This is a genomic window from Lacimicrobium alkaliphilum (assembly GCF_002591895.1).
Lineage (GTDB): Bacteria > Pseudomonadota > Gammaproteobacteria > Enterobacterales > Alteromonadaceae > Lacimicrobium > Lacimicrobium alkaliphilum.
In genome coordinates, this window is record NZ_NISX01000021.1 from 1 (window position 1) to 57,671 (window position 57,671).

The window sequence follows — 57,671 nt, forward strand, 5'->3', positions numbered from 1 at the left end:
GGCGGTGATCGCCGGACGCTTACCTGCTGGGAAATGAATGGGGTGAAATAGTCAAAAGCGTAAAGATAAAAACCGCCTAATGGCCCGCTTGTGCCAGTTTCAATCGTTTTATGTATGACCCTTTTTATTATTAATCTATACCAAAAGCACTTTCGTTTAGCTTCGAATGACGCAATTTAACATGTTTCATTTCAGGGTTTTTCTTTATGAGCGTGATCACTTCGTCTACATCGCTAGAATTTGAACGGGCTCCGAATGTTACAGAAACAATAGCCTCCGCTGGAATCTCGAACATGCTCATAAATCTCGGATTATTAACAATAGGTAGCCTATTGATTGGCTGCTTCAATCCTTTTGAAGTAAAAGATAACGTTCGGTTATTTCTGTCAATCGTGTTCAGGTATACATCAGCGATACATTTATTTTTTTCAGCTTCAATAGCAAGACTCTCATCATCACAAATGTACATCCAGTATTTACACGTGTATAAGTTGCTAACAACAATTCGCTGTTCTTCCTCATAATTCCAGTCAATGGACTTATAGAGGTATGGCATAAACATTTTGTCGTCTTCATATTTCTGAAGTCTATCGACTCGATATACTACATTCTGCGCTAGTTCTTGGTCTTCATTCTTACCAAAGGCATTTTTCAGTTTTCTATTGTTTTCATCGACCTCAACAACTACCCCTTTGTGTTCATCTGCATAGTGTGACCACATCAAGATATTGTCAGGCCTGTAAGTTAAGGAAACAATGCCCATAGTATTAAGATTTAGCTTTGTAACCAGATCCAATAAGTCCTCAAAGCTCTGGTCATCAACCGGATGGTTGTTATGACGACAAGCTTCTTCAAGCCAAGTTCTAGACGGCAGTACTTCGAAAGGGTCATTTAAGGCACATCTCTGTGTTGCCCTAACCAGAAAGTTAGCGAAAAACTCCTTTCTTAATGGCATGTATTTATACAAGTGACACTCCTTTACCTCAGTGGGAATTATTAGTCTATCCGGTGGCCGCTTTACCTACTCACCAAGAAAAGGGAGCTATACAAATTCGCCCTATCAATCAATACTATATTTCTGCAGTTTGCGCGCACGGGGTCAAATTTCAAGAGGCCAGAATTATTTAAACATTCCTCTAAACCATATGCTTTACAGGATCCATTCGCTGGTGAAGTACTCTGATGATTGTTATGCCGTGGGGCTGCTTCACGTAATAGATAATATGGCTGTGGAAAGGAAAGCTGAGTAACCCTTCCCGGATACTGTCCCGCATCACTCCTAAGTCAGCGTTATCAGCAAGAATCTGCGACCTTGCTTCCAGCTCGCTGATATATTCACCAGCCTGTACATGCCCCCATCGCGCCAGCGTATAATCGACAATGCTTTCCAGTTCCTGTTCTGCTTTACTGGTAAATTTGTAAACAGGCATTGAACTATACGGTGCCTTGGGAAATCCGCTTTCTCAGCCTATCGACTACGGCTGTGCCACTGGCGACCTTGCCGGATTCTAAGTCACTGATGCCTTCCTGTATGGCAGCTTTTAATCGCTCTTCTTTGAGGGCTTTTAGCTGCTCATACTCAGCAACAGATAACACCACCGCAATGGGTTTACCATTTTTGTTGATGCCGACGGGTTCACGCTGAACCTTTATCAGTAACTCACCAAATTCACGCTTGGCATCACTGGCATTCAGGATGTCCATGGCTGCCCCTGTCTGAAGATAAAATGACCATATTGATTAATTTAATCGTTTTGTTCATTTTCTGTCAATGATTCCGGGAGAAAACCATGGGGTGATTGTGCAAGCGGCAAAGCAGTGCGCTGAGAAGGCACAGGCTAAAGCCTTGCGTTTTCCATAACCTGCCTCCCAAAGTCTTAGTACCCTGCTTCTTTTTGATGTCTGACGGCAAGAATGGTTGCGGTTTCACCATCAAAACGATACATCACGACATAACCGCTACTGCCGAAATCAATCAGCCACTCCCGAAAGGCAGGATCCATTTCTTCTACAGGGCGCCCTGAATGCGGCTGGTGTGCAAGTATTTTCACTCCTGCACGTATTGCTTTAATGGCCCGGCGGGCCGCATCTTCATCTCTGAAAACAAGGAAATGATAGAGTCGCTGTACATCAGCGAGCGCTGACGGCGACCAAATCAGGCGTGGCACTCAGGTTGCTCTGCATCTTCGCCTGCTTCAAGCTTGTCCAGCCAGGCGTCGGCTTCTTCTGATGTCAGGTGCAGGCCGTTTTCCTGATAGGCTTCCCAGGCGCGTAATGCATCCTGCCTGAAAGATTCCCTTTTTTCTTCCCGCTCGACATAATCACGTATCGCTTCGCGCATGATCCAATGCGCTGAACGATGTCGGGCTTCAGCCAGGTGCTGGATCCGGCTTTTCAGTTCATCATCCAATTTTATCGATGTCGCCATGTTGTCACCTCAGGCATTAAAAGGTACTACCTCTGAATACCATACCACAAAATTTCCTGCGTACCAGCGAAGGGCCGGGAAAAACCGGATTGAGTCAGCTACTTCACTGCCTCAACAGGAAAGCAGAACGGTGGGGCTAACAATAAAAAACGCCGTATCGGCAGAGCCCATACGGCGTTTTCTATGTAAGATGTAAAAAGGCTGAGTTACAGCGCTTTTTCCAGCTCCGGCAGTACTTCAAATAAATCCCCTACCAGACCGTAGTCGGCCACCTGGAAGATAGGTGCTTCTTCGTCTTTGTTGATGGCAACGATAATCTTGGAGTCTTTCATACCCGCCAGATGCTGAATGGCACCGGAGATGCCTACTGCGATATACAGATCCGGAGCAACAATTTTACCCGTCTGCCCCACCTGCATATCATTAGGTACAAAACCGGCATCTACGGCAGCGCGGGAGGCGCCAATGGCAGCCCCGAGTTTATCAGCAATGCCTTCGAGCAGTTTAAAGTTATCGCCGTTTTGCATACCACGGCCACCGGATATCACCACAGAAGCTGCGGTGAGTTCTGGACGCTCCGATTCAGTCAGCTCGGCGCCAACATATTCGCTAAGGGTATTCTCTTTAACCGTATCCAGGTTATCGATGCTTGCTGCATCCTGCTCACCGGCGGCATCAAAGGCACTGGTGCGCACGGTAATCACCTTGATGGCATCCTCAGTCTGTACGGTGGCGATGGCGTTACCGGCATAGATCGGCCGTACAAAGGTATCGGCACTCTCCACTTTGATAATGTCGGAGATCTGCGACACATCTAACAGCGCCGCCACACGGGGCATAAAGTTTTTCGCGGTGGTGGTAGCTGCCGCCAGAATATGGCTGTAGTCCTTACCCACTTCGGCTACCAGCTCGGCGGTATTTTCCGCCAGCTGATAGGCATACGCTGCGTTGTCGGCCAGCATCACGTTTTTCACGCCTGCAATTTTTGCAGCCTGTTCGGCTATCGCCTGGCAATTTTCACCGGCCACCAGCAGGTGTAAGTCATCGCCAATCTGGCTGGCAGCATTAATCAGCTTAAGGTTTTCAGGCTTAAGGTGTTCGTTGTCATGTTCTACGTAAACCAGAATTGCCATATTAAATCACCTTCGCTTCGTTTTTCAGTTTATCCACCAGCTCGGCCACATCGGCCACCTTAACACCGCCCTGACGGGCCGCAGGCGGCTCTACCTTAAGGGTTTTAACCTTGCTCTGGGTATCCAGGCCAAAGTCAGCCAGGGCTTTCACATCCAGCGGCTTACGCTTGGCTTTCATAATATTGGGTAAAGAGGCATAGCGGGGTTCGTTTAAGCGCAGGTCGGTGGTGACCACTGCTGGCAGGCTCAGGCCAACGGTTTGCAGACCGCCGTCTATTTCACGGGTTACTTTGACCTTGTCGCCATCCAGTTCCACTTTGGAGGCAAAGGTGCCCTGGCCCATATTGCATAGCGCCGCCAGCATCTGGCCGGTCTGGTTATTGTCAGAATCGATAGACTGTTTACCCAGAATAATCAGCTGTGGCTGTTCTTCTTCCACCACCTTTTGCAGTACCTTAGCTACCTGTAATGACTCCAGTGCTTCGTCCGTTTCGATATGAATACCGCGATCGGCTCCCAGTGCCAGCGCCGTGCGAATTTGCTCCTGGCAGGCCTTGGTACCAATAGATACCACTACCACTTCCTCAGCCTTACCCTGCTCTTTGAGGCGCACTGCCTCTTCTACAGCGATTTCACAAAAGGGGTTGATGGCCATCTTGGCATTAGTGAGGTCCACACCGGAATTATCTGCTTTTACACGCACCTTGACGTTATAATCTATGGCGCGTTTTACTGGCACTAGTATTTTCATTCTGCCGCCTTGTTTGATGATTTGTAGGGTACCGAGGGTACAGGAATACGCCTGAATCGTTGGCGCTCAATGTACTTACTGTTGACGTAAACGTCAACCGACACTAGCCTATGCCAGCGTGCAGTTTGATTTACGTCAATTTAAACATTCTGCTAACTGTGGTTAACTTACCTTATTTTAAGCAATTTTAGGAGCGTGACAGGTGGAAAGAGAATCGATGGAGTTTGACGTCGTTATTGTAGGTGCAGGGCCCGCCGGACTTGCCACCGCCTGTCGCCTGGCCCAACTGGCGCAGGAAAAACAGCAGGAGCTGATGATCTGCGTGGTGGAAAAAGGCTCCGAAGTGGGCGCCCATATTCTCTCTGGCGCCGTGCTGGAAACCCGCGCACTGTATGAACTCTTCCCCGACTGGGAGGATAAAGGTGCACCATTGACCACCAAAGTCAGCGACGACCATATTTATTTGCTTAAAAATGAACAAAAAGCCAGCAAACTGCCCGGCTTTATGGTGCCCAAAACCATGCATAATGAGGGCAATTATATTGTCAGCATGGGCAATGTGTGTCGCTGGCTGGCGGAGCAGGCAGAACAGCTGGGCGTTGAAATCTTCCCCGGTTTTGCCGCAGCGGAGCTGATTGTTGAAGAGAATAAGGTGGCCGGTGTACTGACCGGTGATATGGGTGTGGATGCCAAAGGCGAGCACAAAGACAGTTATATGCCGGGTATGGAGCTGCGCGCCAAATACACAGTGTTTGCCGAGGGCTGCCGTGGCCACCTGGGCAAGCAGCTGATTGAAAAGTTCGAACTGGATAAGGGCAAGTCGCCGCAGCATTACGCCATCGGCTTTAAGGAAATATGGGATGTTCCGGCTGAGCAACATCAGGAAGGCCTGGTCGTGCACAGTGCCGGCTGGCCACTGAGTGAAGCCAGCGGTGGCGGCTATCTCTATCATGCCGAGAATAATCAGATTCTGGTGGGCCTGATTGTCGACCTGAATTATAAAAATCCTTACTTAAGCCCCTTTGATGAATTCCAGCGCCTCAAGCATCACCCGGTTTACGCACAATACCTTAAAGGTGGTAAACGGGTATCTTATGGGGCCAGAGCCATCAGTAAAGGCGGCTTTAACTCGCTGCCGAAGATGACCTTCCCGGGCGGGTTGTTGCTGGGCTGTGATGCCGGCACCCTTAACTTTGCCAAAATCAAAGGCAACCATACTGCGATGAAGTCGGGTCTGCTGGCCGCTGAGAGCCTGTTTGAGGCGCTGGGTCAGGATAAAAAAGGAGAAGAGCTGACTGACTTCAGCCGCCGCTTTGAAGATTCCTGGCTGTACGACGAGTTGTACCGTTCACGCAACTTCGGCCCGGCCATCCATAAATACGGCACCTTCTGGGGCGGGGCCTTTAATACCCTGGACCAGAACTGGTTTGGCGGCAAGCTGCCGGTCAACCTTAAAGACGAGCACCCCGATCACGAACAACTGCTGCCCAAAGAACAGTGCCAGAAAATCAGCTACGCTAAGCCCGACGGTGAGTTGAGTTTTGACAAACTGTCATCGGTGTTCCTGTCTAATACCAATCACGAGGAAGACCAGCCCTGCCATCTGCAACTGATTGATGAAAGCGTGCCTATAAAGGTTAACCTGGCCAAATATGATGAGCCAGCCCGGCTGTATTGCCCGGCCGGGGTGTATGAAATCATCGAGGAAGGTGACGGGCCTAAACTGCAGATCAATGCCCAGAACTGTGTGCATTGTAAAACCTGTGATATCAAAGACCCGACTCAGAATATCCGCTGGGTAGTGCCCGAGGGGGCCGGTGGCCCCAATTACCCGAATATGTAATTGTCGTCGTGCCGCCATATTCCGGCACTGGCCCTGAGAAACAGAATGGCAGGATACTGCCATTCTCGTTATTTAACCTGATACTGAACCATTTGACGCACAAGCCTGATTAAGCCAGGCCTGTACAAAGAGGTAAAATGAAGCATTATTTACCCTTGCTGTTCTCCCTGATGTTTGCCTTATTTGGCAATGGCAGGCCCAATTAAAATACTGGGGAGTTGAGATGTTGCTTAATCCGTTCGAACTGGAGTTCGATGAGTTGATGGATTTGAACATGAAGGAAGAGTCTGGCAACCCGGATTACCCGAACAAATAACCTGCCAATACATTGCTGGCGCACAAGGCGTGCGTTTGAACCGGGCCTGAACAGGCTGATTTATTAACCCCTGATATCCGCCACCCCATTTTGGGTAATTATTCGTCCAATCGGCATATTTACCCTTACTACCTTTGCGCTGGATCAAGCCCGGCTGATATTCCACTGCTAGAATGCGGGCTGTTGTTAGCCGATAAAGCAGTATCTTATATGGCAGACGCCCTTTTCTCCCAGTCAGCCCCCAAAGCCTATGAACCGAGCGTGGCACAGCTTGCCAACCGTGAACTGGTGACCTGCAGCCCGGATACACCACTGCGTCAGGCCGCAGAAGTGATGCACCAGCATCAGGTCAGTTGCATTCTGATTCGTCAGGAAGCTCAAATCATCGGAATCTGGACCGAAGCCGATGCCAGAAAACTGGATTATCAATCAGTACAAAGCTTTTCTCAGCCTATCGCCAGAGTGATGAACCATCCGGTTATCTCCATTGATGAAAGCATGAGCCTGACAGAAGCCGCCAGCCTGATGCTTAAAAAGCGGATCCGTCGTCTGTTGGTAATGGATAACCATAAACAGCCTTTAGGCATGCTGACCCAATCCGATATCGTACGTCAGCAGCGCATTGAATTCTTCCTGCGCCTGCGTGATGTGGGCTCCAGCATTACCCGTCTGCCACTTAAACTCTGTGCAGAAATGCCACTGGCCGAGGCAGCCAAAGCCTTACGGCAACATGAAAGCGACGCAGCAATTGTAGAATTCGATGATGCCTCTGCCGGTATTATCACTGAGCGTGATTTGATTCGGGTAATCGCTGAAAACAGTGCCAATGTGACGCTGGGTGAACGCTGCCACCGCCCGTTACTGACGGTACATAAAACCTGCAGCCTGTTGCAGGCGGTGGATAAGCTTAAAGAGCGAAATATCCGCCATCTGGCGGTATGCAATGATGAGGAGCAATTCTGTGGGTTGTTGTCCTTCAGCGATATCCTCGCCAATGTCGAATACGCCTATATTGACCAGTTGAAAAAGGCCCTGCATGACCGGGATTCTGCCTTACGCACCTCAACGGGTTATCTGCGCCTGGCACAACAGGTTATCGATGTATCCATGGATGCCATTATGATCACCAGCCCCGACGGGGTGATTGAATCGGTCAATCCCAGTTTTTCTCAGGTGACCGGCTACGATGCGGTAGAGGCCATTGGTCAGACCCCTAAGCTACTCAGTTCAGGCATGCACGACAAAGGCTTTTACCACAAGATGTGGCAGGCACTGCTCGAACGTGGCCACTGGCAGGGCGAGATATGGAATAAACGCAAGAACGGCGATCTCTACCCGCAGTGGTTGTCTGTAACCGCTATTCGCGATGAGAAAAAACAAATCACTCAGTTTGCCGCCATTTTCAGTGATATCACTGAACGCAAAAACCAGGAGCGTAAGATCCATCAACTGGCCTATGTGGATGAACTCACCGGCCTGGCCAACCGGAGGCTGTTTCTGGACAGACTGCAACTGAGTATCGCCAATGCCCATCGCCATCATCATAAAATGGCGGTACTGTTTCTGGATCTGGACTTATTTAAACGGATCAATGACACCCTCGGCCACCAGGCTGGCGACCAGGCTCTTAAAGAGGTGGCGCACCGACTGAACGCAACAGTGCGCGAGGGTGAATCGGTGGCCCGCTTAGGTGGCGATGAGTTTACGATTCTGGTGCCTGAGATTGAAGAATGTAAAGCTTTGCAGGCTTTGGCAAAGCGCCTGGTGAGCCAGTTTGATCAACCCATCAGGCTTAAAGGACAGGATTTCTTCCTCACTACCAGCATCGGTATCAGCCTTTATCCGCAAGATGGAGAGAACGCTGAACAACTGATCAAACATGCAGATCTGGCCATGTATGAAGCAAAAAGCGCCGGGCGCAACCAATATTGCTTTTATCAGTCCAGCACCGGGCAACAAACTGCTGATGAGCTGAAGATGGAACAAGCATTGCGCCATGCTCTGCAACAACGCCAGCTCGGTGTTCACTATCAGCCCAAGGTTCGACTCAATCACAATACAATTATTGGATTCGAAGCCCTGGTTCGCTGGCAGCATCCTACATTTGGAAACGTTCCACCAGATAGCTTTATCCCTCTGGCAGAGAAACTCGGACTGATCAGTGCTTTAAGTGAACAGGTACTGGATACAGTGTGTGAGGATATAAATAGCCACGGACTGCTGGGTTTACCGGTTTCAGTAAACGTATCGGTGTCACAACTCACCGATCCGGGATTTTGCCGTCGCCTTTGCCGGCAACTCAAACAGTACAACGTCAGCACGCACAGGATTGAACTGGAGCTGACCGAAAGCTGTTTGATTCCCGAACAGGCCGAAGCCACCATGAGGCTGTTAACCGAACTGCGCAAGCAAGGTTTCAGACTCTCTATCGATGATTTTGGTACCGGTTATTCCTCTTTATCTTATCTGCGCCGGCTGCCCATTGACACATTAAAAATTGATCGCAGCTTTATCAGCGAGCTGCCAGACAATGAAGAAGACAGCCAAATTGCTCTGGCTATACTGGCGATGGCCAGAGCGCTTGGCCTTGAAGTGATTGCCGAAGGGATCGAAACAGCTGTGCAGCAAGATTTTTTGCTCAATGCAGGATGCCAGACTGGCCAGGGTTATTTGTTTTCCCGGCCGGTGCCAGTAACAGAGTTGGATGTCACCGAGGATATCCTGGTATAAAAAAGGGGCGAAACGCCCCTTCTCATTGCTTCTGATAGCTACTCTACAACCGTCATTTCCTGAATCAGATTATCAGCACCGTCTATCTTGTCCATCACCCACAGCATATAGGGGCTGGAAACATGAATACCACGATTCAGTGCAGGATCGTAATCCCAGTCACCGATAATTGATTCATATACACCGTCAAATACCAGCCCGACAAACTCACCCTTACCATTTAAGGTCGGAGAGCCACTATTTCCACCGGTAATATCCAGCGTACTCAGGTAATTAATCTGTACGGAGTCGAGCTTTTCATCACGGTATTTACCGTAATCTTCAGATTTGATCGCCTTTCGCAATGACTCAGGCAAGTCAAACTCATCATCACCCGGTACATATTTCGCCAGCATGCCTTCGGCGGTGGTAAAGGGTACTGCCACCATACCATCTTTGGGAGAATAGCCTTTTACCTTGCCATAAGTGATCCGCAGTGAGCTATTGGCATCAGCATAAACCTGCTGTTGCCGACTCTGTTTATAGGCAATCAGTGCAGACATATACTGCGGACGAATGCGCTGGAATTCTCCCGACAGTTCTTTATCCTGCTTTTCCTGCTGCATATCATGCTCAAACTGGCTGACGGCAAACTGAATATAGGGGTCATCGCTGGCTTTAAATTCTGCTACCGATTTTTCCATCCAGGCCAGACGCTGTGCTTCGTCGTCCAGCTTTGTGTTGGCATGCATCTGGTCGAGCTTCGCGGCAATCGCCTGCTTATCAAAGCCGTTTTCCAGCCCCATAAACTGATCAAAGACTGCGACCCGTTCGGCTTGTTCAAGCTGAGCATAGCGTTCGATGAAATGCATCAGAACCGCCTTGTCTACCTGCGCATCATAACGGCGATTCACCCGCTGCATAGCCTGAGTAAAACGGGTCATATCACGCTGCTGATAGCCGGGTTCACGCTTCATATCCGTTTTTTGTCTTTCATGGGCCAGACGATACAATTTTTTGGCAACGCCCCACAATGATGTGCGGCCCATATAACCGATTAACAAATCGCGTTGCTGATTCTGCTGGCTTTTTTGCACCAGTTCCTTCAACTGACTCAGGGCCTGACCATACTGTTTCTGCATGTCCGGATTGGCCGCCAGCCATTTACTGAAATCCTGTTCCAGTTGTTGTTTGCGGGAAAGCATATCGCCTTTGTGAAAGCTCTCGATCATAGAGCCATAGTTCTTGGCATAGTTGGCTAATCCGGCAATGGTGCTTTCGTATTTAATCCGCGCATCGCTTCCCTCAGGAGCCACCGATTTGATCATATCGATATAGGCTTCACGGTATTCTTTTGCGGTGGGATAAACCCAGTTAAACTGATTTTCCACTTCTGCTGCAGTACGATACCGATTCGTACTGCCCGGATACCCCAGCACCATCACATAATCATTTTCCTGAACACCAGATGCATTTACTTTCAAAAAAGAGTCTGATGAATAGGGAACATTGTCTTCGCTGTAATCTGCTGACTGACCATCCGGCCCTACATAGGCACGGTAAAAGGCCCAGTCACCGGTATGCCGTGGCCACATCCAGTTGTCGGTATCGCCACCAAACTTACCAATGCTTGAAGGCGGCGCATACACCAGGCGCACATCACGGATAGCCATTTGTTTAATCAGAAAGTAGCTTTTGCCGCCATGAAAACTATACACTTCACAGCGGTAATCCTGACTGACTTCGCAATCAGCCACCAGTTGCTTTTGTTTATCTTCAATCGCCTGATAATAGTTCTGACCTTTGGCATCATCCGGAACTGCATTTTTTATCTCATCTGTGACTTCTGTCAGTGACTGCGTAACATAAATACGGCTGCCCGGCGCGGCGGCAATTTCTTCTGACATGTCGCGGGCCACAAAACCATTTTCGAGCAGGTTATTGTCTTCGCTGGAGTTGTACTGGATTGAACCATAAGCGCAGTGGTGATTTGTTACCGCCAGACCTTTGGGTGAAACAAAAGATGCAGTACACCCCCCAAGACTGATGATCGCATTCATGGGGAAACTGGACAGATCGGTCATTTTATCAGGGTCGAGCTGTAGTCCTGCTGCTTTAAGTTGCGGGGCAATTTCCGGCAACTGGTGAGGTTGCCACATCCCTTCTGCGGCCATCAGCGTGCTGCTGGTCAGCAGTAATGCCGCCAGACTGGTTGTTTTCATCATAAAGTTTTCCTGTAGTATTATTGCTGTTTTATGCAACCTTATAACAATTACCACTCGCAGCAAATAGCCACAGAGATAGCATTTTTCTAAGATTTTAAAACAATGTAACCGATAAATTACAGTTTCTTACAGGCATAAAAAAAGGCACCAAAAGGTGCCTTTTCTGCGTCTGGAATACGTCTTAGCGACGCAGACCCAAACGCTTGATCAGATCCAGATAACGGTTCTGATCTTTGTTCTTCAGGTAATCCAGCATGCTACGACGCTGGCTGACCATGCGCAACAGACCACGACGTGAGTGGTGATCTTTCTTATGGTCTTTAAAGTGACCTTGCAGCTTGTTGATATTGTGTGTCAACAGCGCAACCTGCACTTCCGGTGATCCTGTATCACCTTCTTTTACACCGTATTCGGCGATTAGATCTGCAGTTTCTTGTTTAGTTAGTGACATACTATTCTCCTGGTATTTCTAGAGTAAAGACCTGCCGATCACTAATTCAGCGGGTCGAAAAGAGCGCGTATTATAGCGATGTGGTTGCGAATATCAAGGCGGGCGCATGCGAATTATGAACATAAGGGCGCTGGATTTCCGCCAAAAGCGCGCGGGAAAGACGTTCGGTCATGCCCGAATGCCGTTATCGGGTATCCAGCAGCCTTTGAATAGCCAAATTCGCCACCTCAGCGTTGGGTCATCAAAGATGCTGGACAAGTCCAGTGACCTTTAAGAAAGGCAAAATTAACCACGGAGACACAGAGGTACTAACGTCGGTAAAGAATCCCTTTCGTGTCTTTCGTGTGGTTCGTGGTAAAAAAGCCCTCAACCACGAAAAACACTAAAATCGCGAACAAATAACACTCTCTCGCAGAGGCGCTGAGACGCAGGGGCCTTATAGCACCAGTTCCTTTGCATCTTTGCGAGATCGAATTTATTCGACAAATATCCTTGGTCAGTCCAATAAATTGGACCCTACATAATATTGCTTTTCTCTGTGCTCTCTGTGTCTCTGTGGTAAGTTTTCTTTTCGTGCTTTTAGGGTCTTGTCCCGGATTCCGCTTCGCTGCATCCGGGCTACTCCAATGATGAATTCAGCACTCATCACTAATACACCACCAGGCGTTTTGGAGCGACGCGGCCGGGGCTTTCTATTTCACCAACACCCAGAAACAGCTTATCTTCGCTATAGGTGCGTACTTGCCCGGTAAGGTCTGCTGTTGGCGCTTCTACAGGGTTTCCATTTTGGAAGTACACCAGTTTCGCTGCAGGCACTGTGACCGCCGGTACGTTTATCAACGCCGTTTCCATCGGCAATAGCAGGTTATCCAGTTGCTGCCAGTCATTCAGCTCTTTGCATTTAAGGTCTTCTGCCTGCTTATTAAGCGCATCAAGAGGGAGCATTTTGTGTGCCGGATAATCAGCCACTGCACTACGATGTAGCCTGGTTACATAAGCACCACATCCCAGTATCTGCCCCAGATCGTCAACCAGCGAACGTATATAGGTGCCTTTACTGCAATGCACCAGCATGTCCACGAACTCACCATCAAAGGCTGTAACCTCAATGCTGAATATATTGATGTCCCGGGCTTCACGGGGCACCTCTATGCCCTGACGGGCATAATGATATAGGGGTTTTCCCTGGTATTTGAGGGCTGAGAACATAGAAGGAACCTGTTTACTGGCCCCTTTAAACTGTTGTACCGCCTGACGCAACTGTACTTCGCTGACGTCCACCGGCTTTTGCTCTACCACTTCGCCATCGGCGTCTGATGTAGTGGTGCGAATACCCAGTTTCGCCGTTACGCTATATTGTTTATCGGCATTGAGCAGAAACTGACTGAATTTAGTAGCCTCGCCAAGACAAATAGGCAACATACCACTGGCCAGTGGATCCAGTGCCCCGGTATGGCCCGCTTTGGCAGCGCCGAAAACTCTTTTTACCTGTTGCAAGGCATGGTTTGAGGATACCCCCAGGTCTTTATCCAACAGAAAAATGCCGTGCACATCACGGCCTTTACGACGTTTTGCCACAGTTAAAGCACCATATAGTTTGAAAAACGAACACCAAAGCAGTTTAAAAAAGACTCAACCAACCCGTGATGGTCAAAAATCCAGCACTCTATTGCTGATCTTCTGTATCCGGATCACGGCCTGCCTTACGGGCCCGCTCCTTGTCTTTATTGACTGTTTCTGTCAACAGGGCAGACAATCTCACCCCTTCGGTAATCGACTTGTCCTGCAGGAATCGTAACGCAGGCACAGTACGCATACTCATCCTTTTAGCCAGCAAGGAGCGCACAAACCCTTTGTTGTCCTCAAGGATATCCAGTTGCAGCTTTATCTTTTCGTCGTCATCGGCATAGATGGTGACATAAATTTTTGCATAGGCCAGATCCCGGGATACTTCGACACCGGATACAGTAACCATGCCCAGACGGGGATCACGGTGCTTGAATTCGTGCTGCAAAATACTGGCGATTTCTTTGTGAATCTGCTGCCCGACACGGTCGGTACGGGAAAATTCTCTTGCCATGATGCTACTTCCGTTAATTTTGCCCTGTTCAAGACGACAACGGAGGCACAATGCCCCCGTTGTATCGTATCAGTGAGACGGAACTTAGAGTTCGCGTTTCACTTCCACTGTTTCGAAGACTTCTATCTGGTCGCCTTCTTTAACGTCATTATAGTTCTTCACGCCGATACCACATTCCATTCCATTACGAACTTCCTGCACATCGTCTTTGAAGCGACGCAGTGACTCCAGCTCACCTTCATAGATCACCACGTTGTCACGTAATACGCGGATAGGGGCGCTGCGTTTAACGATACCTTCTGTAACCATACAGCCGGCAATCGCACCAAGCTTGGGCGAACGGAATACGTCCCGTACTTCGGCCAGGCCAATAATTTCCTGCCTGAACTCCGGAGCCAGCATACCGGTCATGGCAGCCTTCACTTCATCAATCAACTGATAGATTACGCTGTAATAGCGCAGGTCGATTTCTTCCGTCTCTACCATCTTACGGGCAGACGCATCGGCCCGAACATTAAAGCCAACAATGATAGCACCCGACGCAGAGGCCAGGCTGGCATCCGTTTCGGTAATACCACCAACGCCACTGCCAACAATGTTCACTTTTACTTCATCGGTAGAAAGTTTGGTCAGTGAATCGGCTATCGCCTGAATGGAGCCCTGAACATCGGCTTTAAGCACAATGTTCAGCTCTGTCACATCACCGGATTCCATATCGGCAAACATGTTTTCCAGTTTCGACTTCTGCTGCTTAGCCAGTTTCAGGTCACGCTGTTTGGCGCGGCGGGTAGCTGCCACTTCACGAGCCTTACGTTCATCGGTTACGACTCTGGCGTCATCGCCTGCTGCGGGAACACCGGATAAACCGAGAATTTCCACAGGCGTTGAAGGACCGGCCACTTTAACTTCCTGAGCGTTCTCATCACGCATGGCTCGAACACGACCGTATTCAAAACCGCACAGTAAGATATCACCGGCTTTAAGTTCGCCTTCCTGTACCAGCACAGTGGCAACAGGGCCACGGCCTTTATCCAGACGCGACTCAATGACAATACCTTTTGCAGTGCCATTAGCCGGCGCTTTAAGATCCAACACTTCAGCCTGTAGTGAGATCGCTTCAAGCAAATCGTCTACGCCCATACCTGTCAGTGCAGATACCGGCACAAACTGGTGCTCACCACCCCACTCTTCGGAAATAACCTCGAGCTGAGACAGTTCGGTTTTTACCCGATCCGGATCCGCGCCTTCTTTGTCCATTTTGTTGACCGCAACAATAAGCGGTACCCCAGCAGCACGAGCATGCTGAACCGCTTCCTTGGTTTGCGGCATCACGCCATCGTCTGCGGCCACAACCAGTATGACGATATCAGTAGCCGTAGCACCACGAGCACGCATAGCTGTAAAAGCGGCGTGTCCGGGCGTATCCAGGAAGGTTATCTTGGAACCGTCCACATCGACACTGTATGCACCGATATGCTGAGTAATGCCCCCGGCTTCACCGGCGGCCACTTTGGCGCGACGGATATAATCCAGCAACGAGGTTTTACCATGGTCAACATGGCCCATAATGGTTACGACAGGGGCTCGCCCGACACGCTCTTCACTGGTTTTGTCTTCCAGCAATTGATCTTCAAGAGCATTGTCATTGACCAGTTCGTACTTCTGCCCTAATTCTTCGACCACCAACACCGCAGTGTCCTGATCCAGTACCTGATTAATAGTGACCATCTCACCCATTTTCATCATGGTTTTGATCACTTCCGTAGCCTTAATGGCCAACTTGTTGGCGAGTTCGCCAACGGTAATTGTTTCACCTAACTTAACCACACGCTCCACCGGCTGGGCAGGTTTGTTGAAACCATGCATCAAATCTGCACCAGCATTTTTTCTCTTTTTGGATTTACGACGGCGACCGCCGCGCTCGAATTGTATATCTTCTTCGTCTTCTGCTTCCTGAGCATAACGATTGGAATGCAAATGGACCTCTTCTGACTCCCGACGACGACGGCGCTCATCTTCTTCTTTCCAGCGACGCTCATTCTCTTCAGCCAGTTTACGGGCCTTATCAGCCGCCTTTTTGGCTTCTTTTTCAAGTTTACGGCGACTTTCTTCTTCCTGTTGCAGACGAATCTGTTCCGCTTCCTTACGGGCTTTCTCGCGTTCTTCACGCTCTTCATCTGTGAGGCTTTCTTCCTGAGCCCTGGCTTCCGCTTCACGTTTTTCACGCTCCGCTTTTTCCGCTTCGGCTCTGGCCTTGGCTTCAGCCTGTTTACGGGCTTGTTCCTCAGCCGCTTTCTTCGCGGCTTCATCGGCTTTTTTCTGCGCTTCCAGGCGTTCCTGTTCACGGGCCTTATCTTCTTCGGCCTTGAGTCGGGCTTCTTCTTCCGCCTGTTTCGCCAGTTCCACTTCGCTGCGTTTTACATAGGTGCGTTTTTTGCGCACTTCCACTTTAACAGCTTTGGATTTCCCCGATGAATTAACACTCAGGGTACTGGTAGTACGACGTTTGAGCGTCATACGTCTGGGCTCTAGTGACGCCTCACCACCATGCTGCTTGCTTAAATGCTCAAGCAGGATTCGTTTTTCATCTTCTGTGACTTGCTCTTCAGGACCTTTTTTGATCCCGGCGTCAGCAAATTGCTTAACCAGACGGTCAACCGATGTGCCAATATCACCGGCAAGCTTTTCTATGGATACATCTGCCATGTGTGGTTGTTCCTCCCGTTGACCTTATTCTTCATTAAACCAGACGATATTGCGCGCTGCCATAATCAGCTCAGCGGCTTTTTCTTCGCCCAGTTCTTCCAAATCGCATATTTCATCAACACCCTGCTCTGCCAGACCTTCGAGATCAGTAATGCCACGACTGGCCAGCAAAAACGCCACATGACGTTCCATACCAGGCAGGTTGAGTAACTCTTCCTTGGGCTCTGCATTTTCCAGTGATTCTTCATCGGCCAGGGCTTTGGTCGTCAGATAAGCCCGCGCACGTTCGCGCAGCTCTTCGACCATATCTTCATCCAGCCCTTCGATAGCCAGTAACTCGGAAACCGGCACATAGGCCACTTCTTCAAGTGTGGTAAAGCCTTCATCAACCAGCACAGATGCAAAGTCTTCGTCGATATCCAGACCGTCTATAAAGCCTTGCAGCACTTTAGAATTCTCTTCTTCGTGCTTGGCATTCATATCGTTGACGGTCATAACATTCAGCTCCCAGCCGCTAAGCTGGCTGGCCAAACGTACATTCTGACCGTTGCGGCCAATCGCCTGAGCCAGATTATCGGGCTCAACGGCAACATCCATTGTGCGGTTATCTTCATCCACAACAATGGCAGCAACTTCAGCCGGTGCCATAGCGTTAATCACAAACTGAGCTGGATTCTCGTCCCACAGTACGATGTCTACACGCTCACCGCCGAGTTCGCCGGATACAGCCTGTACACGGGAACCGCGCATGCCTACACAGGCACCCACAGGATCAAGACGTTTGTCATTGGTCTTCACCGCAATTTTTGCACGGGAACCCGGATCACGGGCCGCAGCGCGAATTTCCAGCACTTCCTCTGCCACTTCCGGTACTTCAATACGGAACAACTCAACCAGCATATCGGGATGAGTACGGCTGATAAACAACTGAGCGCCGCGGGCCTCTGGCTTGATAGCGTATAACAGGCCACGCACACGATCACCGGCACGGAAGGTTTCTCTGGGCAACATGTCGTCGCGATAGATAACGCCTTCAGCATTATTCCCCAAATCCACAATAATATTGTCGCGGTTAACTTTTTTAACCGTACCTGTTACCAATTCACCTACGCGGTCTTCGTATTCTTCCATCATCTGAGCCCGCTCGGCTTCACGTACTTTCTGTACGATAACCTGCTTGGCGGTCTGCGTGGTGATACGGTCGAATACAATAGAATCAATCTGCTCTTCTACGTATTCGTCTATTTCAATTTCCGGCTCTTCGACCTGGGCAGCAGACAGAGTCAGCTCGGCATAGGGATTTTCCTGAGGTTGATCATCAGGAATCACTTTCCAGCGGCGGTAAGTATCAAAATCACCGGTTTCGCGGTCAATCGAAACCCGAACTTCAATATCACCATGATTTTTCTTCTTGGTGGCACTGGCAATCGCAAACTCCAGCGCCTCGAAAATCTTTTCCCGAGGAACCTGTTTCTCATTGGATACGGCTTCAGCCACTAATAGAATTTCTTTATTCATCGCCCCATTGCCTCACTAATACTTCCTATCCGAGTCGTTACCGGCTTTACCGGACGCCTGTTCTTAATCAAATGACGGAACCAGATTGCCTTTTTCAATATTAGCAATCGCTAACTGAAAGGCTTCACCATCTACTTCCAGACTCAAGGTACCGTTCTCGCAGCTTGTTACTTTGCCCTTGAAATTCCGCCTGTTATCCATCGGCATACGCAAACGCACAGATACCACTTCACCGATCACCTGGGCATAATGCGCCTCTTTAAACAGTGGCCTGTCCATGCCCGGCGAGGACACTTCGAGGTTATATTCTGTGCTGATGGGATCTTCCACATCCAGCACCGCACTGATCTGATGGCTGACATCGGCACAATGATCAACGTTGATACCATCAGGATGATCAATATACACACGCAGTGTCGAGTGCTTTCCGGCTCGTACAAATTCGATACCCAGCAATTCAAAACCCAGCGCTTCGACTGCGGGGGTCAGCATTTCTGTCAGCGTTTGTTCCAGCTTTGCCAAAACCTGAGCTCCAAAAACAAAAAAAGGGCTTAACGCCCAGACACTTGGTGGAGAATATTCTCCTGAAAATGTAAGTATCTTTTCTACCGTTGCCTAGCTTACTCAACAATTTGGCTTGCTACCAGAGTGTTTTTCAACCACCGTCGATGAAAAAATATCAGGTTTCGTAGACGAAACTTACAAAAAAGCCCCGTTCTAGCGGGGCTTTTAGTGTCTGGACCCTTGTCCACTTATATCTTACGACAACTGGCCAATAAGGCCAACATATCAAAAGTGGTTGCGGGAGCCGGATTTGAACCGACGACCTTTGGGTTATGAGCCCAACGAGCTACCAGACTGCTCCATCCCGCGTTAGAAATCGTTTCTTTTTGGCTTTGGTTTTCGCCGCCGCCTCAAGATGGTGCGTATTATACATAGCCCCTAACTTCACGCAAGCCATATAGTAAAATATTAGCCAATAGCCACACTGTTTGCTCAATTATCCGGCAAAGCGAAGGTTAATCCACCAAAACCAGAGGATTGGCAGTTTTTCCGGGCGTTTTCTGGCGCAGTGGCATGCATTAAATCCCAGCAATCAATTGTTGAAGACGGGCCCGGTTTTCTGTTTCTGACGCATCATGAGCAGCCACAGGAGAAACATATAGCCTGGCACCGGGTAACGCCGTTGCTACCTGCCAGGCAAAAGCCATGGGGCAAATAGTATCGTACTGACCCTGAACTATTTGTACCGGCAACCTGCCCAGCTTGTGCAGGCTTTTAATGATGTAGTTATCAGGCCCGAAAAAACCACCGTGCAGGAACAATACCGGCGTGGCTGAACTCTGAGGGCCTGTTAGCCTGTAATAAAGCTGATGCCCCTGCTGGATATCAAGATAAGCCCTTCACCGCTCCTTTTGCGTATTCTGATACTGTGTTCACAGTATAGACATGTCAGAATACTCAGAAGACCTATACTTTAATCAGGCATTACCAGTTAAAGGGGTAAATCATGAAACAGGATTCCGGCACTTCGAAACAAGACCCGCACACGGGAAAAGAGCATAGGCGTTCAGAAAAACTGTCTCACCATGATGCCGAAGTGGCCAGCCCGGAAGAGGGCTCATTGTGTGGTGAAGAAGATCCCGGATCGGCGCTGGAATCTCTTATTGACGATGAGAAAGACAAAAACAGCCGTTAATCTTCTGATAATGACCAAAGCCCGGTGTTCAGTAGCTTACGGACCAGCTCCGCCAGCAATTTAAAGGTTTCTGCATCTGCATCACCGCTATAGTACCAATAAGGTTGCTGCAGCAGTGGCTCCAGATAGGGTGTCAGACATTGCTCGAAGGGAATGTGCAGCTCTCCCAGATAGAGAATATTTACCGGCTGGCGTGACGCCTGTTCCAGCCACACACCTTTACAATCCAGTGAGCGTATTACCGGCTGCCCGCTTTGCAGATATTCTGCCACCTCCCCGGTGCTGAATGAAACGGCCCCTTGCCCGTATTGTTCACCCGCACTGAGGAAACTGCCAAGCCAGTGTTCAAAGCCCTTATCCTCAAACGTTTGTTGCATCAGTGTTCTGAGTGCCTGGATTTCACCACGGCTGACTTCACGGCTGTATGTGCGCCGTGTCAGGCCCGGGTCCTGATACCGCTGTTGGAAACCGCCTGAATCAATCACGAAATCGGCAAATGATGATAACAGCGCCTGTTGATCGGGTGCCCGCAAGCCCACCGAATAATTAAGGCAATCTTCCAGCGATTCACCACAATGGGCAAAGCCTGGCGGAATATAGAGCACATCACCACATTCGAGCACCGCATCAATGATGGGTTCAAAGGGTGCAACCTGACTCAGTAATGGATGCGGGCGCATTTCTTGTGTATCCCCGGCTCCGCCAACCTGCCAGCGACGCCGCCCTTTTCCCTGGATGATGAACACATCATATTGATCCACATGGTGGCCAACACCACCACCCGGCACCGAAAAGCTCACCATCAGATCATCGATTCTCCAGGCAGGAATAAAATCAAAAGCATTTATCAGCTCGGTGCCTGCATCAAGGTAGCCCTCTACGCCCTGAACCAGAAGACTCCATTGCCCCCGACAATATTGCTCAAAATCCTCATCGGCAAACGGCCCCTGATAAACCTGCCACTGCTGTTTTTCTCTGGTGACGATACGGGCATCAATCTCATGTTCCTGAGCCAGACCAGCCAGGTCATCTTCATCCAGTAAATCCTGAAAATCGCTAAAGCCACCTCTTATCAGCAGTGGCTGCTTTTGCCAGTATTGTTGTAAAAATTGTCCGGCATCAGCCAGATTCAGCTTAAACATCGTGTTTGTCATATCCTCACGTTTCAGAGCGCGGCGTCGTAGCATCACTTTTCTGCCTGAGACTAAAAATGCTACTATCGCCGCCCTTATTATCTACGACTCTAAAGGCCAGTAAGCATGATTGTCCGTTATTTTTTCCGCGCTGTCAGATTGATCCTCACCCCGTTTATGTTAATCAGTGAAAAACTGACGACGCCCAAAGCCATTATTCGCAATCATGAACAACAGCAGGAAGCGGAACGCGCATCTGCCAAACTCGCCCTCTATCAATATCGGGCGTGCCCTTTTTGTATCAAGGTGCGCAAAGAAATGGCACGGCTGGGTTTACCCGTGGAGAAACGTGACGCCCTGAAAAACCCTATTTTCCGCCAGGAACTTGAACAACAGGGTGGAAAAATCAAAGTCCCCTGTCTGCGTATTGATCAGGAAAACGGCCAGTATCTCTGGCTGTATGAATCTGACCAGATTAAGGCCTGGCTGCAACAGCGCTTTGAACCTGGAGCAACCAGCTAGTCACTCTTTACCCGTTTTATAGGCCAGGCTCATCAGATACAGGGCTGCCGCCAGTGCCAGGGCCGACAGAGCCAGATAGATGGCATCCAGCGGGGTGTTGAAATGGATATCGACAACCGCTCTGAAGAACTCGATGATCACCGCCAGTATCACTACCCTGACGATTTTATCTTTGAGCTGATCGAAAGATTTAACGTTAAAGGGGTGGGACGGGCCTTCACTTTCTGAAGCCTCGATTTGCGAGACAAATAACCGGTATACCCCCAGACCAAAAATCATCAACACAATGGCTATCAGGTAAATATCGATGGCAATAATAATATCGGTGACCACAGAGTCATGGATATTGATATCACTACCCAGAGTGTAATAGCTTATGGTCTGCCAGAGGATTTGAAAGATATCCACAGTACCTATCACAAACAGTACCACTGCCCCCAGCAAGCTGGGTATAACCGCCAACAGCACCAGAAAACGGGAACGCCACAAAAGCCCTTCAAGACGTTGTTCCCATTTACTTACTTCTGTGGGCTTTGCAGTAGTATTTGCTGTATCAGACATAAGCCTATTCGTTTAACTAATGACATGCCAGACAGGATAACGAACTCAGTATCGTTCAACCAGATAATTCAACTGCCACAATCAATATGTAAATATCCCTCGTTTAACATCACTCAATAACAACATTCATTACAGTTTTATTACAACACTGTTGCAAAATACATCGGTTGATACGATTACCCCCGGAATTGGCTATGCAAAGGCCCTGAGGCTATATAGCATACGCGCCGCAAATTAGTGCAATCAGATAAAGGAACATCATGAAAAAAATTAATATCGTACTCGCCTCCATTGTTTTTCCCTCCGTTGCTTTAGCGCAGGATTATCAGTTATTTAGTGAACTGGGATATGAGCGCCTGGACCTGGACGCCGACTATGCAGATACCGATATTTTTTCAGCAAGTGGCAAATACTATTTCAGAAAGAAACAAGCGCTTGGGCCCTGGGCAGAATTTGATTTCCTTAATACAAAAAGCAATGTTTCTGCTTATTACATAAACCAAGAGGGTGATGTTGATGCCATTAAAATAGCAGGCGAAGCGTTTATTGGTAATATCCTGGTAGGTGCCGGCTACAAACGTAGTGACACTGGCACATCAAGTTACAATTCCAGCAGCGCCACTTTAGGCTATCTTATTCAACCTAATCTGCTGATAAAAGCCGACTATCAGGATCACCCTCACGGCGGTGATGCGGTGTTCAGTGCCCGCTATACTCATAGCCTTGCCGGCAAGGATTATATTGGTTTTGATCTGGCCGTAGACGATGATTTTGATTACTGGAGTGGCTCAAGTAAATACTTCCGCGCCCTTGGTCAGAACCGCTATCTGGCGGCTGAATTCAATATCAATGATAACGATGGTACGACCACCTGGGGACTGGCCGGCGATTATTATTTCAGCCAGGCAACTTCCGTGGGACTTGGCTATCAGGATCTTGATCAGGATGACAGTGTCAGTGTTCGGGCCCGTCACTACTTCACTCAGAACTGGGCACTATCAGCCAGCTACAGTTCTATAGATGAAAATGATATCGATATTTATCAGATTGCTCTGATTGGCCAATTCTGATTATCCCCGGTAGGTAAGGCGCACACCTTACCTGTTTTAATCAAAAAGGGGTCGTAGTTAAATACGTTACAACAGAGTCCGTTTGTCAGACTTGTAAAGATAAATAACTACGACCCCTTTTTATTCTTTTTATTGTGGTTTACTTATCCGTACCAAACAGGCCCCGGAACTGATTAGCAAACGCCACAAACTTTTCTTTAACGGTACGTTTAAGGCTGACTTCCAGCGAACCCAACACCGAATAGCCTTCGATGACGATTTTAGGTGCCTGGCGCCCGCCCATCGACGGTGCCCGGTTCTCTGCACTGCCGATAATATTGAACATATTGGACACTACATTCACCTCTTCTGGCACCAGAATATTCAGACTGCCGACCCAGTTATTAACCCGGATAACAATATGCTGATGCTGAAAAATGGCTTCAGAGAAATCCAGCTCCACGGAGCCCAGCACATTGATCACCCTGATCTCAGCGGGCACCAGCCACTGGCCGCTGTGCTGATTGGATGACAACACGCTGATAATGTTTTCGTTCTGTTTATCTTCCCCCGCCTGGTATTGCGGAGAAAAGCTGCGCTCGCGCTGCTGCTGATACTGGCTATCGGGCTGCAGGGTCAGATCGGCCACCACATCCACCAGCTCCTGATGTGACTTCGCCTCTGTGGCCACATCCAGACGCCTTTCAAAGGCCTCGGCAGACAAAATGCCGTGGCTGTAATTCATGATCAATTGATCTATTGCCTGCTCTTTCACCTGCTCAAAGGGGCGGTCTTCAAGTTTTACACCGCTGGTATCAATGGCCATGTTGGAACTCCTGTAAAGATTATTTTTATCGTTATTGTTGATCAGATAGTTATTCTATTGGCATAAGCAGATATTGAGCCAATTATTTTATATTTATATTTCAATAACTTGAAAAAAAAGATACTTACTCTGATAAACCAAACAGCCTAACTATTGGTCAGAATGCCTAAACGTTTACGCTGGATTAACAGGTAAGTTCTCTGGCGCCCGGTACAGCAATATCATTATTAAAACGGATTCAGTGTATAGCCTTGCCGTTGCAACAAGGCATGCTGTGTCATGGCCGACAGACTGATTTGCACGCCATCAATTAACTTATCCTTGGTAACGCCGTAATGAACCGCCGACTGACCACACACATACACCTGCGTGTTGTTTTTCAGCAGCGCTTTTACCAGCGCTGCATTTTTATTCTCGGTGTTAAATTCATCCTTATAATACTTATTCGCGAGCAGGTCTTTGCTTGCCCCACCATGCACCACCAGCGCCAGCCTTATGTTCTTTATAGGCACGCCATTGCGCAAATGCATATTGATAAAACGGGCGAGCGAGTTTATCTGTCCGCTGAGCTTGCCCGGCTCAGCCTGCTTTGCCACATCAAAGGCTATTTTAAAAACCGTATCAACCGGTATGGGTAACGCCTCTTCTACCAAATAGTTGCCGCCATGCTCTGGTAGCTGCGCATACTCGGGGCCAGTGGCGTTGGCCGGGAAAGAAAGAAACATCAACAAAACAATAATGACGATAAAAGCTGGCATCGTTTGTCCTCTTTAAGAGCCGGTTCAAAGGTGTAACACGTTCCCGGAATCAGAACTGAAGAAAAGCATTTGCGCTCAGAACAAATTCCCTGAATCAATTACTGAAGGTGTAGTAGCCTTTTTGATCAACGATTCAGTGCTTCCAGCGTGTGCCTGGGATCAGCGTCCAGTATTTTAAGCAGAGCACGGGCAGGCCCTGTAGGATGGCGCCGTCCTTGCTCCCAGTTCTCCAGGGTGCGTTTGCTCACCCCTAACACATTAGCGAATCGCTCCTGAGTCAGCCCGGTCTTGGCACGGATGACCTTCACTTCTGGCTCGGCAAACTCGATCACCCGGCCAGCTTTGGCCTTTCCCTGGATGATTTCATCCGCTTGCCGGACGCTTTCCAGCAGGGCGTTAAACTGTTCGTCATTCATTTCGACCACCTTTGGACTATCTGCCTGAGCACCTTGGTTTGCGCATCAGTTAAATTTTCTTGCTCACTCTTAGGGTACGCCAGTGGCGTATAAAGTCGATAAATTAAACATTGCTACGACGTCAGGCAGTTAAAAATTAGCGTATAACCAACACTATTCCCCAATGCATTGCCAAATGCATCTGACCTATTTCACCAGGTTCTGGATCCATTTGGGATCGTCGGTGGATTTGCCGTATATGTCGATGTTGTGGATCCAAATATCCTCTTCCGTGCCGGGGATACCCCGATCCTTTAAGTGCTGGTAAAAATCCTTATAGCCTTCAATGCGCTGATACACCATCCAGCCGGTGTCATCACCAAAGTCGATAACAAAACCGGGGCGTTTTTCCTTAGTATCGAAGGGGTCAACCAGATGCACCTGCTTAATGTCGGACCAGGGGCGTATGACCGACTGGCCGTTCTGCTCCATGGTGATACCTCTATCATCCACCTTAAAGGCTGGCTGGTTGTTTTCCTTCTTCAGTCGGGACCACCAGTAGATATTAATGTACAAGTATGTCCCGANGTCGATAACAAAACCGGGGCGTTTTTCCTTAGTATCGAAGGGGTCAACCAGATGCACCTGCTTAATGTCGGACCAGGGGCGTATGACCGACTGGCCGTTCTGCTCCATGGTGATACCTCTATCATCCACCTTAAAGGCTGGCTGGTTGTTTTCCTTCTTCAGTCGGGACCACCAGTAGATATTAATGTACAAGTATGTCCCGATGAAGATTGCGATCCACCAATAAGGAAACCCTCTATAGATTCCTCCTAAAATGACTAAAAGATACAGAACATGAATCCCAACTATGTGAGCATAATGTTTGCGTACCTCTATAGGAGGGCATTGAAAGTACGTTTCATTTTCCATACTACCCCCTATCGGCCCTGATTATGCTGTCTGGCACGCTGTAAAAAGGCATCCAGTTCGGCATCACTAATCGTTGGCTGAGGCTGCTGATTAAGCTGTTTCAGAAACCACTCATCCTGGGTGTAGTTAATCAGCACCTCGGTACCTTCCACCGACAGGTTACCCAGAGTATTAATGCCTATATCCCGCACACCACGGTAGCTGCTGTCGATTGTGCGGTTGACACCCTGAGGCAGCCAGTTGCTGATTGTGGCCGGGAACTTATCGCTGAGACCGGCGCCAAAACGGCTGGTAATCATACCGCCCGCACCATAACCCAGAGCACCAAAAGTCGGTGCTAGTAATAATCTTTCCCCATTTATCTCCCCGTTAGCTAGCTGAGATAAACCTTCACCGACAAGGGCACCGGCAGCAGCCCCTTTAGTACCACCGATATATCCACCATACCCACCACCCACAAAGCCCGTATTAAAGGCTTGCATATAGTCATTGGCGGAGGCGTGGTCATTGGTGGCCCAGGTGGCGGTGGTATTGGCCAGACCGCCTATCAGGCCACCGGTCAGTACTCTAGTACCGGCCAAGCCTCCGACCGGCAACAGGGCTGTGGCCATAATATTAAAGGCGGTGCTGGTCAGTTCATCCCGCGTGGCGAAATACTGGCCCTGGGCGAACGACGCTCTTGTGGCTTCGTCATTCAAATCAACCCGAAAACCTTCAATGCTGGCATTTCTCAGCGCTGCACCCTGGTTATAGCTGTGCATGCCGCGAATGGCACCTTGCACAAAGGTGTCCTGAATCGCCATGCCTGCTTCATAGCGGTCAAACAGGTATTGGTTGCGCATGGTTACAGCCTGATCGTTGAGCTGATTGCGCTGGTTTACCGCCTGAGTGACTCTGGCGATTTCTGAAGCACTGGTGGAAGCCGGATTGATATTCAGAATTGGCGACTCGGGCAGAGTTGCTCTGCCGGCAGCGTCTGCTGTAACCGATTCTGTTATATTTCTGACCGTTTCTTCAGTGGTGAGATTCAGGGCACCGTTAAGACGCTTAGACAGTTCCTGCTGGTGCAGATTGATGCCTACATCTGTTCGGGTTTGACCGACTAGTCGTTCCACCAAATCTCCTGTACCCGTATTTACCGATGGGACGGTGTCATTGAGGATATCACCATACTCTTTGACTCTGCTTTCGTTGGCCTGCTTTTGTGCTCTCACAACAGAGTTCCCCAACGCATTGCCAATTGCATCGTCGTACTGATACCCGCCGGCTGGGACTGGGTGGATTTTTCTTTTTATTTCATGCGGTTGCAACTGAAAACCCTGTTTTTGTTAAAGGCGGGATTAGCACCATCATAACCCTAAAGCCGCAATATTTAACACTCAGGGCAATGGAATATATTCCTTATCATCGCCGGGCACCGGGGTAAAACGCTGTTCTTTCCAGTCGGCCATAGCCTGTTCGACCCGCTCTTTGCGACTGGAAATAAAGTTCCAGTGCATATAGCGCTCTCCCAATGGCTCACCACCAATCACAGCAATACGGCTTTTCTTATCGGCGTGGATGGTCACACTGGTATCGGCTTTAAGCTGTGCCAAAGCATGCTCCTGCACTGTGGTGTGCTGAATGCGCACCTGGCCCTCGGCCACATACAGTGCCGATTCCTGTGCTTCCGGCAGGATCAGGCTCTGCCCCTGCTCTAAAAAGGCTTCCAGGTACAGGGTATTGCAGAAGGTTTTTACCGGGGAAGTCAGGCCCCATGCGCTGCCCATCATCACCCTGACCGGCACTTCCCGGATCTCGGCTGATGGAATATCCTCAATCGGATAGTGGTAAAAAGCCGGCGCAGTCTCTTCCTCTTCTTCAGGTAAGGCATGCCAAAGCTGCAGTCCATGTAGTCTGTGTTGCTGCTCTCTGACCTGCGGTCGCTCGCGCTCTGAATGCACAATACCAGAGCCCGCCACCATCAGATTGATGTCGCCGGGTTTGATCGCCTGGGTATTGCCTAACGAATCACGATGCAGGATCTCGCCCTCGAACAGATATGTGACGGTGGCCAGATTAATATGCGGATGGGGGCGCACATCCAGCCCTTTACCCGGTTCAAATTCCGCCGGCCCCATATGATCGAAGAACACCCAGGGCCCGACACTGCGCAGCTGTGCTACCGGCAAGCAACGGTGCACATTGAAACCTCCGATATCCTTCTCTTTGCCCTGAATAATCTGCTCTACGCCCTGACAGGGTGACTTCTGTGTTTTACAGTCGATGTCTTTCTGTGCCAATAAATCACTCATAGGTTTGCCTTATGCTGTTTGATTTGCCATATCTATGGTCGCGGATCACCAAGTGTGTCATTCCAGCTTAGCAAAACAAATATCCATTATCTGATTGCCTGGTGGCTGATAAGCTTGTATCAACTCAAATCGTTTTCAATAGCAATGGCATCTATCAAAATTACACAGCTCAATGTTCTGCTGGTAGAACACCATAAACCCAGCAAAGACGAGCTGAAAAAGCAATTGATTGCACTGGGCGTCGAACAGGTCTTTAGCGTGAGTAACGGTTCAGATTTACTCGCTCAGGTTAACGATCTGCGGGCGGATCTGATTATTTTTGGTTTTGATCTTGGTGATGCATTGCGGGGAACTGATTTACTGCGTTATATGATCCGAAGTCGCCTTCTGCCCACCTGGATCCCGGTGGCCTTTATCACCGAAAAACCGGAACAGGTACTGGCCGACCTCCCTTTTCGTATTCTGCCGACCCCGGTGTTGGAAAAGCCGGTGGCAAATCAAAAGCTGCACACTTTGTTAAAGCAAAGCTTGCTGTTAATCAACACCACCCGACCGTTACTCAAAGGAGCATATGGTGAGCAATGCCTGTTACCGGGCAGCGCGATACTGGAAACCTCTGTCGAAGCCTTACCCGCAGCGTTACAGGATGTAATACTGACCCTGAAAATTATGAACCTGATGCACAATAATCAGGCAGAAAAAGCCCGCACGCTTGCACTGCAAATCAACAGTGAACAACGGCGTTTTGAATGGTTGCTGAATCTGGTATATGCCCTGGGTGATACTGACCAGTTGTTGAAATTGCAGCAACAGCTTCAACAGGCCAGTCTTCTGCCCCGTAAGCGTGTGTTGTATCAGATGCGACTCTTGCAACAACGCCAGCAATACAAGGGCATGCTGGCATTATGTGACTCTATGGATGACAACAGACATAGCCCCCATGAAATCAGCCTTAAAGCCGTCTTGTTGTATAAAGTACAGGGGTATACTGCGGCGGATACGTATCTGGATAGTAAATCGCCGAGCCGGCAAGATCCTTACGCCAGTAACGTATTAATTCTCTGGCGCATTACTCTGGCTTTATTGCAATCGCTGAATCACCCTGAAGTCAGCGCACTGAAATCTGGCCTGCTGCACTTTTCGGAGCAATTACAATGGCACAAGGGCGCCGTTGATTTTACCCGGTTTGCTGATTTCACTCAGTTGGCCCTCAAAGCCATGGACAACAAACCGGAGGTAAAAGATGCCCTGACTCACTTACAGCAAAATTCCCGGGAATTTGATGTATTTCAGAGTTTACTGCTGGCTTATCTGGCCATAAAAATGGCACACCCATCGGCCAGTCTCTGGCTGTTTAGCGCGGACAATAAACTGGCGCAAATGTACGTGTCTGCTGAACGGCTCTCTGCGGGTACCGCGCATAGTTTGCTGTTTGAGCATATCTATCCTCAACAGGCAGCCAAAAGCGCTGTATACAACCACTGGGGGCGGAAATATGTAGAGCTTAAGCAGCATTACAGAGCGCTGAATATGTTTTATAAGGCCTGGCGATGCAGTCCGGATACGCCCAGATACCCCTTAAATCTGCTGCACAGTATGCAGGGGCTGGAGCTGAACCAGTTCTGGGATTGTGACAAACCACTATTACTGCAACATATTCGCTCACTGCCTCTGACGGATAAAGAGCGTATCAGCCTCAACAAATTATCTGTCTGACGAGCGTAGCGCTGTATCAGCTGAACTATACTCAGGCAGAGGGCGTAAAACGTAACGCTCGCCTGGCACAATTGGCAACTTCAAATACAGGTGGTAATGATGCAAGCCAAACGCATATCCAAAGCACTTTCTGACGGCCCGGACTGGAACTTTTCTCTGCTGGATGAGTATCTGGCGGAGATTACCCGTGTGGCGGAATTCTACCGGCTGGATACTTACCCGAATCAGATAGAAGTGATTACTGCCGAACAAATGATGGATGCCTACGCCAGTATCGGTATGCCGATCAATTATACACACTGGTCTTATGGCAAAAAGTTTATCCAGACTGAGCAGGGCTATAAACGCGGGCAAATGGGGCTGGCCTATGAAATTGTGATCAACTCCGACCCATGCATTGCCTACCTTATGGAAGAAAACACCATCACTATGCAGGCTCTGGTAATGGCACATGCGAGCTTCGGACATAATTCCTTTTTTAAGAGCAATTACCTGTTCCAGACCTGGACCGACGCAAGTTCGATCATTGATTATCTGGTATTTGCTAAAAACTACATTGCCCGGTGTGAAGAAAAACAGGGGATCAGTGAGGTGGAAACCTTTCTGGATTCGTGCCATGCGCTGGCCAATTTCGGGGTAGATCGCTATAAACGGCCGCAAAAACTCTCGCTGCGAGAAGAAAAAGCGCGCCAGAAGAGCCGCGAACACTACCTGCAATCACAGGTTAACGAGCTATGGCGAACCCTGCCAGAGAAAAAAGCGCTGGAGAACGATGAAAAACGGCAGCGTTTTCCTCAGGAACCGCAAGAGAACCTGCTCTATTTTATCGAGAAAAATGCGCCACTGCTGGAACCCTGGCAGCGCGAACTGGTGCGTATCGTGCGCAAAATAGCGCAGTATTTTTACCCTCAGAAACAAACTCAGGTGATGAATGAAGGCTGGGCCTGCTTCTGGCACTACCATATTCTTAACCACTTGTATGATGAGGGGAAAGTAACAGACCGGTTTATGCTGGAGTTTCTGCACAACCACACCAATGTGGTGGCACAACCAGATTATAACAGCCCTTATTATTCCGGGATAAACCCCTATGCGCTGGGTTTTAACATGTTTATGGATATTAAGCGTATCTGCGAAACCCCGACTGCCGAAGACAAGCGCTGGTTTCCGGACATAGCGGGTTCAGACTGGCAAACCACCCTTGACTTTGCCATGCGTAACTTCAAGGATGAGAGTTTTGTCAGTCAGTTTCTGTCTCCCAAGCTGATGCGGGATTTCCGTCTTTTCGCTATTCATGATGATGATCAGGACAGCCATCTGGAAGTCACTGCCATTCACAATGAAGGTGGCTATCAGGCACTCAGGGAAAAACTTTCTGCGCAGTATAACCTGAGCAATATTGAACCTAACATCCAGATCTACAATGTGGATGTTCGCGGCGATCGTTCACTGACACTGCGCTATGTCCCCCACAACCGGATTCCCCTGGCTAAGAGTAGCGAAGATGTGCTTAAACACCTGTATCGGCTCTGGGGCTTCGACGTCAGACTGGAAATGCAGGACCACTACGGTAACGTCGAAATGATTTGCCGGTGCCCGGAAACCACAACCTGATTGTCACCTGGAAGAAATAGCGGGTTAATCCTGATCAGAGCCATTAACAATATGCGCTATTTGTTGCAGGCGATTAACCGCCAGGCTGTTGATGGTGCCTTTGGGGTAACGGCCACGGCTGGACAGAACACCTACATCACGGTTCATTAATACCGCAAGCGCCTGATCGACAGTTTCCACTGCGTAAATATGAAAACGCCCCTGCTTCACTGACTGAATCACTTCTTTTTCAAGCATCAGGTTAACCTGATTAGATTTGGGGATGACTACCCCCTGATTTCCGGTCAGGCCACGATGGGCGCAGAGCTTGTAAAAGCCCTCAATTTTTTCGTTCACACCGCCCACACTCTGCACCTGACCATACTGGTTAATAGAGCCGGTTACCGCCAGCTCCTGTTTGACCGGTGTCAGGGTCAGTGCTGAAATCAGGGCGACCAGCTCAGCCAGTGAAGCACTGTCACCATCTATCTGGCCGTAAGATTGTTCAATAGCAATATTGGCAGATAACGTTAGTGGGAACCACTGCGCATATTTGTGTCCCAGATAACCGGTGAGCAACATCACCCCTTTGGAATGAATTGGTCTGCCCAGCTCAACTTCCCGTTCGATATCCACCACCCCATTGGCGCCTGCATATACCGTAGAGCTGATACGAGCCGGGGTACCAAACAGACTGTCACCGATTTCCAGCACAGTGAGGCCATTGACCTTGCCTATCGCCTCCCCTTCAGTCTCAATCAGGATCTGTCCCTCTTTGATGTCATCCAGTAAGGCCTGGCTGATGCGGCCACTGCGCCGGGTCTTGGCTTCCAACGCCGTTTCAATGTGGCTTACATCCAGCGCAAGGGTTTGCTCCTGTGAACAAAAGTAACGGGCCTCATGCAGCAGTTCAATCACGTCGGCAAAACGAGCCGACAAACGATGCTGGTGCTCCGCAAGGCGCAGGCTGAACTCCACCAGTCGATACATGGCCCTCACAGAGATACTCTCCAGCCCCATGTCTTTAATCTGACTGCGCACACGGCCAACAAAATCGAACAGAGTGACTTTGTCGAGGGGAATTTCATAATCAAAATCCACCAGAACCCGAAACAATTCATCAAACTCGTCTTCATAGTCCTGCAGGTTGTAATACAGCTCACGTGACCCCATCAGCACAACTTTCACTTTAACGGGGATACTCTGTGGTGTCAGCGTCATCGAGTTGACCATGCCGATGTCATGCTGATTGGGATCCATCTTCAGTTCACCATGCATCAGTGCCAGCTTCAGCGCCTCCCATACATAAGGTTGCTGAATCATTTTATCCGCATCCAGCAGCAAATATCCGCCATTAGCCTTGTGCAGGGCACCGGGACGAATCATCCGGTAATTGGTGAATACCGAACCCTGTACATTAGTGTATTCCACCCGCCCGAACAGGTTCTGATAGGTTGGATTAGGCTCATAAACCACAGGAGCGCCATCATTAATGTCGTGGCTAACCAGAATATTGGGCAGATACTGCTCTTCCAGCACCGAGCGCTTATCGTATTCGTCCTGTTTTTCTTCCTTGTTTTCCTCGGCCAGGATCTCCACCACAGTCTCGACCAGATGGGGCTTAAGCTGGCGTAATGATTTAAGGATACCGAGATCGCCGGCATATTTATGTTCAAGTTCCTTGAGTACCGGTTTTATACCCAGCTCCGCTGTCTCTTTTTTCAGCTTGCGCTGCATTTCTGATGACTCACGTTTCCACTGCGGCAGTTCAAGTAACTGCTCACTAAGGCGATCTTCAAGTTGATTAATCAGATCATAGAAATGCTGGCGTTGTGGTTCTGACAGCTTAGCGAACTCTTCATCGTTGACCGGTTTCCCTTTGACTATCGGGGCAAAACTGATGGTACCGTTTTCCTCATACAAGGCCACATCCTGACTTTGTGCAAACTGCTCAACGTCTTCGATAGCCTTTTCATAACGCTTATCGAACTGCCGTTTAATATTGGCTTTCTTGCGCTGATAACCGGGATTATCAAAAGCCGCAGGAAAGGTATCCAGCAACTCGTCAATCAGCCCATTCATATCCTTTAGCAGCTTACGGCTATCACCGGCAGGCAAATGCAGAGCATAAGGCTCACGCTCATCTTCAAAGTTATTGATATAGCACCAGTCATCCGGGCTGGGCATGTTACTCACATGACTGGCAATATGCTCATGCACCAGCGTAAAGCGTCCGGTCGCCGCCTCTCCCATGACATAAAGGTTGTAGCCCCGGGCATCAATCCCCAATCCAAACTTTAAGGCTTCCCGGGCCCTGTTCTGGCCGATGAATGTGGAATTCAGCGCCCGATCATCCTTCATGGCCAGATTGATTCGCTGGCGACTTGGCTTGGCAGTTAATTGTTGATGGGTCAGTTCTGTTGCGTGTGGCATTAAATAGGCTAATACTGAATCTTTCATTCAAGTGAAACCCGATTCGGCGGGCCTGTCAAACGCCTTGATACAAAACCTTGGTTAAAGACGTTTTTTCGGCTATTAAATAATCAGCGACAACATTCAGGAACCACATCATGAACGCATTATCAGCTGGCCTGGTCCCGGCAATGGTCATCAGTTTATCCGCCCATGCTGAGGTCAAAGGAATTGGCGAGTACGGTTTTATTATCGAGAACCGTGTTCAGGTAGCCACGTCTCCTGAGGTCAGTTGGAGTGCGCTGGTCAACGATGTGGGGAAATGGTGGCCAGGGGATCACAGCTGGTTTGGTAAAGCGGAGAACTTTAGTATTGCAGCCAGCGCCGGGGGCTGCTTCTGCGAAATTTCCGGTGAGAATCAGGTTCAGCATATGCAAGTTGAAGTGGTGCAGCCTCCGGGCCTGCTCCGCATGACCGGAGGCCTGGGACCACTGCAATCAATGGGGTTATATGGCGCGCTGGACTGGAAACTGAGTGGAACAGATACCGGCACTGAAATCGTGCTGACCTACAAGGTCCATGGTTTCAACCCCGAAGGGTTTAAAGAGCTGGCTCCCATTGTCGATCATGTTCAGGGGCTGCAACTGGGTGGTTTAAAAGACTATCTGAGTGCCGACGGACCGACAAAATAGCAGACATCGCCGCTCCTGCGCATCCTTGCGCCCACGGCATACGACCGCCAGGGATGGCGGAAGTGCAGGTCATGCAGGAGCACCATGGCGTATGGAACGCCATGGAACAGCTTTAGCTGGCCTGCCTAGCAGGTAAACTACAGGGAAGTAGCTTATAATTACCTGCCCGTCCATCCCTGGGCATAAAAAAACCGGCTTTCGCCGGTTTTCAATTTGGTGCGGATGGCGAGACTTGAACTCGCACGACCGTTAGGCCACTACCCCCTCAAGATAGCGTGTCTACCAATTCCACCACATCCGCATAAACTCAGTCAGGGATATCTGTAGGTTGATTCCCCGGAACATCCTGCTCGGCAGGTACCTGCTCAGAGGCCGGCACTTCGAGATTCTCCCACTCATCACCTTGCTTCTCATTACCTGCCGTCATCGCACCGAGAAGCAGGCTGATGGCAAAAAACAATGTTGCCAGAACAGCAGTAAAGCGGCTTAAAAAGTTACCCGAACCGCCTGAACCAAATACGGTGTTGGACGCACCGGCACCAAACGAGGCACCCATGTCTGCGCCTTTACCACGCTGAATCAGCACCAGGCCGATTAATCCAAGCGCGACCAGCAGATATACCACCATTAATACTTCGTAAAGCATGCTTTACCTCAAATCAGTTTGCCGACTGGCAAATTGCTAAAAATTCATCTTGTTTGAGACTGGCGCCGCCTATCAGGCCGCCATCTACATCTGCCTGAGCAAAGAGTGCTGAGGCGTTTCTGGCGTTAACACTGCCGCCATATAAAATTCTGATTCTCATTCCCGCTTCACTGTCAGCCTTAGCCAGATGTTCGCGGATAAATCTGTGCACATCCTGTGCTTGCTCCGGCGTCGCAGACTGACCTGTGCCTATCGCCCAAACGGGTTCGTAAGCAATCACCAACTCAGATAAGCGTTCAACCCCTATTGTGCTGATAACCGCATCCAGTTGTTCGGCTACGTAATCAAAAACCTGTCCGGCTTCACGTACCTGTAAGGGTTCGCCGACACAAACTATGGGGGTTAGCCCCTGTTCCAGCGCCGCGCTGGCTTTTTTTGCCACCAACTCATTGCTTTCACTGTGATCAGTGCGCCGCTCAGAATGGCCGACAATAACAAACTGACAACCCAGTTCTGCAAACATTCCCGCACTAATATCACCGGTATGAGCCCCAGCCTCAAACAGACTGATGTCCTGAGCACCCGTTAACAAATCCGGCGCATCAAAAGCGTTGATATACACCGCAGGAGGACAGACAACAATATCGACATTGTCCAGTTCGATGCTACTGATGCTTTGTTGCATTGTTTTGACCAATGCCAGGTTACCGTTCATCTTCCAGTTACCTGCCACTATCGGCCGTCTGTTATTATTTGCATTCGCCATCATGACTCCAGGCTCACCGGGCGCGTCAATTCAAAGCGCGCGAGAGTTTAACCAACCCACCACAAAGTTACAAGCTTCAGGTGCGCGTTTCTTTACTGTGCGGTCACTTTTCGTACCGAATCAGCAATGTGTTCTGCCCATTTTCGCGCAACACTTTCATCGGTGGCTTCCACCATCACTCTGATAAGAGGCTCAGTTCCACTTTTGCGCAGCAGTACGCGGCCCTCCTCGCCCATCGACTGCTCAGCAGCGGCAACTGAGGTTTGCACTTCATCACTGTCAATTGGCACGGATGCCGAACCATACCGCACATTAATGAGGGTTTGCGGGAACTTTTCCACACCCTGTCGCAGTTCATAAAGGTTCATATCAGCACGCAGCATTGAGGTTAACACCTGCAAACCGGACACAATACCGTCGCCCGTCGAAGCCACGCCCAGGTTCAGTACATGCCCTGAACTTTCGCCGCCGATATTCCAGCCCTTTTCATTGAGCAGTTCCATCACATATCGATCGCCAACCTTACTGCGCGCAAACGGAATAGCCAACTGACCCAGCGCCACTTCCAGCCCCAGGTTACTCATCAGCGTACCGACCACACCACCACCGTTCAGTCGCCCTGATTTAAGGGCGTCCCGGGCGATGATATAGACAATTTCATCACCGTCGACCAGATTTCCCTTATGGTCAACCATCATAATCCGATCGCCGTCACCATCCAGAGCAAAACCAAGATCGGCATTTTCCGCCAATACTTTCTGGGTGATCGCCTGCATGGATGTCGCGCCCACTTCCTCATTGATATTCAGACCATTGGGAGAGGTGCCAATTTCGATGACCTCAGCACCCAGCTCTCTGAGTACATTCGGCGCAATATGGTAAGTAGCGCCATGGGCACAATCGACAACAATCTTAAGTCCCGTCAAAGATAACTCTGACGGGAATGTACCCTTACAAAATTCTATATAGCGGCCCGCAGCATCGGCGACACGGATAGCCTTGCCCAACTTGTCAGAGTCCACACACTCCATGGGCTGTTCCATTTGTGCTTCAATGGCCTTTTCAACCTCATCAGGCAACTTAAAACCATCGGCAGAGAAAAACTTAATCCCGTTATCATAATAGGGATTGTGCGATGCGCTGATAACAATCCCGGCCTCAGAGCGAAAAGTTTTGGTCAGATAAGCAATCGCCGGCGTTGGCATGGGCCCTAATAATCCCACATTGATACCGGCGGCGGACAGCCCCGACTCCAACGCGGATTCGAGCATATAGCCAGAAATCCGGGTATCTTTACCAATCAACACTTTATTGGTGCCACGGCCGGATAAAACTCTGCCGGCGGCCCAGCCCAATTTGATAACAAATTCCGGATTGATTGGGCTCTCACCCACCTTGCCGCGAATACCATCTGTTCCAAAATATTTTCTCTGACTCATTGTCTTCCTTATACCGACTTTGATCGGCTTTCTTCTGAATTCAGGGTCGCCTGAACCACCTTTAGTGCATCTGCTGTGGGCTTCACATCATGTACACGAATAATCTGAGCACCTTTGATTGCTGCAATAGTGGCACAAGCCAGACTGCCCGCGAGCCGCTCTTCGACTTCATTGTTGAGTAGCTTTCCCAACATCGATTTACGAGACATGCCCACCAGCAGGGGACAGCCTAATTGGTGAAAATGCCCGAGCTGGTTTAACAACTGGTAATTATGCTGCAAACTCTTGCCAAAACCAAAGCCCGGATCTAATAAAACACGTTCCTGTCTGATTCCTGCCTTACTGCAAGCCTCGAGTCGTTGTCGGAACATCGCGCTAATGTCGCCAAGCAAGTCATCATAATGAGGCTGGTGCTGCATTGTACGGGGTTGTCCCTGCATATGCATAAGACATACTGCCGCATTGGTGGATGAGGCAGCTATCAGGGCACCGTCTTCCTGTAGCGCCCGTACGTCGTTAATCAAGACGGCACCCGCTTTGACCGCTTCGGTCATCACTTGCGCTTTGCTGGTATCAATGGAAATCAGGGTATCAAAATTACGGCTGATAGCTTCTATGACCGGAACGACCCGATCTAACTCCTGCTGTACTGAAACATTTTTTGCACCCGGCCTGGTCGATTCACCACCTACATCAATAAAATCGGCCCCTTCACAAAGCATGTTCTTTGTCTGACGCAATGCGCTATCTAAGTGGTTATATCTGCCACCATCGGAAAACGAGTCCGGCGTTACATTTAATATTCCCATCACCCTGGGAATGGATAAATCCAGTGTTTTATTGGCAAATTTCATTATCTTTGTCTCTGGTATCCATTGGGACTACATACAGCAAGGGCGCCCTAAAGCGCCCCTTTTTATTCATAAAGTGGATTAACTAACCAGGTAAATCTCCCGGTTTACCCACTTCCGCATTGTTCGATTTTTCTTCCTTATCCTTCGATTCATCCTCGCCTTTTCCTGAGTCTCTCGGCTCATTGCCTTTGGGTTTGTCGTTATCATCATCCCAATCAGCGGGCGGGCGTACGTCTTTACGAGCCATCAAGTCGTCAATCTGCTTGGCGTCGATGGTCTCGTATTTCATCAGCGCATCCTTCATAGCATGTAAAATATCCATGTTATTCTTGAGAATGCTCTCAGCGCGTTGGTAGTTACGATCTATTACTGCCTTGATTTCCGCGTCAATGGCTCTGGCAGTATCATCGGACATGTTGCTGGCTTTGGCCATACTGCGCCCCAGAAACACTTCGCCCTCTTCTTCAGCATAAAGCATTGGCCCCATTTTCTCGGACAGCCCCCACTGAGTAACCATTTTCCGGGCCAGGTCTGTGGCACGCTCGATATCATTAGAAGCGCCGGTGGTCACTTTCTCGCCACCATAAATAATATCTTCGGCTATCCGGCCTCCGTATAAACTGGAGATCATACTTTCGATATGCTGCTTGGTATAACTGAATCTATCCTGTTCAGGCAGATACATGGTTACCCCAAGTGCCCGGCCACGGGGAATAATCGACACCTTATACACCGGATCATGCTCAGGCACCTCGCGCCCGACAATGGCGTGACCTGCCTCATGGTAAGCGGTCATTTCTTTTTCACTTTCCGACATCACCATAGACTTGCGCTCGGCACCCATCATGATTTTGTCTTTAGCTTTATCAAACTCTTCCATGGTAACCAGGCGTCGGTTTGCCCGGGCTGCGAACAATGCCGCCTCATTAACCAGATTAGCCAGATCAGCACCGGAAAAGCCGGGTGTTCCGCGGGCAATAATCGCTGCATCCACGTTATCTGAGATGGGCACTTTGCGCATATGTACTTTGAGAATCTGTTCACGGCCACGAATGTCCGGAAGACCAACAACTACCTGACGATCGAAACGACCGGGACGCAGCAATGCCGGATCCAATACATCGGGTCGGTTTGTCGCGGCAATAACAATAATGCCTTCATGACCTTCAAAGCCATCCATCTCAACCAGCATCTGGTTAAGTGTCTGTTCACGCTCATCGTGCCCCCCACCTAAGCCAGCGCCACGCTGACGACCAACAGCATCGATCTCGTCAATAAAGATAATGCAGGGCGCTGATTTTTTAGCCTGTTCAAACATGTCACGAACCCTGGAGGCACCGACACCCACAAACATTTCCACAAAATCTGAACCTGAGATAGTGAAAAAAGGCACCTTGGCTTCACCGGCAATAGCTTTGGCCAACAACGTCTTACCCGTACCCGGAGGCCCCACCATCAATACACCAGTGGGAATTTTGCCACCGAGCTTCTGGAACTTAGTCGGTTCCCGTAAAAAATCCACCAGTTCGGAAACTTCTTCCTTGGCCTCATCGCAACCGGCAACATCCATAAAGGTCGTCTTTATCTGGTCTTCACCCAGAAGGCGGGCTTTACTCTTGCCAAAAGACATGGCGCCGCGACCACCGCCGCCTTGCATCTGGCGCATAAAGAAAATCCATACACCAATCAACAACAGCATCGGGAACCAGGAGATAAAGATATTAGCCAGCATGGAAGGTTTTTCCGGTGGCTCACCTATTACTCTGACGTCACTTTTCAATAAATCGTTGAGCAGATCTTCATCATATGCAGTAGGTATATAGGTTACGAAGTTTTCACCACTACGTTTAATACCTTTAATTTCCCGACCACTGATGCGTGCTTCGCGGATCAACCCCTGATTCACCTCTTTGATGAACTGGGTATAGTCATACTGTCGGCCGGCAGTATCGCTCGGCGTAAAGCTCTGGAATACCGTCATCAGAACAACGGCGATCACCAACCACAGAATTAAATTTTTTGCCATATCGCTCAACGCTATAACCTCTGTAAAACAGTTTGTTTGCCGGGCAGTTTGCGCCTGTTGGTTGCAACTACCCGGCTTGCCATCACAGACGGGGTTCCCCGACCGCATTTTGGTTTATCCACTCTGGTCTAAACCGGCAGCTTTCTCAGATCCTGCCAGATAAGCACGTCAGATTCTTTAATCTGGCTCCATCGACAGCGCCAAGACTACTATAGTTTATACTCTTGTGACAGAGCAGGCCTGATCTTGTCAGCCAATTTATCCAGCCTTAAATCCCGTCGCCACCAGATACACTTCACGTGACCTGGCCCGCGAAGAATCAGGTTTACGGGTCTTAATGTTCTTAAATGCCTGTCTCATTTGTACAAAAAACTCATCAAAACCTTCGCCCTGAAATACTTTGACAGCAAAACTGCCGTTCGGTTTTAGTACCTGTCTGCACATATCCATTGCCAATTCTACCAGATACATGGATCGGGCCTGATCCACCGCATTATTTCCACTCATGTTCGGTGCCATATCTGACAACACCACATCCACATTGTTTCCGCCGATTCGATTTAATAATGCGTCAATCACTGCTTCTTCGCGAAAATCCCCTTGCAGAAAGTCTACGCCGGGCAAAGGCTCCATAGGCAGAATATCACAGGCTATCACCTGCCCCTTATCACCTACCAGTTGTGCAGACAACTGAGACCACCCACCAGGAGCCGCTCCTAAGTCTACGACCGTCATCGCCGGTTTGATCAATCTGTCCTTCTGCTGAATCTGCTCCAGCTTAAAGACAGCCCGTGAGCGCCAGCCCTGCTTCTGTGCTTTTTGCACATAGGGATCATCAAAATGTTCTTTCAACCAGCGAGCACTGCTGGCAGATCGGGTCTTTTTTGTCATATCCTGAGAATGTCATTAGGCATAGCGATGAGATGACGCTAGAATACCCTTTTTTCAACCCCAACGGCACCCTCTTTAATCGGGGATGCTTGTTTAATAAACAGATAAATTTGTAACTTAATGATTCTTTCTACCAAGCAAAAGCAATACCTCAAAGGCCTGGCCCACTCTCTCAAACCCGTTGTACAACTGGGCAATAATGGCCTGACCGAAGGCGTTATGGCAGAAATCGACCTGGCACTTGAGCACCACGAGCTGATCAAGGTCAAGGTCCCTACCGATGACAAAGAGCAAAAACGTCTGATTTGTGATGCCATCAGCCGGGAAGCCAAAGCAGTCAATGTTCAGCTTATTGGTCATACACTGGTACTTTATCGCCAAAGCGATGAGAAGAAAATTCGAATTCCAAAAACCTGACACTTGGCAACCTGTACTATGCAGCGCCGCTGATTCACTGATTTTTCGGTACAGACATCAGCGCCGCTTCTGATCGTAGCCGCCTTGTTTTAACAAGGGCCACTGTGTTTCTATCAGTACTGACTCCTGCCAATATATTCGCAAGGTAAAATTTACCGATAACGGGCATCTGCGTTACCAAGGCTGTAAATATCAGATTAATTCGTTTTATTACTGAAGTTAATGAAATAGAAATCGCAGCCTTAATCTCACAAGACATTATCATTTACCCCCGGCTTCGGTGTCTTTTAAAAGTTTAAGGCTATACGCTCACCGATACTAAAAAGAATTGATGCATGCTAAAATCTGCGTTTCACACTGAATAGACACCGAAACAATAAAAACCCGACTTGTTTTATTGCAATATATTCAATGTGAATATATTTTAAATTGAGTGTCTGATACCGCAATAATTTATCCTAATTCAATATTAATCTAAAAAGGTGACTTGATGAGTGATTTTATAAAGATTCTTACCCACGCCCGACGCCTTCAGGCTGCCGTAAAGGAACTCTCTGTATCTGAACTGGAACAGGTTAGCGATAAACTCGCTGATGTTATTGAGAAAAAGAAACAACAGGAAGCTGAGAAAAGAAGAGAAACGGAAAGGAAGCAAGCAGTAAGAGATGCAATTCTCAGACAAATGCACGAGGCTGGCCTGGATATTAGTGACTTGGGTGGCTCTGCAACATCCGGCAATAAAAAAACCGGGCAGAAAAGACCGATTAAATACCGTTTTGTAGATGACGCAGGCAATGAGCACACCTGGACAGGAATTGGCCGCACACCAAAAGTATTCGCCAAGCTCAAACAGCAAGGCCAACTGGATAAACACAGCGTTTAATTTCTGCAAAATCCAATATTAAAAAGGCCGGCCCCCGGCCTTTTTTGTATCCGGTAAAAAACGGAAGTATCTTTTATACACTCTGGTTATCATCAGGAATACCTCCCCGGCATGTTGTTGTGGCAAAGTAGTGCCAATGTCCTTGAGCCCGGTCGTAATCCAACATCGCGTAAAAGGGCTATTGTTATACTATTAATTTCATAAGCAGGCGGGTAGCGATGCAAGCAAAAATACAACAGGCAGTGAATCAAATCAGTAAAGTGATTCTTGGCAAAGAGCAGGAAATAAAACTGGCCCTCACTTGCCTCCTGGCTGGCGGACACCTGCTCATAGAAGATTTGCCAGGAATGGGTAAAACCACTTTATCAAATGCCCTGGCGAGGGTATTTGGTCTTGGCTTTTCGCGTATTCAATTCACTTCCGATCTACTACCAGCAGATATGTTAGGCGTTAATATTTTTAATACCCAACATCAGGTTTTCAACTTTCATCCGGGGCCGCTGTTTAATCAGGTGGTGCTGGCGGACGAAATAAATCGTGCCAGCCCGAAGACACAAAGCGCGCTGCTTGAGGCGATGGAGGAACACCAGATCAGCCTTGATGGTGAGACCCATGCATTGCCGTCGCCCTTTTTTGTCATCGGCACCCAGAATCCGGAGCATCAGGCCGGTACCTATCCTCTACCTGAATCACAGTTAGACAGATTCCTGATGCGTATTCAGCTGGGGTACCCAAGCTGGCAGGCAGAGAAAGACATGCTCAGGCAACCCCAACAAAAGGAGGTGGAAAAGTTGCAGCCTGTTATCAGCCCCACATCCCTGATTGAACTTCAGCAACAAATCAGTGAGGTTCATGCCTCTGACGATATTCTTGATTATATCCTGCGCCTGGTTACCTATAGCCGGGAATCAGAGAAGTTTCCCAGCGCATTATCCCCCAGGGCCAGCAAAGCACTGTTGCAGGCTGCCAGGAGCTGGGCGATGGTCAACAACCGTGACTATCTTATTCCCGAAGATGTGCAGACAGTGTTACCTGCGGTCGCCGAACACCGCCTGCGCTCAGCATTAGCAGAACATCCTGCACAAACCAGTCTCAGTCAATGGTTACTGGAGCAGGTAGACCCACTGGCCGCCTGAAACCATGTTCAGAAAAACGCTTCAACCCCAAATCAATACCTGGCTGGATAAACGCATCCCGCCCGCAACCGACTTCAGCTTAAATCTGGGTAATATATTTATTTTTCCGTCCCGTTTCGGGATGCTGTACTTAATTTTGTGCGTGGCACTTTTTGTATTAGGCACAAACTATCAGAATAATTTAATATTACTGCTGGGCTTTTTTCTGCTCGCACTGTTTCTTGTCAGTCTGCTCAGCAGTTATCTGAATTTCGCAGGCCTGAAAATCATGGTGGGTAAGGTTGCTCACCCTTTTGCCGGTGACAGTGTCAGCCTGCCCTTATGGATTGATACGTCGGCGCAGAAACATAGCGCTCATGGCCGGCTGCATCTGGGGCTCTACGGCGAGAAAGTTCAATTATCGGTTGATCTCGACAGACTCACCAATCCGGCAGAACTGTCCGTTCCAACTACCCGTCGAGGGCGACTTCCACTCCCCAGGGTCACCCTTAGCAGTTACTTTCCACTGGGGATGTTCCGTTGTTGGACTCACCTGCGTTTTGACCGCAAAGTTCTGGTATACCCCTCACCTTTGCCATGCCCTGTCATTACCTATAGTGCCACCGGAGAAGAAGAGTCTGAGGGCAATGTCGCCACCGGTGAAGGCTATGATGATTTCGACAGCCTGACGGAGTATCAGCTAGGTCAACCTCTTTATCATGTCGCCTGGAAGCAGGTCGCCAAGGGACAAGGGATGATCAGCAAGAAGTTCTCCAGCACCAGCAATAATGAGGTCTGGCTGAGACTGGCATCGAAAACCGATGACGAGCTTGAAAGTCGATTGTCTCACCTGTGTTTTATGATACTGGAAATGGAAAATCGCGGACAACGGTTCGGACTGAAGCTCGGCGATAACACGATTCAACCGGGTAAAAGCAGTGCTCACCGCCACCAATGCCTGACGTCCCTGGCGCTATACAACAATGAGCACAATGATGGTTAGGCTGAATCCTTCTGCTTATAACAAGGCACATCTGTTACTGACACTGGTGCTTTGTATCAGCAGCTTCACGCTGACTGAACCACTGGAAACCTGGATCTTACTAATCGTCTGCTGCGCCACCATTATCCGCTTCAGTCTGTTTATGAATTGGCAAAAACACCAGATCTCATTGCGCACCCTGAATCTGTTAGCAATACTCAGCGCAATTGTGCTGGCAACATTTGGCTGGCAGCTTGGCCTGTTATTAGGCATGCTGAACCTACTGGTATTGGCTTCCAGCCTCAAATTAATGTTGCTGGCCAGTCGCCGGGATTATTTTCAGCTCATCAGTATTCAGTTTTTTCTGATTGGCACAGGTTTGGTATTTAACCAGAATATTGCTTTTAGCCTGTTATATGGCGCACTCACCATGATGCTTCTGCTGAGTCTGGCGTTTCATATCAGTCCCGTTAACACCTGGTCAGGGCAAATTAAACGTACCGGAAAACTCTGTCTGCAAGCAGTCCCGTTATGCATAATGCTGTTTCTTGTCACCCCAAAACTGGGCCCCATGTGGCAAATGCCAGTGGGAAAAGGAGGTGAAACCGGCCTCAGTGACAAAGTCACACCGGGAGATTTATCACAACTTGCACGCTCCTCGGATCTCGCCTTCCGGGTTAACTTTGACGATGATATTCCGGTAATGAGTGAACGCTACTGGAGAGCGCTGGTACTCGAAGATTTCGACGGCAAAAGCTGGCAAGTAGCGCCTTTTCGGGAGCGGATCCGCCAACGTTATCAACGCACTAATCATATATTCACTCCCCGGACATCGGGCCCGGGTATTGCGTATCAGGTACTCAGCGAGCCGAGCAAGAACCCCTGGCTGTTCGGGCTGGATCTGGCTGTTACCCGTGACAACACTATATGGCAAGGACGGGAATACCAGTTGATCAGCCGTTATCCATTGCAATCAGGTATATCCTATAGAGTACGTTCATACACACAGGCTCCACTTTTACCCGATGTCGAGTTATTGGACAGACGACTGAATCTGCAATTGCCTGAACAGGGAAACCCAAGAACCCGCGAATGGGCGGCAAATTTACGCCAACGGCATGATAGCGACAAAGCATTCATCGGCGCTGTCTCCAACTATTTTCAGGAACAGGAATTTCGCTATACGCTGAACCCTTCGCCTATGCCCACCAATGCCATGGATCAATTTCTGTTCGAAGACAGAGCCGGATTTTGTGTTCATTATGCGGGTGCCATGGCGTATGCACTCAGGCTCGGTGGTATTCCAGCTCGCATGGTAACAGGCTATCTGGGCGGCGAAATGCGCGGTGAAGAATATATGAGCGTGTACCAGTATGATGCTCATGCCTGGGTTGAATGGTTGTCAGAAAACGGCTGGCAACGGCTGGATCCTACAGCCCTGGTCTCTCCATTACGTTTGGAGTTCGGCTTACAACGGGCAGTGGAATACGAAGACAGCTTCATGCAGGGCTCAGCATTGAGTCGCTTGCAACAGTTAGCCTGGGTCAACGAACTGAGAATGTTATTAGCCGACATGGATTACCTGTGGAGCCGTTGGATCCTGGGCTTTGATCGTGATAATCAGGAAGACATGCTCAAAGCCCTATTAGGAGAAGTGACCCCTTTAAGGCTCGCTCTCGCCGGAGCTGCACTGGTATTGTTTACTGCATTATTGCTAGCCATTTATCAATATAAACACTGGCTCGTGATCAGACATTCATCACCCGCCTATTACTATCATAAAGGCCTCAGATTGCTGGAACGCAGCGATATAGAGCGCCCCCGCTGGATGGGTCCACAAGATTTCAACAGTCTGGTACAACAACAGCAACCGGCTCATGTTGCCAGACAATTCGATAAAATGACCCGCTGCTACCTGCGTAGCAGTTATGAAACCCGCGATGATGCTGAACAACAGATATTAAAGAAAAGGATGCGGTTTTTACTGGCGAAGCTCAAAAAAGCCCTGAAAAAGAAACCCCCAGCTAAACGCCAGGGGTTTTGACTAACTGTTATGCCTCAATCAGACTCAGCCATTATTTTTCACAGCTCGTAAACGGGGCTCAGCGAGCTTCCTGGCGGAAGACTCGGGATAATCCCGAATTACCTGTTCAAACAACTGTTGAGCCCTGGCAAGATTAGACTGATTTTGCGCAATCATACCCAGCTTCAACAATGAGTCGGCTCTCTTATTTGAACCCGGGTAGTCACTCACTACTGTTTCAAAATGGGTACTGGATTCGGCCCACTCTTGTTTGTTAAACAATAGCTGCCCTAACCAATAATGAGCATTAGCGGCATAAGACGATCCCGGATACTGCTGCAAAAATGCCTTAAATTCAGGGATCGCCTGATCATAACGCTTTTCGCGCAGGATAAGATTAACTGCCCTGTCATAGGCATCATCTTCACCCAGAGAGCTGGAACTGATTTCAGGAGTTCCGGCAGCATCATCGGCGTTTGCCTGCGATGGCATGTTCGCCGGACTACTGAGAGACTGCATACGGTTGTCGATCTCAATATACAGCTCGCGCTGACGTTGCAGAATCTGCTCCAGTTTGTAGCTGTGTTCTTCAACAGAGCCCCGTAGCTCATTAACTTCCTGCTGCATCATAACCAACTGGCGCTGAATATTATGCTGAGCACCGGAACGGGCTTCGACCATACGCTCCAGTGTCGCTATACGGCTCTCAAGACTGCCGGCACTGAGATCAGAGACCGGTGCCGGAGCAGCAATAGCTGTTGCTCCAATGGCTAAACAACTGACAACGGCCAGACCGCGATAAATCATAGGACTCTCTTACCGGTATACCAGTACACCGCGGCGATTCTTGGCAAAAGCCGATTTTGTATTGCTGGTATCCATTGGTTTTTCTTCACCATAAGAAACCACCGATACCTGAGAGGTGCTGACACCAGCATTCTGTAGGTATGTGGCAACAGATTTGGCACGACGCTCACCCAGAGCAATATTGTATTCAGGCGTACCACGGTGGTCTGTGTGACCTTCGATAGTCACAGTTTCACCTGGATTTTTGACAAGAAATGCCGCGTGCTTATCAAGAATGGAATAATACTCAGGTTTGATCGTTGATACATCAAAATCGAAATAGACCATCTGCTCATTTTGCAAGGCTTCAAGCTCTTCACGCTTGATCTCTGCAGGAGACTTCATTTGCTCCGCACTGCCGGTTTGCACCGCTGAATCCTGTTGCTCAGTAGCAGTTTCAGTGGCCTGGTTAGTACTGGCAGTCTGATCATCTACCTGGCTACTGGAGGAGCAAGCCATCAGCGTAATGACAGGCAGTGCCATAACCACGCCCTTGAATACTTTGTTTAATTGCATTCTCGTGTTCCTTATTGTTTTCAAAGGGTTTAACAAATTACATTAAAAACGGCGACCAGCTTGGTGACTTGACCTGTCCGTTAGCCGCGGGCAACCTTGCCTTGAACCGTCCATCCAGCGACACCAGCGACAACACTTGTTTGCGCTGATGTAACGTACTATAAATAATCATACTGCCATTTGGTGCAATGCTGGGCGACTCATCCAGATAGGTTTTAGTCAACACTTGCATCACACCAGAAGACAGATCCTGACGGGCAATGTGATAAGCACCATTAGTGCGATTCACCATTACCAGTTCTTTACCGTCCGGGGTAATCGTTCCCCCGAGGTTCATTTCACCAACAAAAGTCAGGCGACGAACCTTACCTGATGCTAAATTTACGCGATATAACTGAGGTTTACCACCCCGTTCTGACGTAAAGATAATGTTTTGCCCATCAGGAGTCCAGCTTGGTTCGGTGTCAATACTTCGACTGCTCGTCAACCGACGAAGCTTGCGGCTGGCCAAATCCATGATATAGAGATCCGGCTGGCCGTCTTTTGATAACACCATGGCCAGTTGTTTACCATCCGGCGAGAATTGCGGCGCGCTGTTTATTCCCGGGTAATCGGTAACCCGGGTGCGGCTCATCGTATAAATGTCCTGAATAAAGATCTGGGAGCGACGATTTTCGAAGCTCACGTAGGCCAGCTTAGTACCGTCTGGTGACCATACCGGTGACATCAGGGGCTCCTTGGAACGCAACAGCACGGTTTCGTTGTAACCATCATAATCTGCGACGACTAACTGGTAAGGAAACTCTTCTGTTTCTCTGTCGCGAACGATGACATAGGCAATACGGGTTAGAAAAGCGCCTCGCGTGCCGGTTAATTTTTCATATACAATATCGGCAACCCGATGGCCATGCTGTCTGAAACCGCCTCCATCGATAACATGCTGACGACTGGCAAGTACATGGTCTTTACTGTCAATAAGCTTACCATCACTGAGCATCTGGGCTTGCCCACCGGTAATCTGCCCCCGCACAACATCAATTAACTCAAAGCTGACACGGTAACGGTCCACGGTGTCCTGTTCTATTTTTCCTACCAGCACGGCTTCAACACCCGTAGCTGCCCAGGCGGCATAATCCACATCTCGATCCGCAGAAGGCATTTGTGGCATCCGGGCAACATTGACAGGATTAAACTTACCACTGCGTCTGAGATCCGCCGCTATCACATCTGACAACCTTTCAGGCATACTGCCCTGCCCTTCCCATTTGAACGGCACAACGGCTATCGGACGAGCAGTATCAATGCCCTCGGTGATCACAATTTCCAGCGTGGCGCTGACTCTGGCACTGACCATCATCAACAGAATAAAAAGTAAACCTGGTAAAGGGAGCGTTCTGGGCATATCAGTCTCTTTTCACTGTTAAATTAAAATTCAAAAATTGCTGCAATACATCCGGGTCTTTGGGCATTGGTAAGGTTGCCGTTTTATACACCGCAGTTTCAGCGGATTTACAGGTCCTGGGATCACCTTCCAATATTTTCACTGTTTTTACAAAACCATTTGATGCGACGCTGATATTCAGCCTGCAGGACTTGCCGCTCATCGAATCATCGACAATCCAGTTACGCTGAATAGATTGCATAATCAGCGCTCGATATTTGTCTGTTTCAGAGAGGATCTGACGCTGCCTCTGCTTTTGTCTCGCAGCCTGCTCTATCTGCAATTGTTCCTGCATCCGTCGCTCCTGTTCGGCTCTTGCCTGCTCTTCCTTGCGCTTGCGCTCAGCTTCTCTGGCTGCGGCTTCTTGCTTTTTCCGACGCTCTTCAGCTTCCCGGGCCTTTCTCTCAGCCTCTTCCTTCGCTTTCTTTTGCCGTTCCTGTTCGAGTCGTTTTGCCTTTTCCCGTTCCTGTCGCTGTTTTTCCTTTGCTTTTGCCGCAGCCTGAGCCTTACGCTGTTCTTCCTGTACTTTACGTTTCTTTTCTTCTTCTGCCCGTCGCTGCGCATCCCTGCGCTTCTGCTCAGCTTCACGAGCCTGACGTTCTATGTCGGCCAGGCGCTTACGCTCCGCCTCTTTTTGTTGCTCAATTTTCTCGAACTGACGTTCAATCACCGCACTGTCAACAGCAACAGCCTGCACCACGTTCATCTGCGGTTGTACGACTTCTGGTGTAGAACTGAAGTCCACACTAAGCATCAGCATCCCGCCCATAACCAGGTGCAACACCGCTGACCAGGCAATAGCCGGTTTAAGACTTTGCATTCACTACTCCGGCGAATCCGTCATTAACCCCACAGAAGGCACACCGGCACGCTGCAGCAATACCATCAACTGCACCACGTTATCATAAGGAACCCGTCCGTCACCTTTTACCACAACAGGCGTGTCGGGCTCTTTTTGTAAATGCGCTGCCACCAATGTTGCCAGATCAACTGCCGTCAGTGGCTCTTCCTGACTTTCCCCAACATTAAGGAAATACTCTCCATCGGCATTTACCGATGCGATCAGCGGAGGCTTACTGTCTTCAGAGAGAGCTTCAGCTGAGGCCTTAGGGAGTTCGACTTTTACCCCCTGGGTCACCAGAGGAGCTGTCACCATAAAAATAATCAGCAGCACCAGCATCACATCGATATAAGGGACCACATTGATTTCTGACACCGGACGACGGCGCTTTCTTTCGTACATGCTGTCTCCTAAGCGGCGCTGTCTGAGCCGTGGGATTGGCGATGAAGAATACTCGAAAACTCTTCCATAAAGTTCCCGTAACTATTCTCCAGTTTCTCCACCTGATGGCTGAATCGGTTGTAGGCTATTACCGCCGGGATCGCAGCAAACAGGCCCATGGCGGTAGCGATAAGTGCCTCGGCGATACCGGGCGCCACCATTGCCAGGGTCGCCTGTTGCACCTCACCGAGGGCGATAAATGCAGTCATAATCCCCCATACCGTACCAAACAAACCGATATAGGGGCTGATGGAGCCCGCCGTGGCCAGAAACGGCAGATTACTCTCCAGCGCATCCACTTCTCTGGATAAGGACACACGCATGGCGCGATAGGTGCCGTCCATCACCGCCTGAGGCGAAGCGGCTCCGCTTTTACGCAGGCGCGCAAACTCCTTAAAACCCGCGACAAATAAACTGGCCATGCCAGACACATGCTGGCGGGCGGAGATTTCCTGGAACAGGCGATTAAGATCGCCACCTGACCAGAACTTATCCTCAAATTTTCTCACCTCAAGACGGGCATGTTTGAGGGCTTTAACCCGCTGAAAAATAAACGCCCATGACACCACTGAGGTAGCCAGTAACAACAGCATAACGAGTTGGACGAGAAGGCTGGCCTGCAAAAAGAGACCAAAAAACGACATTTCACCTGACACCTGACAACTCCCCTAAAACAAAATCCGGTATAGGCATGGGCCTCATTGCACTGAGATCCACGCAGGCCACTTTGACCCTGGCCTTAACCAATGGTCGATTATTATGATTGTATATACACTGATCAAACATCAGGCTGGTACGCTTGAGTGACGCTAATTGCGACTCTACAACCAGCAACTCATTGAATCGCGCAGCAGACTGATAGTCAATTTCCAGATGTTTGACGACAAAACCCGTGGATTGTTCCAACAAACTATCCTGTTCAACACCCAACTCCCTGAGCCACTCAGTTCTGGCCCTTTCCAGAAATTTCAGGTAGTTGGCATAGTACACTATCCCGCCTGCGTCCGTGTCTTCGTAATACACCCGAATGTTATGCCGATGCATTCTTTATATTCCAGTTTTTATACCATTAATCCGAATACCTTAACAAAGAGTAAATGGCTGATTCGGCACTTTCCGGTGGCTACAGAAAAGGCCGGTCAGTGATCAGCATCCCGGCCCTGTCCACCACACCACAACGATTAGACAAACCTATTATATCCCCTGAGCCGATGGTTACTCTTTGTTTAATGACTAGCATACCAAGCTGGTATCGGCTTATATACCCAACTGCTATCAACTGCCTAATTTTCAGGCTGTTATTCGCCCTGACTCTGGACATCTTCCTCCGGCGTTCAGCTATTTTTTACGTACGGTAAAAAAACCTGCTTTATTGCATCATACCCGGAATCACCTTCTCAATGGCAAATCACAATAGAAATTTTCTTACAGGTTATTTTTTACTCTCTTGTTTTTAGCTATATTTATCAATACATTAAGCTCTACTGTATTAATATTCAGGAAAATACGATAGGAAACATCCTGTTTACACATTAGTTTTATTTATTCAAAAAGAGAAAAAATCTCAATTGTGGCAAGCGCTGAATTCCGTACAATTGTCTGCGTATTCTGCACTAGCGCATGATGTTTCATCTAATTGGTCAGATGCACTTGTCACATCTCCTGTTGACATGTTCCCTGGAAAGTTTTCATTTTCCTTCAACACTTGTTGCTTTGCCCGCCTTAAAGGCGGGCTTTTTTTTGTCTCTGAAAAAGTTCCCCGGTGAAAATACCATCAGAGCACTCTCGAAAAACGCGTATTACCGCATTCGAGGCAAGGCTGGATGACTTCTGCATGCGTCACCTGATGGCGGTTATGGCATTTGCTGCACTCCAGTTCTCCCAATGCCACCGCTTCACCAGCCTGGTAAATCCCATGATGGCGGATATCGCGCCAGGACTCAGTCATTGCCAACTTACTTTTATCTGAGAGGTCCGCCAGTAAGGACCAGAATTTATCTTTAGTCGCCTGCCACCAGGGAGAATTATCCGCGTCACGCTGCCAATGATGGGCAAAGGTCTGCAAATCCCGGGTCAGGGTGTTTTCCAACATGTCCATCTCATCCTTACTAAGATCCTCGGCAGCTTTAAGATAGGCCCGGGCCTGCTGTTCGATTTGCATAAGTGTCAGCACATCCTGCTCTACAGATTGCTTTACCCATTCAGACATTTTATCCAGAAGTTGTTCATAATCGGTTTGATGCTTTGGCACTGGGTTCCCCTCAATATTTAAGTCGCACGTCATTCAGAGTATAAGGGCGAATAGTACAATACCAATGAATTCGCCCTTCGCTATTGTTCCCTGCACAGCCGCTGAGGTATTCTATTGGGTCTTATGCCATTCACCCGACTTGGCAAAAATCACCTCAACAGCCCGGAATTCGAAATTGATGGAAAGACAGTATAATCCTCAGCAGATAGAAAAAAACGTTCAACAACACTGGCAACAAAGTGGTTTGTTTTCAGCCAAGCTGGATGAAAACAAAGAAAAATTCTACTGCCTGTCGATGTTTCCCTATCCCAGTGGTCGTTTGCACATGGGTCATGTGCGCAATTATACCATCGGTGATGTGATCAGCCGTTTTCAGCGCATGCAGGGAAAAAATGTAATGCAACCTATGGGCTGGGATGCGTTCGGATTACCCGCAGAAAACGCCGCCATTGAGAACAAGACTGCACCGGCAAAATGGACCTATGCCAATATCGATTATATGAAAGAACAGCTCCGCTCATTGGGGTTTGGCTATGACTGGGATCGCGAAGTCACCACATGTAAGCCCGACTACTATCAATGGGAACAGTGGTTTTTTACCCGGCTGTATGAAAAAGGCCTGGTTTATAAGAAAAACGCCACGGTTAACTGGGATCCTGTGGATCAGACCGTACTTGCCAATGAGCAGGTTATTGATGGCAGAGGCTGGCGTTCAGGCGCGTTGGTGGAACAAAAAGAAATCCCTCAGTGGTTTATAAAAATCACTGATTATGCTGAACAACTGCTTACGGACCTGGAGAAGCTGGAAGACTGGCCGGATCAGGTCAGAGCCATGCAACGCAACTGGATTGGCCGCTCTGAAGGGGTTGAATTAAACTTTTCTTTGGCAGATGGGTCCGCCAGCTTCGACGTTTACACAACCCGCCCTGACACCCTGATGGGTGTCAGCTACGTGGCCCTCGCTGCGCAGCATCCACTGGCTGTTGAAGCAGCGGAAAACAATCCGTCTCTCAGCGCCTTTATTGAGGATTGCAAAAACAGCAAGGTGGCTGAAGCCGATATCGCTACAATGGAGAAAAAAGGCTGCAATACCGGTTTGTTTGCCGTCCATCCCCTGACCGGTAAGCAGGTGCCCGTTTGGGTCGCTAATTTTGTGCTGATGGATTATGGCTCAGGCGCGGTTATGGCAGTACCCGGACATGACCAACGGGATTGGGAGTTTGCTCACAAATACAATATTGATATCAGGCAGGTCATCAAACCGGCCGACGGTACGGATTGTGATATCAGTCAGGGTGCCTACACAGACAAAGGCGTTCTGATCAATTCAGGTGAATTTGACGGCATGAGTTCAGAGCAAGCCTTTGACGCCATCGCTGAGAAGCTAGCATCGCTGGGCAAAGGTAAGCGCACAGTAAATTATCGTTTACGCGATTGGGGCGTCTCCCGACAGCGCTACTGGGGTGCACCTATCCCTATGTTAAACCTGGAAAATGGCGAATCAGTTCCTGTGCCGGCTGATCAACTGCCGGTGAAGCTGCCTGAAGATGTGGTGATGGATGGGGTGACGTCACCAATCAAAGGTAACAGCGACTGGTCTGCAGCAGAATATCAGGGCCAGCCAGCCAGACGTGAAACAGACACGTTTGACACCTTTATGGAATCCTCCTGGTACTATGCGCGCTATTGCAGTGCACAGTATCAACAGGGCATGCTGGATCCCAAAGAAGCCAACTACTGGCTGCCGGTGGATCAGTACATTGGTGGTATTGAACATGCCATATTGCACCTTTTGTACTCGCGTTTTTTCCACAAATTACTGCGTGACGAAGGCCTGGTGGACTCCGATGAGCCCTATAAGCGGTTACTGTGTCAGGGCATGGTACTGGCCGACTCCTATTATCGCGAAGACAGCAAAGGCGCGAAAACCTGGTACAACCCTGCCGATGTGGATGTGGAAAAGGACGAAAAAGGCCGCATTGTTAAAGCGGTGCTGCGCAGCGATGGGCAGAAAGTGATCCATGGCGGCATGACCAAGATGTCCAAGTCCAAAAACAACGGCATCAATCCACAACAGGTCATTGATCAGTATGGTGCCGATACCATTCGGCTGTTTACCATGTTCGCGGCGCCGCCAGAGCAAACCCTTGAATGGCTGGATTCAGGGGTAGATGGTGCCCACCGTTTCCTCAAACGTTTGTGGAAACTGGTACAGGATCACCTGCTTGCCGGTGATGTACCAGCACTGGACAAAGCTGTATTGAATCCGGGGCAAAAATCGCTCCGCCGGGAAGTGCACAAAACCCTGGCCAAAGTCACCGATGACCTGGGCCGCAGACAAACCTTCAATACCGCAATTGCTGCGGTGATGGAACTGATGAATCATCTGCAAAAAGCATCGCAGGAACACCCCACAGACCGTGCAGTAATGCGCGAAGCTATTGAAATCGTGGTGGCGTTGCTGAATCCCATAACTCCGCATATTTGCCATGAGTTGTGGCAACAGCTTGGCAAAGATTCAGAGATTGAATTCAGCGGCTGGCCGCAAGTGGATGACACAGCACTGGTGGAAGACGAAAAACTCATAGTTATACAGGTAAATGGCAAGGTTCGGGCGAAAATGACCGTGCCTGCTGATGCCGATCAACAACAGGTTCAGGAACTCGCTATGGCGCAGAGTAATGTCAGCCAGCACACTGAAGGTAAAACGCTGCGTAAAGTCATTTACGTACCGGGAAAACTGCTTAATATTGTGGCCAGCTAATGAGACGTCTGTCGGTTCTGTTGATCTCCATGTTGCTGAGTCTGGTGCTCAGCAGTTGTGGCTTTACCCTGCGTGGCACCGATCCCATAGGTAACCAGTTCAGGGAGTTACATCTTACCGGCAGCAATCCACATGCACCTCTGGTTCGGGCAATGAAAGAGAGACTGGAACGCTATTCGGTTTCCCTGTTGTCCCAACCTCAGAGCTCCGCAGCGGTACTTTACCTCTACCCCGAAAAACTCGATCGGGCACTATTGTCGCTATTCAGAACCGGCCAGGTCGCCGAATATGAATTGATTTATCAGGTTCGCTACGAAATACAGGCCCCCGGGCAAGTACCTCAGCTTTTCACCTTCGATCTCAGCCGGGAATATCAGGATGATCCCAATGCGGTATTGGCCAAATCCCGGGAGCTGAATCTTATTCTGGATGAATTACGAAAACTTGCTTCAGAGCGTATTGTTCGCCAGCTGAGCCGGCTAAGCAACCAGGCTCCCTGATGCAGCTCTATCCGAATCGTTTGGCAGATAGTCTGAATAAGGGCTTGCAGGCTTTTTACCTGATATTCGGTGATGAGCCTCAGCAACAAATGGAATGTATTCAGGCCATTCGTGACCAGGCAAAAGCGATGGAATTTGATGAGCGACAGAGTCTGACTGTTGACACGGGTTTTAACTGGAACCGCCTGGTTGAAGCCAGTCAAACCCTTTCATTGTTCAGCAGCCGGCAAATGATTGAACTGGAACTCCCCACAGGAAAGCCCGGAGCTGAAGGCGCGAAAGTGTTGCAGTCCTTGGCTCAGTCACCCAACCCCGATGTGCTGATTCTGCTCCATGGGGGCCGTATTGGCAAAGATGTTCAAAATACCAAATGGTTTAAGAGCTTAGATAAGCAAGGGGTATACATTCCCTGCTACCCTCTTGAGGGGCAGCACCTGAACCGCTGGATCTCAGAAAGACTCAATCATTTAGGTATTCAGGCTTTTCCCGAGCTGGTCAGACTGTTAAGTGACTATTGTGAAGGCAATCTGCTCGCGGCAAGACAAGAAATAGAAAAGCTGGCTCTGATTTATCCGTCTGGCCAGTTAACCCTTGAGCAAGCCGAAAAAGCCATAGTCGATCAGTCGCGCTTCACGGTCTTTCAGTTAATTGACGTCTTGCTTGAAGGGAACCCGCAACGGGCAGTCAAAATGCTCTATCGCCTGGAAACAGAAGGTATCGAACCCACCATTGTATTGTGGGCGCTGGTCAGAGAGTGGCAGACTCTGAAAAGCCTCCAGCATGCAGTCAGTCAGGGGATATCGTTGCAGTCTCTGTGGAACAAACACAGAATATGGCGTAATCGTCAATCTCTGTACCAGCAGGCATTGCAACGCCTGAACAATGATCAGCTGTCACAAATGGCTGATAAACTGAGTCACTTTGATCAGGCCATCAAGCAATCCAGCGTGCCACGCCCCTATGTTGAACTCTGCCATTTGTGTCTGATGTTTATCCCCATGCCCCTGGATTCAATGGCTCTGGACTATAACTGATGTCTGTTATGAGCGCCGATACGACCAAAACCATGCTGGGGATCTTCGGCGGTACCTTTGATCCCGTTCATATAGGTCACCTGCAGCCGGTCGCTGAAGCCGCACAGGAATTAGGACTCGAACAAGTGCGTCTTCTGCCCTGTCATATTCCACCCCACAAACAAGCTCCACAAAGCAGTCCTGAGCACCGATTAGCGATGCTGGAGCTGGCCTGTCAACAATGGCCCCTTTTCATTATCGACAATCGTG

54 protein-coding genes and 2 tRNA genes (1 of these 56 running past the window's edge) are annotated in these 57,671 nt (G+C 49.1%); 17 read left to right on the forward strand and 39 right to left on the reverse strand.

The window, feature by feature from the left end:
• Positions 1-130: 130 nt before the first annotated feature.
• From CDA54_RS16695 to CDA54_RS16725, 7 genes are all read right to left on the reverse strand, one after another.
• Positions 131-967 (reverse strand): DUF2971 domain-containing protein, encoded by an 837-nt coding sequence (locus CDA54_RS16695; protein WP_099036185.1) that lies wholly within the window; start codon positions 965-967, stop codon positions 131-133.
• Positions 968-1,136: 169 nt separating this feature from the next.
• Positions 1,137-1,430: a type II toxin-antitoxin system RelE/ParE family toxin gene (locus CDA54_RS16700; RefSeq protein WP_099036186.1), complete on the reverse strand. Its 294-nt coding sequence runs from the start codon at positions 1,428-1,430 to the stop codon at positions 1,137-1,139.
• A gap of 4 nt (positions 1,431-1,434) precedes the next feature.
• On the reverse strand, positions 1,435-1,704 hold the full coding sequence (locus CDA54_RS16705; protein ID WP_099036187.1) for a type II toxin-antitoxin system Phd/YefM family antitoxin: 270 nt from the start codon (positions 1,702-1,704) through the stop codon (positions 1,435-1,437).
• 173 nt (positions 1,705-1,877) lie between these two features.
• Complete coding sequence (locus tag CDA54_RS16710) at positions 1,878-2,168, reverse strand: type II toxin-antitoxin system RelE/ParE family toxin (RefSeq protein ID WP_099036188.1); 291 nt, start codon at positions 2,166-2,168, stop codon at positions 1,878-1,880.
• A complete protein-coding gene (locus CDA54_RS16715; protein ID WP_099036189.1) occupies positions 2,156-2,428 on the reverse strand; it encodes a CopG family ribbon-helix-helix protein in 273 nt (90 codons plus the stop codon). Before CDA54_RS16715 ends, CDA54_RS16710 begins: the two co-directional genes overlap by 13 nt.
• 206 nt (positions 2,429-2,634) lie before the next feature.
• Positions 2,635-3,561: an electron transfer flavoprotein subunit alpha/FixB family protein gene (locus CDA54_RS16720; protein WP_099036190.1), complete on the reverse strand. Its 927-nt coding sequence runs from the start codon at positions 3,559-3,561 to the stop codon at positions 2,635-2,637.
• A 1-nt stretch (position 3,562) separates the two neighbouring features.
• Entirely contained in the window at positions 3,563-4,312 is a 750-nt protein-coding gene (locus tag CDA54_RS16725; RefSeq protein WP_099036191.1) for an electron transfer flavoprotein subunit beta/FixA family protein, read from the reverse strand.
• 202 nt (positions 4,313-4,514) lie between these two features.
• On the opposite strand from CDA54_RS16725, the gene CDA54_RS16730 reads away from it, so the two are divergent.
• Both CDA54_RS16730 and CDA54_RS16735 read left to right on the forward strand, forming a co-directional pair.
• Positions 4,515-6,155 (forward strand): electron transfer flavoprotein-ubiquinone oxidoreductase, encoded by a 1,641-nt coding sequence (locus CDA54_RS16730; RefSeq protein ID WP_229748184.1) that lies wholly within the window; start codon positions 4,515-4,517, stop codon positions 6,153-6,155.
• Positions 6,156-6,681: 526 nt separating this feature from the next.
• Complete coding sequence (locus CDA54_RS16735) at positions 6,682-9,201, forward strand: EAL domain-containing protein (RefSeq protein ID WP_099036193.1); 2,520 nt, start codon at positions 6,682-6,684, stop codon at positions 9,199-9,201.
• A gap of 38 nt (positions 9,202-9,239) precedes the next feature.
• Here CDA54_RS16735 and CDA54_RS16740 read toward each other — a convergent pair whose 3' ends face one another.
• From CDA54_RS16740 to CDA54_RS16780, 9 genes are all read right to left on the reverse strand, one after another.
• Positions 9,240-11,402 (reverse strand): S46 family peptidase, encoded by a 2,163-nt coding sequence (locus tag CDA54_RS16740; protein ID WP_099036249.1) that lies wholly within the window; start codon positions 11,400-11,402, stop codon positions 9,240-9,242.
• Between the two features lie 184 nt (positions 11,403-11,586).
• Positions 11,587-11,856 carry a 30S ribosomal protein S15 gene (rpsO, locus tag CDA54_RS16745; protein WP_099036194.1) on the reverse strand — a complete coding sequence of 90 codons (270 nt, stop codon included), beginning with the start codon at positions 11,854-11,856 and terminating at the stop codon, positions 11,587-11,589.
• 648 nt (positions 11,857-12,504) lie between these two features.
• On the reverse strand, positions 12,505-13,434 hold the full coding sequence (gene truB, locus CDA54_RS16750; RefSeq protein ID WP_099036195.1) for a tRNA pseudouridine(55) synthase TruB: 930 nt from the start codon (positions 13,432-13,434) through the stop codon (positions 12,505-12,507).
• 88 nt (positions 13,435-13,522) lie between these two features.
• Positions 13,523-13,936 (reverse strand): 30S ribosome-binding factor RbfA, encoded by a 414-nt coding sequence (rbfA, locus tag CDA54_RS16755; protein ID WP_099036196.1) that lies wholly within the window; start codon positions 13,934-13,936, stop codon positions 13,523-13,525.
• 84 nt (positions 13,937-14,020) lie between these two features.
• Entirely contained in the window at positions 14,021-16,642 is a 2,622-nt protein-coding gene (infB, locus tag CDA54_RS16760; protein WP_099036197.1) for a translation initiation factor IF-2, read from the reverse strand.
• A 24-nt stretch (positions 16,643-16,666) separates the two neighbouring features.
• The gene (gene nusA, locus CDA54_RS16765) at positions 16,667-18,160 is read right to left on the reverse strand and encodes a transcription termination factor NusA (RefSeq protein WP_099036198.1); all 1,494 of its coding nucleotides are present in this window, start codon (positions 18,158-18,160) and stop codon (positions 16,667-16,669) included.
• A gap of 63 nt (positions 18,161-18,223) precedes the next feature.
• Positions 18,224-18,682, reverse strand: coding sequence for a ribosome maturation factor RimP (gene rimP / locus CDA54_RS16770; protein ID WP_099036199.1), 459 nt, complete (start codon positions 18,680-18,682; stop codon positions 18,224-18,226).
• A gap of 274 nt (positions 18,683-18,956) precedes the next feature.
• Positions 18,957-19,033 (reverse strand) — tRNA-Met (locus tag CDA54_RS16775).
• 209 nt (positions 19,034-19,242) lie between these two features.
• Entirely contained in the window at positions 19,243-19,485 is a 243-nt protein-coding gene (locus CDA54_RS16780; protein WP_099036200.1) for an alpha/beta fold hydrolase, read from the reverse strand.
• 185 nt (positions 19,486-19,670) lie between these two features.
• On the opposite strand from CDA54_RS16780, the gene CDA54_RS16785 reads away from it, so the two are divergent.
• On the forward strand, positions 19,671-19,859 hold the full coding sequence (locus CDA54_RS16785; RefSeq protein ID WP_099036201.1) for a hypothetical protein: 189 nt from the start codon (positions 19,671-19,673) through the stop codon (positions 19,857-19,859).
• Here the strand turns inward: CDA54_RS16785 and CDA54_RS16790 are convergent.
• Positions 19,856-21,046: a cupin domain-containing protein gene (locus CDA54_RS16790; RefSeq protein ID WP_099036202.1), complete on the reverse strand. Its 1,191-nt coding sequence runs from the start codon at positions 21,044-21,046 to the stop codon at positions 19,856-19,858. The two genes, CDA54_RS16785 and CDA54_RS16790, sit on opposite strands and share 4 nt — an antisense overlap.
• Before the next feature lie 72 nt (positions 21,047-21,118).
• On the opposite strand from CDA54_RS16790, the gene CDA54_RS16795 reads away from it, so the two are divergent.
• Entirely contained in the window at positions 21,119-21,514 is a 396-nt protein-coding gene (locus tag CDA54_RS16795) for a glutaredoxin family protein (protein ID WP_099036203.1), read from the forward strand.
• On the opposite strand, the gene CDA54_RS16800 is transcribed toward CDA54_RS16795, so the two are convergent.
• Positions 21,515-22,075, reverse strand: a complete 561-nt coding sequence (locus tag CDA54_RS16800) for a YqhA family protein (protein WP_099036204.1) — start codon at positions 22,073-22,075, stop codon at positions 21,515-21,517.
• A gap of 260 nt (positions 22,076-22,335) precedes the next feature.
• Between CDA54_RS16800 and CDA54_RS16805 the strand changes: the two genes are divergently transcribed.
• Complete coding sequence (locus tag CDA54_RS16805; RefSeq protein ID WP_099036205.1) at positions 22,336-23,145, forward strand: putative porin; 810 nt, start codon at positions 22,336-22,338, stop codon at positions 23,143-23,145.
• A gap of 139 nt (positions 23,146-23,284) precedes the next feature.
• On the opposite strand, the gene CDA54_RS16810 is transcribed toward CDA54_RS16805, so the two are convergent.
• The 5 genes from CDA54_RS16810 to CDA54_RS16835 form a co-directional block, all read right to left on the reverse strand.
• Complete coding sequence (locus tag CDA54_RS16810) at positions 23,285-23,950, reverse strand: DUF1707 SHOCT-like domain-containing protein (protein WP_099036206.1); 666 nt, start codon at positions 23,948-23,950, stop codon at positions 23,285-23,287.
• A 227-nt stretch (positions 23,951-24,177) separates the two neighbouring features.
• Entirely contained in the window at positions 24,178-24,675 is a 498-nt protein-coding gene (locus tag CDA54_RS16815; RefSeq protein WP_099036250.1) for a DsrE family protein, read from the reverse strand.
• Between the two features lie 158 nt (positions 24,676-24,833).
• Positions 24,834-25,124 (reverse strand): helix-turn-helix domain-containing protein, encoded by a 291-nt coding sequence (locus CDA54_RS16820; RefSeq protein WP_099036207.1) that lies wholly within the window; start codon positions 25,122-25,124, stop codon positions 24,834-24,836.
• A 923-nt stretch (positions 25,125-26,047) separates the two neighbouring features.
• Positions 26,048-27,253, reverse strand: coding sequence for a hypothetical protein (locus CDA54_RS16830; RefSeq protein WP_143452319.1), 1,206 nt, complete (start codon positions 27,251-27,253; stop codon positions 26,048-26,050).
• 165 nt (positions 27,254-27,418) lie between these two features.
• Positions 27,419-28,333 (reverse strand): pirin family protein, encoded by a 915-nt coding sequence (locus tag CDA54_RS16835; protein ID WP_099036210.1) that lies wholly within the window; start codon positions 28,331-28,333, stop codon positions 27,419-27,421.
• Between the two features lie 54 nt (positions 28,334-28,387).
• Here CDA54_RS16835 and CDA54_RS16840 point away from each other — a divergent pair, with 54 nt between their 5' ends.
• Together CDA54_RS16840 and CDA54_RS16845 are read left to right on the forward strand one after the other, a co-directional pair.
• On the forward strand, positions 28,388-30,049 hold the full coding sequence (locus CDA54_RS16840; protein WP_099036211.1) for a response regulator: 1,662 nt from the start codon (positions 28,388-28,390) through the stop codon (positions 30,047-30,049).
• A 99-nt stretch (positions 30,050-30,148) separates the two neighbouring features.
• Positions 30,149-31,663, forward strand: a complete 1,515-nt coding sequence (locus tag CDA54_RS16845) for a SpoVR family protein (RefSeq protein WP_373286107.1) — start codon at positions 30,149-30,151, stop codon at positions 31,661-31,663.
• Between the two features lie 24 nt (positions 31,664-31,687).
• Here CDA54_RS16845 and CDA54_RS16850 read toward each other — a convergent pair whose 3' ends face one another.
• A complete protein-coding gene (locus CDA54_RS16850; RefSeq protein ID WP_229748186.1) occupies positions 31,688-34,102 on the reverse strand; it encodes a Lon protease family protein in 2,415 nt (804 codons plus the stop codon).
• Between the two features lie 110 nt (positions 34,103-34,212).
• Between CDA54_RS16850 and CDA54_RS16855 the strand changes: the two genes are divergently transcribed.
• A complete protein-coding gene (locus CDA54_RS16855; protein ID WP_099036213.1) occupies positions 34,213-34,746 on the forward strand; it encodes an SRPBCC family protein in 534 nt (177 codons plus the stop codon).
• Positions 34,747-34,960: 214 nt separating this feature from the next.
• Here the strand turns inward: CDA54_RS16855 and CDA54_RS16860 are convergent.
• The 7 genes from CDA54_RS16860 to rlmE form a co-directional block, all read right to left on the reverse strand.
• Positions 34,961-35,047 (reverse strand) — tRNA-Leu (locus tag CDA54_RS16860).
• Positions 35,048-35,053: 6 nt separating this feature from the next.
• Positions 35,054-35,392: a preprotein translocase subunit SecG gene (gene secG, locus CDA54_RS16865; RefSeq protein WP_099036214.1), complete on the reverse strand. Its 339-nt coding sequence runs from the start codon at positions 35,390-35,392 to the stop codon at positions 35,054-35,056.
• Between the two features lie 13 nt (positions 35,393-35,405).
• The gene (gene tpiA / locus CDA54_RS16870; protein ID WP_099036215.1) at positions 35,406-36,158 is read right to left on the reverse strand and encodes a triose-phosphate isomerase; all 753 of its coding nucleotides are present in this window, start codon (positions 36,156-36,158) and stop codon (positions 35,406-35,408) included.
• 92 nt (positions 36,159-36,250) lie between these two features.
• Positions 36,251-37,597: a phosphoglucosamine mutase gene (glmM, locus tag CDA54_RS16875; protein WP_099036216.1), complete on the reverse strand. Its 1,347-nt coding sequence runs from the start codon at positions 37,595-37,597 to the stop codon at positions 36,251-36,253.
• Positions 37,598-37,605: 8 nt separating this feature from the next.
• Complete coding sequence (gene folP / locus CDA54_RS16880; RefSeq protein ID WP_099036217.1) at positions 37,606-38,451, reverse strand: dihydropteroate synthase; 846 nt, start codon at positions 38,449-38,451, stop codon at positions 37,606-37,608.
• An 82-nt stretch (positions 38,452-38,533) separates the two neighbouring features.
• The gene (gene ftsH, locus CDA54_RS16885; RefSeq protein WP_099036218.1) at positions 38,534-40,486 is read right to left on the reverse strand and encodes an ATP-dependent zinc metalloprotease FtsH; all 1,953 of its coding nucleotides are present in this window, start codon (positions 40,484-40,486) and stop codon (positions 38,534-38,536) included.
• 249 nt (positions 40,487-40,735) lie between these two features.
• Entirely contained in the window at positions 40,736-41,368 is a 633-nt protein-coding gene (rlmE, locus tag CDA54_RS16890; RefSeq protein WP_099036219.1) for a 23S rRNA (uridine(2552)-2'-O)-methyltransferase RlmE, read from the reverse strand.
• A gap of 120 nt (positions 41,369-41,488) precedes the next feature.
• Here rlmE and yhbY point away from each other — a divergent pair, with 120 nt between their 5' ends.
• From yhbY to CDA54_RS16920, 5 genes are all read left to right on the forward strand, one after another.
• Complete coding sequence (yhbY, locus tag CDA54_RS16895; RefSeq protein WP_099036220.1) at positions 41,489-41,785, forward strand: ribosome assembly RNA-binding protein YhbY; 297 nt, start codon at positions 41,489-41,491, stop codon at positions 41,783-41,785.
• A gap of 490 nt (positions 41,786-42,275) precedes the next feature.
• Positions 42,276-42,668: an H-NS family histone-like protein gene (locus CDA54_RS16905; protein ID WP_099036222.1), complete on the forward strand. Its 393-nt coding sequence runs from the start codon at positions 42,276-42,278 to the stop codon at positions 42,666-42,668.
• A 218-nt stretch (positions 42,669-42,886) separates the two neighbouring features.
• The gene (locus CDA54_RS16910) at positions 42,887-43,804 is read left to right on the forward strand and encodes an AAA family ATPase (RefSeq protein ID WP_099036223.1); all 918 of its coding nucleotides are present in this window, start codon (positions 42,887-42,889) and stop codon (positions 43,802-43,804) included.
• Between the two features lie 4 nt (positions 43,805-43,808).
• A complete protein-coding gene (locus CDA54_RS16915; RefSeq protein WP_099036224.1) occupies positions 43,809-44,786 on the forward strand; it encodes a DUF58 domain-containing protein in 978 nt (325 codons plus the stop codon).
• Complete coding sequence (locus CDA54_RS16920) at positions 44,776-46,809, forward strand: transglutaminase TgpA family protein (RefSeq protein WP_180237261.1); 2,034 nt, start codon at positions 44,776-44,778, stop codon at positions 46,807-46,809. Before CDA54_RS16915 ends, CDA54_RS16920 begins: the two co-directional genes overlap by 11 nt.
• 24 nt (positions 46,810-46,833) lie before the next feature.
• On the opposite strand, the gene ybgF is transcribed toward CDA54_RS16920, so the two are convergent.
• The 8 genes from ybgF to CDA54_RS16965 form a co-directional block, all read right to left on the reverse strand.
• Positions 46,834-47,595 carry a tol-pal system protein YbgF gene (gene ybgF / locus CDA54_RS16925; protein ID WP_099036226.1) on the reverse strand — a complete coding sequence of 254 codons (762 nt, stop codon included), beginning with the start codon at positions 47,593-47,595 and terminating at the stop codon, positions 46,834-46,836.
• Between the two features lie 9 nt (positions 47,596-47,604).
• On the reverse strand, positions 47,605-48,150 hold the full coding sequence (pal, locus tag CDA54_RS16930; RefSeq protein WP_099036227.1) for a peptidoglycan-associated lipoprotein Pal: 546 nt from the start codon (positions 48,148-48,150) through the stop codon (positions 47,605-47,607).
• A gap of 37 nt (positions 48,151-48,187) precedes the next feature.
• Positions 48,188-49,552: a Tol-Pal system beta propeller repeat protein TolB gene (gene tolB, locus CDA54_RS16935; RefSeq protein ID WP_099036228.1), complete on the reverse strand. Its 1,365-nt coding sequence runs from the start codon at positions 49,550-49,552 to the stop codon at positions 48,188-48,190.
• A gap of 1 nt (position 49,553) precedes the next feature.
• Positions 49,554-50,411 carry a cell envelope integrity protein TolA gene (tolA, locus tag CDA54_RS16940; protein ID WP_099036229.1) on the reverse strand — a complete coding sequence of 286 codons (858 nt, stop codon included), beginning with the start codon at positions 50,409-50,411 and terminating at the stop codon, positions 49,554-49,556.
• Between the two features lie 3 nt (positions 50,412-50,414).
• Positions 50,415-50,834, reverse strand: coding sequence for a protein TolR (gene tolR, locus CDA54_RS16945; protein ID WP_062478012.1), 420 nt, complete (start codon positions 50,832-50,834; stop codon positions 50,415-50,417).
• An 8-nt stretch (positions 50,835-50,842) separates the two neighbouring features.
• Positions 50,843-51,529, reverse strand: coding sequence for a protein TolQ (gene tolQ / locus CDA54_RS16950; protein WP_099036230.1), 687 nt, complete (start codon positions 51,527-51,529; stop codon positions 50,843-50,845).
• A complete protein-coding gene (gene ybgC / locus CDA54_RS16955; protein ID WP_099036231.1) occupies positions 51,519-51,917 on the reverse strand; it encodes a tol-pal system-associated acyl-CoA thioesterase in 399 nt (132 codons plus the stop codon). The genes tolQ and ybgC overlap by 11 nt, the downstream gene beginning before the upstream one ends.
• 730 nt (positions 51,918-52,647) lie before the next feature.
• Positions 52,648-53,124 (reverse strand): zinc ribbon-containing protein, encoded by a 477-nt coding sequence (locus CDA54_RS16965; protein ID WP_180237262.1) that lies wholly within the window; start codon positions 53,122-53,124, stop codon positions 52,648-52,650.
• Positions 53,125-53,302: 178 nt separating this feature from the next.
• Here CDA54_RS16965 and leuS point away from each other — a divergent pair, with 178 nt between their 5' ends.
• The 4 genes in view from leuS to nadD are tightly spaced (each overlapping or abutting the next) and all read left to right on the forward strand, a layout consistent with a single transcriptional unit that may run on beyond the window.
• Positions 53,303-55,888, forward strand: coding sequence for a leucine--tRNA ligase (gene leuS / locus CDA54_RS16970; RefSeq protein ID WP_180237263.1), 2,586 nt, complete (start codon positions 53,303-53,305; stop codon positions 55,886-55,888).
• Entirely contained in the window at positions 55,888-56,388 is a 501-nt protein-coding gene (locus tag CDA54_RS16975; protein ID WP_099036235.1) for an LPS-assembly lipoprotein LptE, read from the forward strand. The genes leuS and CDA54_RS16975 overlap by 1 nt, the downstream gene beginning before the upstream one ends.
• The gene (gene holA / locus CDA54_RS16980) at positions 56,388-57,422 is read left to right on the forward strand and encodes a DNA polymerase III subunit delta (RefSeq protein ID WP_099036236.1); all 1,035 of its coding nucleotides are present in this window, start codon (positions 56,388-56,390) and stop codon (positions 57,420-57,422) included. Before CDA54_RS16975 ends, holA begins: the two co-directional genes overlap by 1 nt.
• Positions 57,422-57,671: the 5' end (the start) of a nicotinate-nucleotide adenylyltransferase gene (gene nadD, locus CDA54_RS16985; RefSeq protein ID WP_099036237.1), read on the forward strand. It continues 419 nt past the right edge of the window; 250 of the gene's 669 nt are visible here — the first part of the coding sequence; it begins with the start codon at positions 57,422-57,424; its stop codon lies beyond the right edge, outside the window. The genes holA and nadD overlap by 1 nt, the downstream gene beginning before the upstream one ends.

Excerpts from the sequence above, each read along its gene's own strand:
- CDA54_RS16700 (WP_099036186.1), bottom strand. The coding sequence starts at position 1,430 with ATGCCTGTTTACAAATTTACCAGTAAAGCAGAACAGGAACTGGAAAGC.
- CDA54_RS16705 (WP_099036187.1), bottom strand. The coding sequence starts at position 1,704 with ATGGACATCCTGAATGCCAGTGATGCCAAGCGTGAATTTGGTGAGTTA.
- CDA54_RS16715 (WP_099036189.1), bottom strand. The coding sequence starts at position 2,428 with ATGGCGACATCGATAAAATTGGATGATGAACTGAAAAGCCGGATCCAG.
- CDA54_RS16720 (WP_099036190.1), bottom strand. The coding sequence starts at position 3,561 with ATGGCAATTCTGGTTTACGTAGAACATGACAACGAACACCTTAAGCCT.
- CDA54_RS16725 (WP_099036191.1), bottom strand. The coding sequence starts at position 4,312 with ATGAAAATACTAGTGCCAGTAAAACGCGCCATAGATTATAACGTCAAG.
- CDA54_RS16735 (WP_099036193.1), top strand. The coding sequence starts at position 6,682 with ATGGCAGACGCCCTTTTCTCCCAGTCAGCCCCCAAAGCCTATGAACCG.
- CDA54_RS16740 (WP_099036249.1), bottom strand. The coding sequence starts at position 11,402 with ATGAAAACAACCAGTCTGGCGGCATTACTGCTGACCAGCAGCACGCTG.
- rpsO (WP_099036194.1), bottom strand. The coding sequence starts at position 11,856 with ATGTCACTAACTAAACAAGAAACTGCAGATCTAATCGCCGAATACGGT.
- rbfA (WP_099036196.1), bottom strand. The coding sequence starts at position 13,936 with ATGGCAAGAGAATTTTCCCGTACCGACCGTGTCGGGCAGCAGATTCAC.
- infB (WP_099036197.1), bottom strand. The coding sequence starts at position 16,642 with ATGGCAGATGTATCCATAGAAAAGCTTGCCGGTGATATTGGCACATCG.
- nusA (WP_099036198.1), bottom strand. The coding sequence starts at position 18,160 with ATGAATAAAGAAATTCTATTAGTGGCTGAAGCCGTATCCAATGAGAAA.
- CDA54_RS16785 (WP_099036201.1), top strand. The coding sequence starts at position 19,671 with ATGAAACAGGATTCCGGCACTTCGAAACAAGACCCGCACACGGGAAAA.
- CDA54_RS16790 (WP_099036202.1), bottom strand. The coding sequence starts at position 21,046 with ATGCTACGACGCCGCGCTCTGAAACGTGAGGATATGACAAACACGATG.
- CDA54_RS16795 (WP_099036203.1), top strand. The coding sequence starts at position 21,119 with ATGATTGTCCGTTATTTTTTCCGCGCTGTCAGATTGATCCTCACCCCG.
- CDA54_RS16800 (WP_099036204.1), bottom strand. The coding sequence starts at position 22,075 with ATGTCTGATACAGCAAATACTACTGCAAAGCCCACAGAAGTAAGTAAA.
- CDA54_RS16805 (WP_099036205.1), top strand. The coding sequence starts at position 22,336 with ATGAAAAAAATTAATATCGTACTCGCCTCCATTGTTTTTCCCTCCGTT.
- CDA54_RS16810 (WP_099036206.1), bottom strand. The coding sequence starts at position 23,950 with ATGGCCATTGATACCAGCGGTGTAAAACTTGAAGACCGCCCCTTTGAG.
- CDA54_RS16815 (WP_099036250.1), bottom strand. The coding sequence starts at position 24,675 with ATGTTTCTTTCTTTCCCGGCCAACGCCACTGGCCCCGAGTATGCGCAG.
- CDA54_RS16820 (WP_099036207.1), bottom strand. The coding sequence starts at position 25,124 with ATGAATGACGAACAGTTTAACGCCCTGCTGGAAAGCGTCCGGCAAGCG.
- CDA54_RS16835 (WP_099036210.1), bottom strand. The coding sequence starts at position 28,333 with ATGAGTGATTTATTGGCACAGAAAGACATCGACTGTAAAACACAGAAG.
- CDA54_RS16845 (WP_373286107.1), top strand. The coding sequence starts at position 30,149 with ATGCAAGCCAAACGCATATCCAAAGCACTTTCTGACGGCCCGGACTGG.
- CDA54_RS16850 (WP_229748186.1), bottom strand. The coding sequence starts at position 34,102 with ATGAAAGATTCAGTATTAGCCTATTTAATGCCACACGCAACAGAACTG.
- CDA54_RS16855 (WP_099036213.1), top strand. The coding sequence starts at position 34,213 with ATGAACGCATTATCAGCTGGCCTGGTCCCGGCAATGGTCATCAGTTTA.
- secG (WP_099036214.1), bottom strand. The coding sequence starts at position 35,392 with ATGCTTTACGAAGTATTAATGGTGGTATATCTGCTGGTCGCGCTTGGA.
- tpiA (WP_099036215.1), bottom strand. The coding sequence starts at position 36,158 with ATGGCGAATGCAAATAATAACAGACGGCCGATAGTGGCAGGTAACTGG.
- glmM (WP_099036216.1), bottom strand. The coding sequence starts at position 37,597 with ATGAGTCAGAGAAAATATTTTGGAACAGATGGTATTCGCGGCAAGGTG.
- folP (WP_099036217.1), bottom strand. The coding sequence starts at position 38,451 with ATGAAATTTGCCAATAAAACACTGGATTTATCCATTCCCAGGGTGATG.
- rlmE (WP_099036219.1), bottom strand. The coding sequence starts at position 41,368 with ATGACAAAAAAGACCCGATCTGCCAGCAGTGCTCGCTGGTTGAAAGAA.
- yhbY (WP_099036220.1), top strand. The coding sequence starts at position 41,489 with ATGATTCTTTCTACCAAGCAAAAGCAATACCTCAAAGGCCTGGCCCAC.
- CDA54_RS16905 (WP_099036222.1), top strand. The coding sequence starts at position 42,276 with ATGAGTGATTTTATAAAGATTCTTACCCACGCCCGACGCCTTCAGGCT.
- CDA54_RS16910 (WP_099036223.1), top strand. The coding sequence starts at position 42,887 with ATGCAAGCAAAAATACAACAGGCAGTGAATCAAATCAGTAAAGTGATT.
- CDA54_RS16915 (WP_099036224.1), top strand. The coding sequence starts at position 43,809 with ATGTTCAGAAAAACGCTTCAACCCCAAATCAATACCTGGCTGGATAAA.
- CDA54_RS16920 (WP_180237261.1), top strand. The coding sequence starts at position 44,776 with ATGATGGTTAGGCTGAATCCTTCTGCTTATAACAAGGCACATCTGTTA.
- ybgF (WP_099036226.1), bottom strand. The coding sequence starts at position 47,595 with ATGATTTATCGCGGTCTGGCCGTTGTCAGTTGTTTAGCCATTGGAGCA.
- pal (WP_099036227.1), bottom strand. The coding sequence starts at position 48,150 with ATGCAATTAAACAAAGTATTCAAGGGCGTGGTTATGGCACTGCCTGTC.
- tolB (WP_099036228.1), bottom strand. The coding sequence starts at position 49,552 with ATGCCCAGAACGCTCCCTTTACCAGGTTTACTTTTTATTCTGTTGATG.
- tolA (WP_099036229.1), bottom strand. The coding sequence starts at position 50,411 with ATGCAAAGTCTTAAACCGGCTATTGCCTGGTCAGCGGTGTTGCACCTG.
- tolR (WP_062478012.1), bottom strand. The coding sequence starts at position 50,834 with ATGTACGAAAGAAAGCGCCGTCGTCCGGTGTCAGAAATCAATGTGGTC.
- ybgC (WP_099036231.1), bottom strand. The coding sequence starts at position 51,917 with ATGCATCGGCATAACATTCGGGTGTATTACGAAGACACGGACGCAGGC.
- leuS (WP_180237263.1), top strand. The coding sequence starts at position 53,303 with ATGGAAAGACAGTATAATCCTCAGCAGATAGAAAAAAACGTTCAACAA.
- CDA54_RS16975 (WP_099036235.1), top strand. The coding sequence starts at position 55,888 with ATGAGACGTCTGTCGGTTCTGTTGATCTCCATGTTGCTGAGTCTGGTG.
- holA (WP_099036236.1), top strand. The coding sequence starts at position 56,388 with ATGCAGCTCTATCCGAATCGTTTGGCAGATAGTCTGAATAAGGGCTTG.